The organism is Cerasicoccus arenae (assembly GCF_014651635.1).
Classification (GTDB): Bacteria; Verrucomicrobiota; Verrucomicrobiia; order Opitutales; family Cerasicoccaceae; genus Cerasicoccus; species Cerasicoccus arenae.
In genome coordinates this window covers 1-57,671 of sequence record NZ_BMXG01000021.1, presented here as the reverse complement: position 1 = coordinate 57,671, position 57,671 = coordinate 1, and the positions used below count along the sequence as shown (strand labels likewise).

General features: G+C 53.2%; 49 protein-coding genes (1 of these 49 running past the window's edge). 23 read left to right on the top strand and 26 right to left on the bottom strand.

Translation table 11 applies throughout. The features are described from left to right. Nucleotides 1-707: the 5' portion of a mechanosensitive ion channel domain-containing protein gene (locus IE065_RS14675; RefSeq protein WP_189516431.1), read on the bottom strand. The gene continues 2,593 nt to the left of window position 1, outside the view; 707 of the gene's 3,300 nt are visible here — the first part of the coding sequence; its start codon is at nucleotides 705-707; its stop codon lies beyond the left edge, outside the window. A gap of 178 nt (nucleotides 708-885) precedes the next feature. On the opposite strand from IE065_RS14675, the gene IE065_RS14670 reads away from it, so the two are divergent. Beyond that, complete coding sequence (locus tag IE065_RS14670) at nucleotides 886-2,082, top strand: hypothetical protein (protein ID WP_189516429.1); 1,197 nt, start codon at nucleotides 886-888, stop codon at nucleotides 2,080-2,082. A 72-nt stretch (nucleotides 2,083-2,154) separates the two neighbouring features. On the opposite strand, the gene IE065_RS14665 is transcribed toward IE065_RS14670, so the two are convergent. Both IE065_RS14665 and IE065_RS14660 read right to left on the bottom strand, forming a co-directional pair. After that, nucleotides 2,155-5,097 carry a valine--tRNA ligase gene (locus tag IE065_RS14665; RefSeq protein ID WP_189516427.1) on the bottom strand — a complete coding sequence of 981 codons (2,943 nt, stop codon included), beginning with the start codon at nucleotides 5,095-5,097 and terminating at the stop codon, nucleotides 2,155-2,157. Between the two features lie 72 nt (nucleotides 5,098-5,169). Continuing rightward, nucleotides 5,170-6,009: a helix-turn-helix transcriptional regulator gene (locus IE065_RS14660; RefSeq protein WP_200163251.1), complete on the bottom strand. Its 840-nt coding sequence runs from the start codon at nucleotides 6,007-6,009 to the stop codon at nucleotides 5,170-5,172. Nucleotides 6,010-6,085: 76 nt separating this feature from the next. On the opposite strand from IE065_RS14660, the gene IE065_RS14655 reads away from it, so the two are divergent. Further along, nucleotides 6,086-6,943, top strand: coding sequence for a phytanoyl-CoA dioxygenase family protein (locus IE065_RS14655; protein ID WP_189516425.1), 858 nt, complete (start codon nucleotides 6,086-6,088; stop codon nucleotides 6,941-6,943). Continuing rightward, nucleotides 6,885-7,109: a DUF2314 domain-containing protein gene (locus IE065_RS18230; RefSeq protein ID WP_268244968.1), complete on the top strand. Its 225-nt coding sequence runs from the start codon at nucleotides 6,885-6,887 to the stop codon at nucleotides 7,107-7,109. The genes IE065_RS14655 and IE065_RS18230 overlap by 59 nt, the downstream gene beginning before the upstream one ends. 12 nt (nucleotides 7,110-7,121) lie before the next feature. On the opposite strand, the gene IE065_RS14645 is transcribed toward IE065_RS18230, so the two are convergent. The 3 genes from IE065_RS14645 to pcp all read right to left on the bottom strand — a co-directional run bounded on the left by IE065_RS14645 (nucleotide 7,122) and on the right by pcp (nucleotide 9,765). Continuing rightward, nucleotides 7,122-7,943 carry an esterase family protein gene (locus IE065_RS14645; protein WP_200163250.1) on the bottom strand — a complete coding sequence of 274 codons (822 nt, stop codon included), beginning with the start codon at nucleotides 7,941-7,943 and terminating at the stop codon, nucleotides 7,122-7,124. A gap of 54 nt (nucleotides 7,944-7,997) precedes the next feature. Beyond that, nucleotides 7,998-8,957 (bottom strand): acetylxylan esterase, encoded by a 960-nt coding sequence (locus IE065_RS14640; RefSeq protein ID WP_189516421.1) that lies wholly within the window; start codon nucleotides 8,955-8,957, stop codon nucleotides 7,998-8,000. Between the two features lie 139 nt (nucleotides 8,958-9,096). After that, a complete protein-coding gene (pcp, locus tag IE065_RS14635) occupies nucleotides 9,097-9,765 on the bottom strand; it encodes a pyroglutamyl-peptidase I (RefSeq protein WP_189516419.1) in 669 nt (222 codons plus the stop codon). Nucleotides 9,766-9,858: 93 nt separating this feature from the next. Here pcp and glnD point away from each other — a divergent pair, with 93 nt between their 5' ends. Next, on the top strand, nucleotides 9,859-12,717 hold the full coding sequence (gene glnD / locus IE065_RS14630) for a [protein-PII] uridylyltransferase (protein WP_200163249.1): 2,859 nt from the start codon (nucleotides 9,859-9,861) through the stop codon (nucleotides 12,715-12,717). A 124-nt stretch (nucleotides 12,718-12,841) separates the two neighbouring features. Continuing rightward, the gene (locus IE065_RS14625; protein WP_189516417.1) at nucleotides 12,842-14,545 is read left to right on the top strand and encodes a GAF domain-containing protein; all 1,704 of its coding nucleotides are present in this window, start codon (nucleotides 12,842-12,844) and stop codon (nucleotides 14,543-14,545) included. Between the two features lie 10 nt (nucleotides 14,546-14,555). Here the strand turns inward: IE065_RS14625 and panB are convergent, their stop codons facing one another. Continuing rightward, a complete protein-coding gene (panB, locus tag IE065_RS14620) occupies nucleotides 14,556-15,332 on the bottom strand; it encodes a 3-methyl-2-oxobutanoate hydroxymethyltransferase (RefSeq protein WP_189516415.1) in 777 nt (258 codons plus the stop codon). Between the two features lie 72 nt (nucleotides 15,333-15,404). Between panB and IE065_RS14615 the strand changes: the two genes are divergently transcribed. Then, on the top strand, nucleotides 15,405-15,662 hold the full coding sequence (locus IE065_RS14615; RefSeq protein WP_189516413.1) for a hypothetical protein: 258 nt from the start codon (nucleotides 15,405-15,407) through the stop codon (nucleotides 15,660-15,662). 3 nt (nucleotides 15,663-15,665) lie between these two features. Here the strand turns inward: IE065_RS14615 and erpA are convergent, their stop codons facing one another. Next, entirely contained in the window at nucleotides 15,666-15,983 is a 318-nt protein-coding gene (gene erpA, locus IE065_RS14610; protein ID WP_189516411.1) for an iron-sulfur cluster insertion protein ErpA, read from the bottom strand. Between the two features lie 127 nt (nucleotides 15,984-16,110). Here erpA and IE065_RS14605 point away from each other — a divergent pair, with 127 nt between their 5' ends. From IE065_RS14605 to IE065_RS14590, 4 genes are read left to right on the top strand one after another with little or no spacing between them, the layout of a single operon-like run. Further along, nucleotides 16,111-17,079 (top strand): serine/threonine-protein kinase, encoded by a 969-nt coding sequence (locus IE065_RS14605; RefSeq protein ID WP_189516409.1) that lies wholly within the window; start codon nucleotides 16,111-16,113, stop codon nucleotides 17,077-17,079. A gap of 57 nt (nucleotides 17,080-17,136) precedes the next feature. Next, nucleotides 17,137-18,594 (top strand): RNA polymerase factor sigma-54, encoded by a 1,458-nt coding sequence (gene rpoN / locus IE065_RS14600; RefSeq protein WP_189516407.1) that lies wholly within the window; start codon nucleotides 17,137-17,139, stop codon nucleotides 18,592-18,594. An 18-nt stretch (nucleotides 18,595-18,612) separates the two neighbouring features. Continuing rightward, entirely contained in the window at nucleotides 18,613-19,533 is a 921-nt protein-coding gene (locus tag IE065_RS14595; protein WP_189516405.1) for a glycosyltransferase family A protein, read from the top strand. Nucleotides 19,534-19,579: 46 nt separating this feature from the next. Further along, nucleotides 19,580-20,611, top strand: coding sequence for a hypothetical protein (locus IE065_RS14590; protein ID WP_189516403.1), 1,032 nt, complete (start codon nucleotides 19,580-19,582; stop codon nucleotides 20,609-20,611). 2 nt (nucleotides 20,612-20,613) lie between these two features. Here IE065_RS14590 and hemG read toward each other — a convergent pair whose 3' ends face one another. The 3 genes from hemG to IE065_RS14575 are packed head-to-tail and all read right to left on the bottom strand — an operon-like array spanning nucleotide 20,614 to nucleotide 24,189. Next, nucleotides 20,614-21,972: a protoporphyrinogen oxidase gene (gene hemG, locus IE065_RS14585; protein ID WP_189516401.1), complete on the bottom strand. Its 1,359-nt coding sequence runs from the start codon at nucleotides 21,970-21,972 to the stop codon at nucleotides 20,614-20,616. Further along, nucleotides 21,969-22,427 carry a DUF695 domain-containing protein gene (locus IE065_RS14580; protein WP_189516399.1) on the bottom strand — a complete coding sequence of 153 codons (459 nt, stop codon included), beginning with the start codon at nucleotides 22,425-22,427 and terminating at the stop codon, nucleotides 21,969-21,971. Before IE065_RS14580 ends, hemG begins: the two co-directional genes overlap by 4 nt. 22 nt (nucleotides 22,428-22,449) lie before the next feature. Then, nucleotides 22,450-24,189, bottom strand: coding sequence for a hypothetical protein (locus tag IE065_RS14575; protein WP_189516397.1), 1,740 nt, complete (start codon nucleotides 24,187-24,189; stop codon nucleotides 22,450-22,452). A 103-nt stretch (nucleotides 24,190-24,292) separates the two neighbouring features. On the opposite strand from IE065_RS14575, the gene IE065_RS14570 reads away from it, so the two are divergent. Continuing rightward, nucleotides 24,293-25,282 (top strand): undecaprenyl-diphosphate phosphatase, encoded by a 990-nt coding sequence (locus IE065_RS14570; RefSeq protein ID WP_200163247.1) that lies wholly within the window; start codon nucleotides 24,293-24,295, stop codon nucleotides 25,280-25,282. A gap of 3 nt (nucleotides 25,283-25,285) precedes the next feature. After that, complete coding sequence (locus IE065_RS14565) at nucleotides 25,286-26,191, top strand: bile acid:sodium symporter family protein (RefSeq protein ID WP_189516395.1); 906 nt, start codon at nucleotides 25,286-25,288, stop codon at nucleotides 26,189-26,191. Between the two features lie 8 nt (nucleotides 26,192-26,199). On the opposite strand, the gene IE065_RS14560 is transcribed toward IE065_RS14565, so the two are convergent. Then, the gene (locus tag IE065_RS14560; protein WP_194500047.1) at nucleotides 26,200-27,687 is read right to left on the bottom strand and encodes a hypothetical protein; all 1,488 of its coding nucleotides are present in this window, start codon (nucleotides 27,685-27,687) and stop codon (nucleotides 26,200-26,202) included. Nucleotides 27,688-27,900: 213 nt separating this feature from the next. Here IE065_RS14560 and IE065_RS14555 point away from each other — a divergent pair, with 213 nt between their 5' ends. Further along, a complete protein-coding gene (locus tag IE065_RS14555; protein WP_189516392.1) occupies nucleotides 27,901-30,342 on the top strand; it encodes a PAS domain S-box protein in 2,442 nt (813 codons plus the stop codon). Nucleotides 30,343-30,433: 91 nt separating this feature from the next. Here the strand turns inward: IE065_RS14555 and IE065_RS14550 are convergent, their stop codons facing one another. The 12 genes from IE065_RS14550 to IE065_RS14495 all read right to left on the bottom strand — a co-directional run bounded on the left by IE065_RS14550 (nucleotide 30,434) and on the right by IE065_RS14495 (nucleotide 43,792). Then, a complete protein-coding gene (locus IE065_RS14550) occupies nucleotides 30,434-31,057 on the bottom strand; it encodes a PEP-CTERM sorting domain-containing protein (protein ID WP_189516390.1) in 624 nt (207 codons plus the stop codon). Nucleotides 31,058-31,456: 399 nt separating this feature from the next. Further along, a complete protein-coding gene (gene eno / locus IE065_RS14545; protein WP_189516388.1) occupies nucleotides 31,457-32,767 on the bottom strand; it encodes a phosphopyruvate hydratase in 1,311 nt (436 codons plus the stop codon). 267 nt (nucleotides 32,768-33,034) lie between these two features. Beyond that, a complete protein-coding gene (locus IE065_RS14540) occupies nucleotides 33,035-33,553 on the bottom strand; it encodes a cell wall hydrolase (protein WP_189516385.1) in 519 nt (172 codons plus the stop codon). 255 nt (nucleotides 33,554-33,808) lie between these two features. Then, nucleotides 33,809-34,282, bottom strand: a complete 474-nt coding sequence (locus IE065_RS14535) for a Dps family protein (protein WP_189516383.1) — start codon at nucleotides 34,280-34,282, stop codon at nucleotides 33,809-33,811. 67 nt (nucleotides 34,283-34,349) lie between these two features. Then, nucleotides 34,350-35,156 carry an MBL fold metallo-hydrolase gene (locus IE065_RS14530; protein ID WP_189516381.1) on the bottom strand — a complete coding sequence of 269 codons (807 nt, stop codon included), beginning with the start codon at nucleotides 35,154-35,156 and terminating at the stop codon, nucleotides 34,350-34,352. 174 nt (nucleotides 35,157-35,330) lie between these two features. Beyond that, nucleotides 35,331-35,930, bottom strand: a complete 600-nt coding sequence (locus IE065_RS14525) for a nitroreductase family protein (protein ID WP_189516379.1) — start codon at nucleotides 35,928-35,930, stop codon at nucleotides 35,331-35,333. 64 nt (nucleotides 35,931-35,994) lie between these two features. Next, the gene (locus IE065_RS14520; protein ID WP_189516377.1) at nucleotides 35,995-37,335 is read right to left on the bottom strand and encodes an MFS transporter; all 1,341 of its coding nucleotides are present in this window, start codon (nucleotides 37,333-37,335) and stop codon (nucleotides 35,995-35,997) included. Between the two features lie 64 nt (nucleotides 37,336-37,399). Then, nucleotides 37,400-38,083, bottom strand: coding sequence for a potassium channel family protein (locus IE065_RS14515; protein ID WP_189516375.1), 684 nt, complete (start codon nucleotides 38,081-38,083; stop codon nucleotides 37,400-37,402). Between the two features lie 6 nt (nucleotides 38,084-38,089). Next, nucleotides 38,090-38,866, bottom strand: coding sequence for an SAM hydrolase/SAM-dependent halogenase family protein (locus IE065_RS14510; protein WP_189516373.1), 777 nt, complete (start codon nucleotides 38,864-38,866; stop codon nucleotides 38,090-38,092). Nucleotides 38,867-39,028: 162 nt separating this feature from the next. Then, nucleotides 39,029-40,291 carry an osmoprotectant NAGGN system M42 family peptidase gene (locus tag IE065_RS14505; RefSeq protein WP_189516371.1) on the bottom strand — a complete coding sequence of 421 codons (1,263 nt, stop codon included), beginning with the start codon at nucleotides 40,289-40,291 and terminating at the stop codon, nucleotides 39,029-39,031. Nucleotides 40,292-40,301: 10 nt separating this feature from the next. Then, entirely contained in the window at nucleotides 40,302-41,987 is a 1,686-nt protein-coding gene (ngg, locus tag IE065_RS14500) for an N-acetylglutaminylglutamine synthetase (RefSeq protein WP_189516369.1), read from the bottom strand. 29 nt (nucleotides 41,988-42,016) lie between these two features. After that, nucleotides 42,017-43,792: an N-acetylglutaminylglutamine amidotransferase gene (locus IE065_RS14495; RefSeq protein ID WP_189516367.1), complete on the bottom strand. Its 1,776-nt coding sequence runs from the start codon at nucleotides 43,790-43,792 to the stop codon at nucleotides 42,017-42,019. A 164-nt stretch (nucleotides 43,793-43,956) separates the two neighbouring features. On the opposite strand from IE065_RS14495, the gene IE065_RS14490 reads away from it, so the two are divergent. From IE065_RS14490 to IE065_RS14450, 9 genes are all read left to right on the top strand, one after another. Further along, entirely contained in the window at nucleotides 43,957-45,753 is a 1,797-nt protein-coding gene (locus IE065_RS14490; protein WP_189516365.1) for an OPT family oligopeptide transporter, read from the top strand. Nucleotides 45,754-45,923: 170 nt separating this feature from the next. Next, entirely contained in the window at nucleotides 45,924-46,670 is a 747-nt protein-coding gene (locus IE065_RS14485; protein ID WP_189516363.1) for a MotA/TolQ/ExbB proton channel family protein, read from the top strand. A gap of 1 nt (nucleotide 46,671) precedes the next feature. Next, nucleotides 46,672-47,220, top strand: coding sequence for an ExbD/TolR family protein (locus IE065_RS14480; RefSeq protein WP_189516361.1), 549 nt, complete (start codon nucleotides 46,672-46,674; stop codon nucleotides 47,218-47,220). Continuing rightward, nucleotides 47,220-47,642, top strand: coding sequence for an ExbD/TolR family protein (locus IE065_RS14475; protein ID WP_189516359.1), 423 nt, complete (start codon nucleotides 47,220-47,222; stop codon nucleotides 47,640-47,642). The genes IE065_RS14480 and IE065_RS14475 overlap by 1 nt, the downstream gene beginning before the upstream one ends. Beyond that, on the top strand, nucleotides 47,642-49,732 hold the full coding sequence (locus tag IE065_RS14470) for a hypothetical protein (protein ID WP_189516357.1): 2,091 nt from the start codon (nucleotides 47,642-47,644) through the stop codon (nucleotides 49,730-49,732). Before IE065_RS14475 ends, IE065_RS14470 begins: the two co-directional genes overlap by 1 nt. A gap of 117 nt (nucleotides 49,733-49,849) precedes the next feature. Next, the gene (locus IE065_RS14465; RefSeq protein ID WP_189516355.1) at nucleotides 49,850-50,050 is read left to right on the top strand and encodes a ribbon-helix-helix domain-containing protein; all 201 of its coding nucleotides are present in this window, start codon (nucleotides 49,850-49,852) and stop codon (nucleotides 50,048-50,050) included. 197 nt (nucleotides 50,051-50,247) lie between these two features. Then, nucleotides 50,248-51,936, top strand: a complete 1,689-nt coding sequence (locus IE065_RS14460) for a ComEC/Rec2 family competence protein (RefSeq protein WP_189516353.1) — start codon at nucleotides 50,248-50,250, stop codon at nucleotides 51,934-51,936. 6 nt (nucleotides 51,937-51,942) lie between these two features. Beyond that, nucleotides 51,943-52,209, top strand: a complete 267-nt coding sequence (locus IE065_RS14455; protein WP_189516351.1) for a hypothetical protein — start codon at nucleotides 51,943-51,945, stop codon at nucleotides 52,207-52,209. A 58-nt stretch (nucleotides 52,210-52,267) separates the two neighbouring features. Further along, complete coding sequence (locus IE065_RS14450) at nucleotides 52,268-53,830, top strand: PrsW family glutamic-type intramembrane protease (RefSeq protein ID WP_189516349.1); 1,563 nt, start codon at nucleotides 52,268-52,270, stop codon at nucleotides 53,828-53,830. An 11-nt stretch (nucleotides 53,831-53,841) separates the two neighbouring features. Here the strand turns inward: IE065_RS14450 and IE065_RS14445 are convergent, their stop codons facing one another. Together IE065_RS14445 and IE065_RS14440 are read right to left on the bottom strand one after the other, a co-directional pair. Beyond that, entirely contained in the window at nucleotides 53,842-55,428 is a 1,587-nt protein-coding gene (locus tag IE065_RS14445) for a glycoside hydrolase family 57 protein (RefSeq protein ID WP_189516347.1), read from the bottom strand. Beyond that, entirely contained in the window at nucleotides 55,428-57,020 is a 1,593-nt protein-coding gene (locus tag IE065_RS14440; protein WP_189516344.1) for a glycosyltransferase, read from the bottom strand. The genes IE065_RS14445 and IE065_RS14440 overlap by 1 nt, the downstream gene beginning before the upstream one ends. A gap of 164 nt (nucleotides 57,021-57,184) precedes the next feature. Here IE065_RS14440 and IE065_RS14435 point away from each other — a divergent pair. After that, a partial coding sequence (locus tag IE065_RS14435) for a DUF4912 domain-containing protein (RefSeq protein WP_189516342.1) occupies nucleotides 57,185-57,671 on the top strand: 487 nt, incomplete at its 3' end.

Genomic DNA, 57,671 nt, shown 5'->3' with positions numbered 1-57,671 from the left:
TTATTCCAGTCGGTCATCGCCGCCTGTCGTATCTTCGCAATTTCCAATTGCTTACTCAACGAAACCTTACGCGTATCTGCCGCGGCGATCGATAACTCCAGGAAATCGGATTCCGCTTGCCAAGCCTGCATCTTCGCCTCGGCAGCCATTGCTTCGGGGTCCGTTCCTGTCGCCTGATTTTTGGGGTCGTTGATCAGTTGCTTGAGTTCATTTAGGCGCTGAGTTTGCTGCAGCCTTCGCTGTGGCGCAGATGACAACAGGCCACTCAATTCCTTAACGCTGTCATTAACCTCCCGAAGTTTTGGCGAGAGTGTCTTCAATGCGTTTTCGACTTCTTCGCTCGTTGTCGGCAAAGTTGCCTTGGCCAAATCAGCCGATTCCGTGTTCGCCGTAGTTAAGTCAGTGTCTAGGTTCTGACTCAATCCGCTGTTTTTCTCCAGTTGAGTAACCTTCGCATTCCAACTAGCCTCCGCATTTAACGCCTCCAAAGCCGCTTGCAAATTCGTATAGTCGTGAGTTGCTGGAGCATCCGCTGTTGGCTGAGGCAATTTTTCCAGCAGCTGCTTAACCTCCTCTACTGTGAGGACGTTCGTCTCGGAATTAACGATATTCGACTGTGGCGCGACTTCCTCCACGATGGACGGTGTCGCAGTCACCATTGGGATTTCCTCCTGCCCCCATAGCATAATGGGGAATCCCCAAAACACACTGAAAATAAGAACAATGAAACCAGCCCGCCATCGATTAGCATGTGCGAAAGAATTACTTAACTGCCCCCAAATCATGAAGATATGTTAGATCGACCGTTAGCAGCATGGCAAACCTTGGCGTCAGGTAAATGTAAGCCAGGATCCATCGATCAGAAGTGATATCTAATGAACACCTATGAGATTGATTGCCTGCCTAATTTTTCTCGCGCTTTGGGACCCTCTGTTTGCGCAGAAAACACCAACGCTGATGAATATGCTTCCGGCATTGGATGCGGTCAACGGCGAGCAGCAGCGTCAACGTGCAACGGCCATGATCACGGCCAATTACGAGCGTTGGCTCAAAGATCCGGCGGCTTTCCGTAAGCTGGTTGACGATGAATGCGGGCTGTTTCCCGAAGGCCAACTTTACCCGTATTTCCTCCCCGCAATGGCCTTTGCCCAACTGTCAACCTCAGATACCGCACGGTCTCGTGAACACTTGGCGCGCAGCGAATTACTGCTCAAGATGGGGCTTCCAGTTGCTGGCAAAATCGTTGATGCCAAGAGCGACGACCTTCTTCAACTGAAGGACTACGACCGTCAAGCCACGACACTGAGCACGGTTTCCCTTGCACTGGGCCTTTATCGTTGGGCTGGTGGCACCGACCCGCGCCTGCAAGCGTATCACCGCCACATCAACCAATTACTAGGCTTGGCCTTGGCTCGGGCCGATGGTCAGCCGATCCATTCCTACCCGAATTACTCGTGGAACTACGACACTGTGGCGAGCCTGGTCGCGCTGCGCCTCGCCCCCGACCTGACTCCAAATATTCCAGTTAATGCGATTTGGAGAAAGCATGAGTTGTGGATTCAGCGTTACGCCTACGACCAAAAAAACCAACTCCCATACAGTGTTGCTGGCTTTGGTTACACCGATGGTCCCTCCCCCCCGCGCGGCTGCGATGTCTTTTTTAGAGTAATGATCTTGGCCTATGTTGACCCACCTGCCGCCAGGGCTCTATTTGCCCGTTGTCAACAAGCACTGGAGCGTGAAACTGGCCAATTCTACGGCTTCGCCGAATACCCACTTGGTGCCAAACAAATCGAGGACAACGACTCCGGGCCGATCATCATGGATATGGGCCTCAGCGCCACCGGCCTTGCTATCGGTGCCGCGCGCGCCGCCAATCAGCCCGAGGTCGTCAGCCGCCTTTGCCGCCAGTTCGTCTTTCGCGAGCCACTTTTGATGATGGCCTCGACGATGAACATGCAGCAAATGCCCGGCTCGTGGTTCTGGAACGCCGTGGACGTCAATCCACAATACTTCACCGGCTTCCTCTTCGGCGACGCGGTGATGTTTTATTCGCTGACGTGGAACTCGATGAACCGTTAAACGAAAATCATCAGAACTAACTCAAGAAACATGACGGCGTGGATCGGGGGCGATCCGCGCCACCTAATACCATTACGCGCCCAAGCCAGCCTTGAGTTTACGCAGTTCCTCGGCCTTAGCCTTGTTATCTGCCAAAGTGGCCTTCACGCCGTCAATGACTTCGGCTGGAGCGTTGTTGACGAACTTGTCGTTACCAAGCTTGGCTTCCGCTCCCTTGATTGCCTTGTCGAGTTGGATAAGCTGCTTGTCGATCTTGGCGCGCTCGGCCTCGGCGTCCACGCTGCCCGCAAGATCAAGGTAAAGCGTGCCCAGCTTCGACACAACGGCGGGCATGTTTTGTACGTCGTCACGCGGCTCAATGGCGCCAGCGCCAGCAAGCTTACGGAGCTTTTCCTTGTGAGAATCCACGATAATGCGGTCCGCTTCATCGGCGATGAGGAAAAAGGTCACGTCGTTCTTGGCCGACAGCGTGTATTGCACCTTGAGCGCACGCGCCTGGTTTACGAAGTCCTGAAGTTTTTCAACTTCGATAATCGCGGCCTGGTCAAGGGTCACGCCTACAGCACTCAACTGAGCACGGAGGTCGGCGGCGGTCGGAATCTTAGTCTCGTGGATGAAGCCTTCGCCAAAGTCCAATGTCGACCACAGCTCTTCCGTAATGAACGGTGTGATCGGATGCAGCATCTGAATTACGCTGCGCAGGCAGAGGTCTTGAATGGCCAAGCAGTTGCCGCGAAGAGAATCCGACTGCGCCTTGGACTTCGACACCTCGACATACCAGTCGCAAAAGTCATTCCAGAAGAAATTATAGAGAGTATCTGTGGTGCGGTTGAACTCGAACGTCTCGAAAGATGCATCGTAGTCCGCCAGCGCATCCAGTAACTTGGCCAGAATCGCGTGGTCGTCAGCGTCGAACTTGTCGAACTCAAGACGCTCCAAGATGCTCTTTAACTTTAATTTTTTTCCTTTAATCTGTTCACTCCCTTCAGGCTCATTCATGAGCCGGAAGCGGCACGCATTCCACAGCTTGTTGCAAAAATTGCGACCCGACTGGATGCGGTCTTCGGAGAACAGAATGTCCGCGCCCTTGGGAGCAATCATCAGCATGCCGAGGCGGAGGCCGTCCGCGCCGAACTTCTCGATGAGGTCCAGCGGGTCGGGTGAGTTACCCAGCGATTTCGACATCTTGCGCCCCTGCGCGTCACGGATGATACCGTTGAAAATAACGTTCTTAAACGGCACTTCGCCCATGAACTCCAAGCCCGCCATGATCATGCGCGCTACCCAGAAGAAAATAATGTCCGGGCCCGTCGCGAGCGCTTGTGTGGGATACCAGAACTTAAGTTCTCTAACTTTTTCATTCTGTTCTGAATCTGCTAACTTTTCCAGTTCGATAAATCTGTATTCTATCTTTGGTCCGGCTCCATCGCCCTTAGCGAGGGAAATATCCCGCACATAATCCGGATTACGTGAATCCGGTCTCAAATTCTCCACCATCCCAGCAAAAACCTTTAACCGAACATCTTGCAGATATTTTTCAGATACGATCTCTCCAACTTTCCGAAATCTGAGCTTACCTTCATAATCAGGATTGAAAACCGCGTAAGGCCACAGCCAACTAGAAGCCCATGTATCGAGCACGTCCTCTTCTTGCTCCCAATTTTCAGGGTCATTTGGGGGAAAGACAGATACCCATACCTTCGACTCGTCACGTAAATCTTCATCAGTTAGATTTTCACGATCTACACCTTTCGCGTACCAAACGGGGATGCGGTGGCCCCACCAGAGTTGGCGTGAGATGCACCAGTCCTGAATGTTGTCCAGCCAGTGTAGGTAGGTCTTCGTCCAGCGCTCCGGGTAGAACTTGATCTTGCCGTCGCGGACAACCTGTTTCGCTTCCTCGATCTTCGGATACTTCATCCACCACTGATCACTGAGGCGCGGCTCGATTGGCACATCGGCGCGCTCGGAGAAACCGACGTTGTTCTCGTACTTCTCGCGCTCAACGAGCAGGCCCATTTCCTCAAGCATAGTCGCGGCGAGCTTGCGCGCTTCAAAGCGATCCTTGCCGTGGAGTTCGGGGGTTTCAGGGCAGTTAATTTTACCATCCGGCGTAAGCACATCGATGACTTCGAGGTTATGGCGTTGGCCAATCTCTAAGTCCGCGCGATCGTGCGCCGGGGTGACCTTGAGCATGCCCGTGCCAAACTCCATGTCGACGTGTTCGTCGAGCACGAAGGGGATATTGGCCTGTGGGAACGGGCGCACGGCGTGCAGACCGTGTAGGTGCGTATAGCGCTCATCCTTGGGATTGAACGCAACGGCGGTGTCGCCCATCAACGTCTCGGGGCGCGTGGTGGAAATTTCTACAAACTCGCCCGGACGCTCGGCAATAGCGTACTTCATCTTGTAGAGAAAGCCCTTTTGCGGCTTCATGATCACCTCTTCGTCCGAGAGCGCGGTGAGGCTCTTTGGGCACCAGTTGACCATACGCTTGCCGCGGTAGATGTTGCCCTTGTGGTAAAGCTCGACAAAGGCGGTCAGCACGGCGCGGGAGTAGCCCTCGTCCAGCGTATGAACGGTGCGGTCCCAGTCGCAGGAGGCACCCAGCTTCCGAAGCTGCTTGAGAATAATGCCGCCATGCTCATCGCGCCATTTCTTGGCTTCTTCCACAAAACCTTCGCGCCCAAGGTCCCACTTGGACTTGCCCTCAGCACGGAGCTTTTTCTCGACGCGGGTCTGCGTAGCGATGCCCGCGTGATCGGTGCCTGGCACCCAAACCGCAGCCTTGCCCTGCTGGCGTGCACGACGCGTCAAAATATCCTGAATGGTGTTGTTCAGGATGTGACCCATGTGGAGGACCCCCGTCACATTGGGGGGGGGGATGGTGATCGCGTGCGGCTCGACGCCGGGCTCGGTGGGCAGGACGCCCTTAAAGCACCCGGAGGCTTCCCATTGGGCGTACCACTTTTCTTCTACGGCTTGAGGTTCGTAAGCTTTGGCTAGGTCGGACATGGCTCTAATTTGAAAACGGGCAAGTGTGGATTGATCAGGCCAAGGGGCAAGCTGGTAATTTTGGCTGTTTGATCAATCCAGCTCACTGCGATAGGCTCGGGGGGATTTGCCCATGGCCCGGCTGAAGACCGTACTGAAGTAATTGGAGTCTTGGAAGCCGCACACAAAGGCGATGTCGGTAATCGGTTGGTTGCTGGATCGCAACAGTACGCATGCACGGTCCAGCCGGTAATCCCGCAAGATGTCGGTAAAGCGCGCGCCGCAGCCGAGCAGAACCTGTTGGCCGAGGTAATTCGGGTGCAGCTGGAGCTGCTCGGCGTAGGTCTGCAAATTCACCGCCTTGTGGTAGTGCGTGGCGATGTATTGCTCGGTCGCTTTTCGGAAAAACTCCCGGCTCGGGTTACGCTTGCGCATGAGCGCACCGTCAGTGTCTTTCTCCGCCAAGGCCAGGAGGAGAAAATCGCGCAGCATGGTGCCGTAGAGATGCAGTTGCTCCTGCTTCTCGGCGGTAATGCGTTCCAACGGCGGGCCGTCGTATTGCTTGCCTGCAATGCTGGCCAAGGGCTTGTCGCCAAGAAAATGACCAAGGTAAAAAATCGCCACGACCTCGCCCCGCCAGATCACGGGAAAGGCTGAATCCCAGACGCCATACCGGCAACAACCCGAAAAAGGTGCCTGCATCGCCCGAGCCTTAGCCTTTGATTTTTCTTTATTCTGGGCACAGCCGACTTTGCGATTATGGAACTTAGCAAACAAACAGAACGCGCCGTAGTGGTAGTATTGCTCGGCCCGCAACCGTAGTTCTGGAAAGTGTAAGGTGACACCTAACAGATCTTCCATGTTGACTGTGCTGGCTGTTTGGCGCGCAATGCGATCCATCAGGCGCGAGATATCCGTGGAATCATCAACCATCTTATCTTTGAATTTTAAAGGTATTATGGTTAGTAATTTAAAGGCGTAAACCTCTAATATGCCTTATGATTGGCGCATGATTACTCAAGCAATCGAACCGACTTCCACCAAAACCGAAACGCTGCCCGGCTGCCATGCGCTGACTGCTGAGCAAAAGGCTTCCTTTGAAAATAACGGCTTTTTTGTCATCCGCGGGGCCTTGAGCGACGCGGAAATCGAGCGTTATCTGGCGATTGTGGATCGCGGCGACCAAGAAATTGCTTCGCACGTGAAGGGAGCGCGCCAGCCCGGCGAAGCCTTGGAGCTGCGCAATGCAGTGGAATTCGACCAGTCCATTGTGGAGCTGATGACGCATCGCTCCGCGTTTCCACAAATTCTAGACCTGATGGGACCCGCCATCGGCTTGACGACCAGCCACATGCTCATCCGCCCCCCCTCGCCCGCCGTTAAGCGCGAGGAAAAAGTGGTCGGCTGGCACCGAGATGGGCCGAACCCTCGTCCACTCGCAGTAAACGGCATCGAGCCTTGGCTCTACACTAAGATCGGCTATTTCCTGACCGACACCATGATCCCCGACGCCGGGGCGCTCAGCGTAGTGCCTGGCAGCCATCGCTACGGCGGTACGCCACCGCAGGTAACCGGAGAGGTTAACCCCTCGGGCACGTATGAAGTCACCATGAAGCCCGGTGATGCGGTTATTTTCGAAAACCGTGTCCTACACGCCGTCGGTCCGAACTACTCGGCCATTTCCCGCAAGAATTTCTACTTTGGCTATTGCTGGCGTTATCTCCGGCCCATCGACTTCACGACGCAGCCGGAATCCGTTCTGGCTTGGGGCGATAAATACCAGCGGCAGCTCATGGGAGAGGCAGCCAGTGCCCTTGAATTTTATTTACCCGGCCAGACCCATAACCCGTTGGCTGATTGGAAGTAATTCCAAGCGAGAAGAAGTCAGCGACTGGATGTATTTGCAAGACGGACACCTGAGAGGTGGCTACACCATTGCAGCGCTCATTTACGGCACTCCAGATCAAGAGGGGGTCACCAAGTCGATGGGTATAGACTGGTCGAAGTATAAATTCCTGAAAGACGTCAATTAAGATTCGATTGAGCTAGACATATACGTCCGTCATTCGGCGCCAGTAATACCCGCGGTGGGCTTCTTCATCCCAAGTGTGAAGCTGGTGCGGAATGGACTTTTTGCGCAGCGCAGTGCTCATCGCGAGGTTGTTTAGGAAAAAGGCGTCCTCTCGGCCAATGACAATCTGGATGTCCATCCGGCGCAGTGCTTCCAGAATGTTGTGGTCACGCAAATTCGGGATAAAGTGCGAGGGCGTGTGGTAATAGACATCTTGGTCGTAATAGCCATCCAGCAAGTCACGGAAGCCATTCATGTGCTGGGTCAAATCGAATCGCCCGCTGAAAGAACAAAGCTTGCAGAATAAATGCGGGTGCCGAAAAGCGATATTGGAAGCATGAAAGGCACCCAGACTACACCCGTAGGAAATGACAGGCGGACCGGGGTTGAGGATCTTCATCAGCGGAAAAACCTCTTGGAGGATGTACTCTTCGTAAAGCATGTGCCGCTGGATGCGCCCCTTTGGTTCTGCCCACCAGCAGTAGAAGCTTTCGCCATCGACTGAATCGACGCAGTAGACCTGCAGATGACCGGCGGCGATCTTATCCCGCAGACGGTCGATAATCCGCAGGTCCTCATATTGGAAAAAGCGCCCGCCTGCGGTGGGAAACATTAATACCTTCGTGCCTGCGTGACCGAAAACGAGCAGCTCCATATCGCGATCCAGTCGCGTGCTGCGCCACTTGTGATACTCCCGCTTGATTGGCGGGCGCGTATCAACTGGTGCAGTTTCCTTGCCCCTCGCACCACCCTGACGCGTAACAGACTTAGGCTTTGTCCGAGTAGAAAGGGACATCGTTTTGGATTTGGCAGTCTGAGCGATGTTGTTCATTGCAGAATCAAGGTGGTGTTAAAGGTCTTGGAAAAAAGCTTCGATCTCAGCCATAATTTCGGCACCCTGCTGTGCCTCATTGTCATAGGCAAAGTGTCCGGCGTCCTGCACATACAGCTGTTTCGGGCCCGCAAGCGCGTTGTAAACAGCGAACTGGCCTGGTGGGCAGACGTTGGGGTCAAATAGCGCACAAACACAGTGCACTGGTATCTTGATGTGGGTCGCAGCGACAGCAGCATCGTAAAACGGCAAAGTCTTCTCCGCCACACCAGGATACTTTTTGACGAATTTGCGGACGGATTCACCACTACCAGAGGTGGGCATTTTTAGTCGCAGCGGGTGATTTCCAAAGGTCGGCACACCCAAGTGAGCTTTCTGAAAACGATCATCCCATGGCAAAGCCAACGCACCCACGCCTCCGCCAAAGCTGCTGCCCAAATAGCCAAGATGGCCCTCAACTTGCGGATAAAGATTCAGCAGGACAGTCGCCGCGAGCCAAGTGTCCTCCACACAACCGCGGATCACATAGCGAGTGGGCTTGTCGATGTCATGCGTTACGTGCCAATGAGCTTCCGGCGAAATGGGCGGATTGGGACTGCGACTTTGCCCCCTCATGCAAGGGAAGATGATCGCCGATTCTTTAATGGGAAAATGACAATCCCCTTGCTCGCGCCCACCATAGCCATGACCCATGACAAATCCGCGGCGAATGGGGCCTTTGGCCGGAACGACCAGCCAGCCGCCAATTTTCATGCCGTCAGTCGAAGTGTAATAGATATCATACAGGCGACAACCATTCTCTACGAAGCCGGTGTCAATAATGCGGGCCTTCGGAGCAACCTTCATGGCAGCAGCGTAAGCGCCGCGCCAGAAGTCCGAAAATCCGTCCACTTCCGGGGGACAGTCGATTTCCAGAAGAGTCTCCAGCGTATAACCATACGTCGGATCATAAGGATAGGAATGCTTCGTTGGAATCATCGGGCTAAAAAAGTAAGTTTCCCGCCAGAAAGCAACTTCACGGCAAGAAATTTGCCACCCGTAAGCACATATGCTACCAAATCGTAAAGTTCAGCAGTGGTTTTTTGCTAAAAAACCCGCTTTGTCCATCAGTTGATCGTTAAATCTGTAGCCTTGATGAAATTGGAGCATCAATATCAGTTGCGTGCGCAGCAGCAGCAACGATACCTGCCTTGAGCCCGGCAATTTGGGTCTCCAACGCCATGCTGGGTAGGCCAACGTTTTTATCGAGTGCGGCAGTAGCTGGTAAGGATGGCAAGTGGACCCAGCCCGCGCGAATCGGAAGTTTCTTTTTTGAGATATAGTGCAACACGCTATACATTAATAGGTTACATCCGAAAGTCGCCGCAGTGTCCGATATATCCGCTGGCACGCCTGCATCGCGCATTGCCCGGACCATGGCGCGTAGAGGAACCGTCGCTGGATAGGCGTAGGGTCCGTCAGGCACGATAGCTTCGTCCTGCGGCATATCGCCCGCTTCATCACCAAATCCATAGCGAGTAGCGTCAATGAAGTTCTGAGCCACACGTTCGACAGTAATCATAGTCCGCCCATTGTATTCGCCCATCATCAGGACGATGTCCGGCTTATCTGCATCAATGGCGTCCGTTACACAACCAGCCATTTGTTTGAAAACAGATGGGGCAATGACACTACGGATGCTTGCCCCCTCCAACTGAACCCCATTGAGGGCATGTGCAACTTCGCCAGCAGGATTTGCATTACTTCCAGCCCAATCACCAAAACCAGTTAAAAGAATTTTTTTCATGCATCGGTACGTTATCGGCTATGCAATTTGCATCAAATTCATTCATGATAAATATTTAACCCATACAATGTACAACCGATAGCATTTTCCCCGTTGAAATTACGATACGGGTATGCCTCTGTAACGAAACGATTGATTAACTCACTACAGGACCCGCTCTTTCGCCGCATTCGACTACATGCGGAGAAACGTCTGGATTTCACACCCGACACCCCCCCCGGTGAGCGACTTCGTCAACTCAAGGAATACCTACGCCTTGAGCAAGAGATGCTGCACCGCTATCACGAGAAAGGTGATGGCGGACTCCGCGTGGCCAAAGCGCGGACCATAATGATCGATATTCTTATCGAGTATCTGTTCAAAAACGCCCTCGCGATCTACGAACGTAAATTTGGCCCCCCCCCCTATCCCGTCGCCATGTTGGCTCTCGGTGGCTATGGCCGCGCAGAACTTTGCCCGCTCAGTGACATCGACGTGATGTTCCTTTACCCCAAAAAGGTGAAGCCCGATCTGCTCAAGCCGCTTCAAGAAGTACTCACGGATCAAATCCTCTACCCGATGTGGGATCTTAACCTGAAAATCGGCCATTCCAGCCGAACGGTTAAGGAAGCCATTACCGAAGCCAAGGCTGACCAACAAACACTCAACGCGCTACTCGAAGCACGCCTGATCTACGGTTCCAAAGAGCTCTATGATGAGTTTGAAAAGACCTATCGTCGCTATTATCGACGGGCAGATCACCGGGCCTACGCTAAGGAACGTCTTGAAGATCAAGCAGCGCGGAGAGAGAAATACGGCGGCAGCGTTTTCCTTCAGGAACCCGACATCAAGAACGGTGTGGGTGGCCTTCGCGATTACCAAAACATCCTGTGGATGGCCGAAGTGCGCCTAGGAAAAGGCTCGCTTGACACTCTCGTGGAAAAAAAATTCCTGGGCGACCAAGAGCGCAAGCACTTGATCCAAGCCTACGATTTTTTGCTTCGCGTCCGCAACGAGGTACACTTCAACAGTAAGCGCCCCAACGATCAACTCAGCCTGGAGGCACAACCCGGCATTGCCTGGGCATTAGGATACAAACAGCGCGATATTTTCCGCCGCGTGGAAGCATTCATGCAGGATTACTATCGGCACGCCAACCGCATCTACCAGCTCTCCAAACTGCTGGAACAACGGCTTGCTCTGAGTGAATTAGGGCCGAGTCGAGGCTACTCATTCCAGGCAGTCATCGACTCCCGCCGCATCGATCGCCAAAAGGAATTGGATGGCTTCCTGATCAGTCCCAAACAGCTCTCCAGTCAGGATAAGGACGTCTTTATCCAAGACCCTACACGGATGATCCGCATGTTTCGCTATCTCCAGCAATATGATCTGGAGCCGGATCTTGATTTGCGGGTCCTCTTGAGCCAATCGATCCATATGATCGACGCTAAATTGATGCATAATGAGTCAGCCAACCGTACGTTTCGCTCAATTCTCCAAACCCGCGGTAATGTCTACCCCACCCTGCTGCTCATGCACGAGTCCGGTGTACTTGGACGTTTCATACCGGAATTTGGTGACATCACCTGCTTAGTCCAACATGAGTTCTACCATCGTTACACTGCCGACATTCATACGCTGAGCTGCATCCGAAAGCTTGACGAAGTTTTCCGTGAAGATGGCGTTTACACGCCCAAATATCACCAGGCTCTACTTAAAACCGAAACCCCCGCGCTTCTTTACCTGATTCTTCTGGTTCATGATTTGGGTAAGTCCGATGGTATTCAATCACACTGCATTAATGGCGTCCGTGTGGCCGAACCGATCCTCAAAAGACTGGGTATCGATGAGAAAAGACGGAAAATAATTTTAACAATCGTCGAGAATCACCTCGAAATGGCACGATTCTGGCAAAGGCACGATATAGATGACCCTATCACCGCCGCACGATTTGCCGATATTGTTGGAGACGAAGACACGCTTCGCTATCTCTATGTGCACACCTACTGCGATGCTGCGGGCACTGCCAGCAGCCTCTGGAACAGCTACAAGGACTCCCTCCACGAAAGCTTATTTCGGGCCGCGCTGGAAAACCTACACCATGAACCCGACGCCATGGTCAAACGACGAAGGGAACGCAAATCGATGATCTATCGCGAAATTATTGAACGGCGTTTGCAGGGCATTGAAAAAGATCAGATTGATGCACATTTCAATCTCCTCCCTGAACGCTATTTTATCCACAACGATGCGGATGACATCATCCTCCACATTCGAATGGTGCATGAACTGCTCAAGACCATTTCTGAGGCAGATAGCATTGGCTCACTCGTCCCAGTTGTTGATTGGAACAATGATGAGGATCAAGGCCTCACCGTTGTCAATGTTGTCACGTGGGACCGCGCTGGCCTATTTTACAAGCTAGCCGGAGCACTCACAGTCGCCGGGGTAAACATCCTGAGCACCAAGGCAATCTCCAGAAATGACCACATTACCATCGATACGTTCTACGTCGTCGCGCCTGATGGTGGCGTAGTGCAAGACAGTAAAGCAGAGGTAAACTTCCGCAACCATTTGGAACAGGCGCTTCTCCATAACGTTGACCTAATGCCTGCCATTAAGGAACAGGCGCACAAGCTGGCAACCCAGTTTGGTGCCACCAAAACCAACCGACTACGTGCGCCGATTCCGGCTAAGGTCGAAGTCTACCATGAACTCTCGCTCAAGCGCACCATTGTTGAGGTTCAGGCCAATGACCACCTTGGGTTGCTCTATCAATTGGCCTACGCAATTTTCAAACATGGCTACGACATTGGTTTTGCTCGTATTTCGACCGAACGCGGTGCAGCGTTGGACACCTTTTACATCGAGCCCACTCGACCGATGGCGATCAGCAACGCCGACACCCTCGTACCCCTGCGCGATGAAATCGAACGCATCATAGCACACGACGAATTTGAGGCCGCAGGCTGATTTGAATAGCCCACTGGTTAGTAAGTTGGTTGGTTCATAAGTTATAGAATAATCTGGTTCGCCATGTGGGCTTCAGGTTCTAAACTTACGGACTTCTTTAACCAACGAACTCACAAACTGCCGAATGAATTCCGCCCCGCCCGAACGCTCTGTGATTGATTCCCTCTATCGGATCAGCCGACTGGTCAGTGAAACTGAGGATGCCCGGGAGGCGCTTGAAACCATTTTACAGGAACTCGTCGACGTGCTCGGAGCATCCAGCGCATCCGTTGCCCTGACCAATCCCGACACCAATCTGCTGGAGATTGAAGTAACCCGCGGACTCTCGATTAACAACAGTCAGTTCGCCCTTCCACTCGGCATCGGAATCACCGGTTGGGTTGCGTTGCATGGTCGACCATTGTTGGTGCCAGAGGTCCATAAAGACCCCCGCTACGTGCCGGTCAAGGCCTCGATTCAATCTGAAATGGCCGCTCCAATGTTAGTTGATGGCTCGCCAGTGGGTGTAGTCAATGTTGACAGTGATCGGCCAAATGCGTTCACCGAGCGTGATCTTAAGCTACTTTCCTTGCTAACGATTGAAGCCACATCTGTGGTTAGTCGACTATGGCTCATCCGGCAACTTAAGGATAAGGCACATCAACTTCAAACACTGCTGCGCATTGGTCAACTACTCGGCGGTAAGCGTGAGCTAAAGGACATCCTGAACTCCATTACACGCGAATCACGCAAGCTCATGCCTTGCCGAATTTGCGCGATTTATCTGCTGAACGAAGATCGCACACGACTTCAACTAGAAGCGGTTTCGGGCACCGAAGGCCCAATCGATTATCAAGAAGAACTTTCCCTGTCTGAGACCGCCGTCGGGGTCGCCATTGACCGCCGAAAGCAGGTCGCCATCCAAAACCTGCCTCAGACTGAAGAGCACCATTTCATTGAGCTAACTCAAAGCGCCGGCTTATCCTCACTATTGGCAACCCCAATTATTTGCGAGAACCAGTCAATCGGCGTGCTCAATGCCTATACCGACGACCCTCACCGCTTCAACAATGATGAGCGGCAACTCTTCTCAAGCATGGCCTCCATGGGGGCAGTTGCCATCCAGAACAGCCAGCTCTATGCTCGTGTATTCCAAAGTGAGGAAAGCCTCCGCAAGAATGAGCGCTTGACTACCCTAGGTCTGCTCTCAGCCGAGATCGCACACGAAATCCGTAATCCACTGACCGTTATCAAGCTGCTTTTTGACTCGCTCACCTTAGACTTCGCTGAGGGTGATCCGCGCCGTAAAGACACGCAAGTAATCACTGAGAAGATCATCCAGCTAGAGGAAATCGTAGGCCGGGTGCTATCTTTCGGGAAAAGCCGCACTGAGATGCACGCGCTCTACGACCTGAATACATTGGTCGAAGAAACAGTCTTGCTCGTCCGTCTCAAAGCAGAGCAAACCGGCGTTGATCTCGTCTTCCAATCCGCTGAGCAGTCTCTACGCGTAGAAGCACACAAGGGCCAGATTCAACAGGTGGTGCTGAACCTCGTGCTCAATGCGTTCCATGCCATGCCTGACGGCGGCAAAGTCATCGTAACCGTCGCCAAAGATGAAAATCTCGATACTCCCAAAGGGAAAGTAATTATCAGCGATAATGGCCCTGGCGTCCCCGCAGCACTACGCGAGCGCATTTTCCAGTCGTTCCTCTCGGGTCGTCCAGAAGGTTCCGGTCTGGGCTTGGCGATTTCCAAGCAGATCATCAACAGCCATCGCGGAAAAATCGAACTCGTCGAAACCGGGCCACAAGGCACCACGTTTCAATTTTCACTACCGCTGGCGTAAGGCCTCCTGATCATTCGGGGAATTTCCGTTCCCGCACCTCGGTCGCATATTGAGCCAGCGCCTCCACGGCAATGCTCCGCAAATCGACGAACTTTTTGGCAAAGCCCGGATACTTGCCAGCATTAAGCCCCAAGGCGTCAGATATAACGAGAACTTGGCCATCAGTACCCTGGCCAGCGCCAATGCCTATTGTCGGAATGCTGATCGCTTCAGTAACCGCTGCAGCAGTTTCGAAGTCCATCATCTCCATTAAAAGAGCAAAAGCTCCAGATTGCTCCCATGCCCGGGCTTCGTCGATCAGTATCTGGCGCTCCGCGGCGCTCTTACCAAATTTACGGTAGCCGCCGAGCTGAAGCACATCCTGCGGCTTCAGACCAATGTGGCCCATAACAGGGATCCCTGCCTGAGCAACCGAAGCACACTTTTCGGCAATCAATTTCCCGCCTTCAATCTTTACGCACTCAGCGCCGCCTACTTGGAGCAGGCGGGTACAGACATCCAGCAAGTAGTCCGTGGAATGACCAGCCACCGCAAACGGCACATCGCACATCAGCAGAGCCGAAGGCTTCGCTCGCGCCACAGCGGCGCAATGATGAAGCATGGCATCAACCGTTACGGGAATTGTGGACTCATAACCCAAAGCAGTGTTTCCGAGCGAATCACCAACCAGGATCATATCCACTCCAGCCTCCGTAGCGAGCTGCGCCGTGATGAAGTCGTATGCGGTCAGGACCACAATTGGACGTTTGCCCTTGAGTTGCCGAATAGTTTGCGTCGTTGTTTTCACAAGTATAGAAAAACTGGATTATTACGATTCAACCGCTCGAAGACACGGAAATAATTTCTCCTCGCCCTATCCATGTTCAACCACTTCTTTCGCTGGCTCTATCACCACCGTCAACGTCAGGCGGCGCGGGATCGATTGCAGGGTAGACGGAAGCTGCTCCCGCAGTTTCGGCGTTTTTCCAACAGCGCCTTTGAGCGTGCAACCTTCGGTAAATACGATCCGGGTGGAGTTAGCCGCTGGAAAGCTGCGCTAGTCTACCTGCCAGTTGGCGGCTTTATACTTTGGATGGCGATTGAAAGTGTTCGGGCGCTGAACATGTTTCAGCCCTAGCCTTTAATTAAACGATTTCCCACAACCGCAAGTGCTGGCAGCATTGGGGTTGTTGATCTCAAAGCCTTTGCCGTGGAGACCATCATCGAAATGAATGTTACAGCCGTCCAAATATGAAAAACTGGCCGGGTCGACAATGAAATCAATTCCTTGATCGTTCAGGCACTCGTCATCTTCCTTCGGTACATCAAAGGACATTCCATACTCAAAACCTGAGCAGCCGCCAGCTTCAACAAAGACGCGTAAAACCTTTTCAGCGGCGTCCTGCTGGGCGTGCAGCTTGCGAATTTGTTCGGCGGCGGATTCAGTAAGATTGATCATTCCAACAATTTGGCCGAACCAAGCCCCAATGTCAAATTCGGAGCTTCAACAAGGTCACGAGCAAGAAACGTGCACATTTAAAAATTTCCCGCTTGATCGTTACGCCTAGAAGTTTATCTTGCGAACAGTGGAACGTTTAAAACACCTCTTCAACGAGATACACTACGAACTGGTGCGCAAGATCGCCGAAGGCGGCATGGGTGTCGTCTATGAAGGCCGGCAACACGGCAGCGACGAGTTTTGTAAAGTGGTTGCGATTAAATTGATTCGTGAAGAATTCTCAGTCTTCGACGAATTTCGCAGCAATTTCATCGGCGAAGCGCGTCTGGTGGCGGACTTAATCCACACGAACATTGTCCAGACCTACCATCTAGGTGCTTTGGGTGATCAATATTTTATGGTGATGGAGTATGTGAACGGCCTCAATACCGAGGAGTTCATCAATCATCACATCGAAACGAACCAGTTGATCCCGGTCGACTTGGCTGTATTTATCGTCTCTCGTGTGGCACGTGGCCTAGCTTACGCGCATCAAAAGCGTGACGTGCATGGCCGTCCCCTCGGGATTGTCCACCGCGACGTAGGGCCGAAAAACATCATGCTCGCCTACGAAGGTGACGTGAAGCTGACTGACTTCGGTATCGCTAAAGCCTTGGATCTCATGTATAATGAGGAAGGCGAAGTCATTGCAGGAAAGGACGAATACCTCTCTCCTGAACAAGCCCGCAAAGAGGTCACTGACGCTCGGGCAGACATTTTCCCTTGTGGAATCGTCCTCTCGGAGCTGTTACTCGGCTACAATATTTTTGAGGGTGAAGACTCGGACACCACTCGCGAGCGCATTCTGACTTTGGAGCTGCCAGATTTCCGCCGCATGCGCGACGGCGTCGATGACAAGCTCAACGACATTCTCTACCGAACTCTGGCCCGTGAGCGTGAAGATCGCTACCAATCTGCCACCGAGTTACTGACCGCACTGGAAGTTTATCTTTATAGTGATGGATACGGACCGACCAACGAAAAACTCGCACTCTATGTGCAAGATCTTTTCGGGCCAGATGGTGACGGCGCAGCCCTACGTCACGCCCAACGCTAACAGTTTACATCTACCGCCCACTTACCCCGATCGTGAGCGACTTTCTATCAGTTTCATATGGCACATCAGGGACTTCAACAGGTACAGAAACAGGCGCAGACATTAGTATTAGCGCCACAGCTGCGTCAGTCCCTTAAAATCCTCCAAGCGGCAACTCTCGAGCTTCGCAATTCCATTTTAGAAGAATTGCAGCAAAATCCAACGCTCGAAGAACTGCCTATCGAAGGCATTAGCTTGGAGCAAGAGACCTCGGAGGCCAATCAAGAAGCCACCGACAACGACAACGTCAGCAATGACGAAATGCAACTGAGCGAAGAGGACTACTCCAAGCTTAGCCAGCTCGACGAGGATTACCGGGAATACTACACCCAAGAGGCGTCGAATTCAGTTTACACCAGCGAGGACGCCCAGCGTCGCCAACACTTTTTTGACTCGCTCGTCAGTGAAACATCACTACAGGAGCATCTGATTCGCCAGGCCGATTTGTGTGACATGACGCCCACGATGAAAGAAGGCGTAGACTATCTAATCGGTAGCCTTGACGATCGCGGTTTTCTGACGACTACGCTCTCCGACGCCGCATTGATGACGCGTCTCCCACTCCAAGACATGCAGGCCGCCTCGGATCTGCTCAAGACTTTGGACCCCCCTGGCATCGGCACAAAAGATCTTCAAGATTGCCTCCTCACTCAGCTAGAGTTGATGGAGCGCGAGGACACGCTGGCGGCAGAAATCATTCGCGATCATTACGAGTTGCTACTCCGACACCGGATTCCTGATATTGCCCGTAAAGCAGGCGCTTCAGTTGACGAGATTCAGTTCGCTATTGAAGAAATTGCCGCGCTTGATCCCGCCCCAGGCAGTAAGTTCAGTGATGATAACAACCGTGTTGTCGTGCCCGACGTCACCGTCGAAAAACAGGATGATACTTGGGTCATCATTCTGAACAACGACTACATCCCTCGCCTACGCATCAGCCCAGCCTACAAGGAGATGATTGCCACTGGAAAAATCGTCGGCAAAGACAAAGAATATATCCGCGAAAAAATCCGTGCTGGCCGGTTCCTGATGAACTCGATCGAACAGCGCCAGCAGACCATTGAGCGCATCACCGAAGAAATCCTTAAATACCAACTGGAATTCTTCGAGCATGGCGTCTCAAAACTGCGTCCGCTGACCATGAATCAGATTGCACAGACAGTTGGCGTGCATGAAACCACTGTGAGCCGCGCGATCGCCAACAAGTTCATTGAAACGCCACACGGCGTCTTTGAGTTCAAATATTTCTTCACTCCTGGCTATCAAGGTAAAAACGGCCAATCCGTTTCCAATAAAAGCATCAAGGATCGCATCGCGCATATCATTGGTGATGAAAATCCCGCCAAGCCGCTCAGCGATCAGGAAGTCGTGAAAATCCTGGCTGAAGAAGACGTAAAAATTGCCCGGCGCACAGTGGCGAAATACCGCGAAGAGCTCGGCATTTTGCCAACCAATTTGCGGCGGCGCTTCCATTAGGCATAAACGCATTCCGTCATGCCTTGGACGTCGATCATCATCCCCACGCACCAACGTCCGATCCTGTTGAAACGTGCGATCGTTTCCGTGTTACGACAAGACTTGTCAGACTGGGAAATAATCGTTGTCAGCGACGGCCCTTGTCCGGATAGCCAAGAAGTCATCGCTCAATTCGGCGATGTGAGAATACGCTACCGAGAAACCTCTGTATTGAACAATGGCAATCACTCACGCAACGTTGGCGTACAGGAGGCGCGTGGAGAATGGGTCTCGTTCCTTGACGACGACGACGAATGGCTCCCTCATAAATTAAGCACCTGCCGCTCGCACGCCAAAGCAAATAATTATCGAGGCATCCTAGCTCATCAGGTTATCCGCCGTTCCACGAGAGGAGAAGAAGTGATGCCGCGGCGTGAACCCGATCTCGGCGAAGCCTATCCTGACTATACATTTCGGCGACGAAGTTTGGTCCACGGCGAAGGCCTCCTCCTAACCTCTTCACTTTCTGGCCCCAAAGACATCTGGCGCAAGATTCCCTGGGGCTCTCGCAGAGTTGTCCTTCATGATTGTGACTGGCTCTGCCGAGCCACTGTAGGCATGAAAACACCCTGGCGCGTAATAATGGAACCACTGAGCATCTGGCATTTTGATGATGATCGACCGCGGATTTCCAATCAAAAGAATTCTTGGAAAACCTATTACTTGTGGGCGCGGCGACAACGACATTTGTTCTCACCAGAAGCTTACGCCGCCTGTTTGCTTACGGTCGTGGCCAACGAAGCAGCCCGGACGCACGCCTATGATGCACTGTTATACATTTTACGTGAAGCAATACGAAATGGCCGCCCTGGTTTACGCGATTTAACCGTATTTACTCAGATTGCTTGTCTGCCCGAAAGCCTGCGTCAACAAATCCGACGCGCTTGGCTTCCACACTAAAATCGCGCTGGCCAATTCTGACATTACCAGTCTAACATCAAAAGCCATGCAGGTTATATCAAAGCGTAAGAAGCACTATAACATCAACGCAGACCTGCACTCTTACCTCAAGCAATACGGACGGGAAATTGACCTGCCGATTCTTTACAAAGGCCTTACGACTCCCTACGAGTCCTTTCCTTTACTCAACAGTGATGGTGAAGATACCCTCTGGCGAACCTTCATCTATGAGCCGACGATTTTCGTCGAAATCAACGAGGCACTGACCCGCATTTATGCACTGCTCCAGATCGCAGGCACCGAGAGTATTGAACACCTGCGTGTCGACCGCGTCGACTTCTGTTCGTTCGGTAATTCGCTCCCCTTCCGCATCCGAATTATCAACCAATATAACGACAACTACGACTACTTTTACGTGAAGCGCGCCGACGCATCGCGCATCTACGGACTTGAGCTTGAGGAGCTACTCTCGCCATCAAGCATCAATTACTTGGTCTATCAAGACACCCTCATTGAGGAGCACATTGTCGGCGTTCCGGGTGATCAGTTCATCCGTGATTACATTAACCGTGACAGCCTTAATCGCGTCCGTGTTGCCAAGGAATTCATCAAGTTCAATGAGCGCTGCTTCACCCGCTTGCTCGGCGATATGCGATCATATAATTACGTCGTCGGCATCACGCCAGACTTCGACAACGAACAATATCGCGTACGACCAATCGACTTCGATCAGCAAAGCTATGAGGGTAAGCACAAGATCTACCTACCACAATTCTTTAAGGACAACTTGCCCGTGGTAAAGCTCTGCACAGGCCTGCTCAACCACGAAACAATCCAGCAGTATCAGATCGAGGAACGAGCGTTGATGGCTCGCCGCGCCAACACGATTCCCTATCGCCTCAGCAACTTGCGTGTCTGCATGGGCGAAGACGAAATATCAACGCCAGAAAAAACCGAACAGCTCAAAGAAGAGCTTGCAGAATTTCATGACTTCAGGGGATTCCTTGACTGCAACACTATGGGCGAGCTGGTTTTCCGCCACATCGATTTGCTGCTGTTCGAGCAAGATGTCGGATAGAATTACCCCAGTGGCTCCACTGCCTCCGCTGCATTTATGATGCACTGGCCGACAGAAATTCCACCACGATAATTTCCCAATAGATGCAGGCCAGGAAACGCATTTTCTGTGGCTGCAATTTGGTCAAGGAAATCGCTGTAGCCAACATTGTATTGCGGGATCGCACGCGGCCAAACGGTGACCTCTGCGAACTCTGGTTTGCCCGTCGCACCAAGAAGGTGGTTCACCTCGTGAACGGCGATTTCCTGAATTTCTTCGGGTGCCTTCTGGGCAATTTCGGGCTGCCGGGCACCACCGAGAAAGACCGTTAGCAGCACCTTACCGTCAGGCGCACGACCAGTGAACAACGATGAGGAAAATAGCATGCCTAACGCAGCGCGGTCCTCCATCTCGGGAATCAGCCCACCAAAACCATCCAACGGATGCGCGACCTTCGAGCGATCAAAGCCCAAAGCGACTGAGGCCACCGGCGGATATTCGATCTCTGTTAGCAACGACAGCGATTCAGTTACCTTGTCCGGTAAAGGCAGATCAGCCAGCGCGAAGGATGGAATCGTCAAATATAACTCATCGGTGACATCTGTTTGCTCGACGCCTGTGGCATTACGCCAAGTCACCGACCAGCGACTATCGATTTGCTCAATTGAAAGTACTTCCGCCGATAAATTCAGTGCCGGACCAAGTTTGGCTGCAATCGCATCGGGCAGCGCCTGTAGGCCATCTCGAAACGACAGCGAATAGGGCTTAAATGTCTCGCCACGGGCATGCTTTGCGCGGCGTTTTTTAATCATACCTATGATAACAGAACCAGAATCGTTCTCAGCCTCCGCCAGCATTGGAAAAGCATGCTGAGCAGAGAGTTTACGCGGATCTCCTGCATAGATCCCCCCCACGAAGGGGTTCACGGCGTAGTCCAACACTTCCGGCCCAAAATGGCGCTCCACGAAGCTCGCCAAGCTCTCTTCAAGGAGCCCACTTGGCTTCTTAGCGAATAATTCACCAACTAGACGAAACTTCGCACCAGTAGAAAAAAGCGGCGTGGAAATAATCCCCCCCCCCCCCATCGGAGCGACAACAAACTCGTCATCCTTTAAAATATAACGCTTCTTCGCTGACTCAGTGGGTTTGAGCATTTGCGGACCAAGCCCGAGACCACGTAGAAAGGATTCCAACGCCGGACTTGTGACTAAAAGTGAGTTTGGCCCTGCCTCCGCAAGGTAGCCATCACGACGCAACGTACGGATTGCCCCCCCCCCCTGCGCGGATTTCTCCAGCACGCGCACCGATTTACCTGCGCGCTGAAGTGCCCAACCGAGCGTAAGTCCAGTGATGCCCCCACCTATGACAATTGCGCTTTTCATTGATCGTAGTCGAAGAAAAATGTCACCCGTTCCCAATCAGGGTCTTCCTGGATTTCATATTGAATCGGCCGATGCTGCTGCTCGGCAAGCTTTTCCAATCGCGCATCCACCGCTTCAGGCTCATCAACATAGAAGTTGTATTCGCGCACACCATTCCAAGAAGTATTCCCAATATAATGCCCAGTTCCAGCCTTACGCACCGCCGCCAGTACTGAGTCTTCCAGCGACTCCAATGTGCGAATCTCTTTAGGCGTCGGTAAACCGAGAAGCGCATCGTTGGACTGATAGCCGACAGCAATCCTGACATGATAAGGAAACTCGTCAGCTTCGGCGTATCCCTTGAGCGCCGTGTTCACGATCATCACAGTAGGCAAACCGTCCATTTCACCTTCACGGCGTGCAGGGACAGGCTCAGGGAAGCGAGCAGTGCGTTTTGTAGGGCTAGGTCGGGACACGATATCTAAATTAGGAAGCCGACTACTTAGCCGGTTCAGGTTTGGGTGATGCTTGCGGGCGCTCGCCGCCCATCGTCTTCATTTCCATCTCAGATTGCTTAATTTGGCGACTAACTTCCGAAAGCTGCACAATCGTACTCACCGGCACGGCGAATTCGTAGACACCCTGGCCGTCACCCAAACGAAGGCTACTGGTGATCGGAGCAAGATCGCTTGCCATCAACTGCTTCAATGCTTGCCGCGCAAACTCGCTTTCGTGATCAAATCCTTGCGCAAAGATTTCAACTGCAGAACCGACATCGATTTCTGAGCCAATGGCTTGCCCATTTGCCAGCTGAATGCGTGATGCGATGTTATCGGCAACAGGTTTTTCCTCGGTCAAATTGTTGGCCAGTGTCTCCAGAACATCGAGCTTAGTTGATGAAAGCACATTGCCCATAACGACGGAAAAAAATGTCTGCTCCGTCCTTATATACTCTTCCTCGTTCGTAGGATCAAGTTGCCCCACCAGCGGAGAACCTATTTTGGACTGAATTTCGTTAACGGGGCTATTCTGAACTTCGGCGACATCCGCTTTAATCACCATTTCCATAGCTTCTTGCGGATACCCCATCGCCTTGCACTGCTGTAGCAAATACGGCATGAGTTCCTCATAATAGAAGCGCATTGACTCAACCACGACCGCGTTATCCAACTCGCTGGACATCGCAGATGTAGCGACAACGTTTTCGTCTGAAAAAGCGATGGAACCGACATGCGAGTCCCCCATTTTTGAGATAAGGGTACGGTTAACTTCACCCGCTTTCGTCAGCCACTTACGCCCCTCTTCAGTAACGACCTCCATGGCTCGGCTTTCTAAAACCTCATAATATTTCAAGATCTCATGATGATCGACATTGGACACATAGGAGACCATGGATCGCGCTACATAGTTGGCAATCGGAGTCGGGCCACCCGCCTTGGCTGACAGTAACGAATACTCTGGCGCACCTTCAATCGCTTGCACTGAAAATCCCATAGCGACCTCATCAGGCGTAATATTCAGACCGATACCTGCCCACTCGATATTCTCACCGATAGTTGCGAGGAATTCGACAAACAACTGCTTATGCAGGAGAGCTGGGTCCTTCACGGAACCACCGTTGAGCACGTGGTCATCCGCAATGGTTTCCTTAATGTTCTGCACCCATTTTGACATCATTTCCGGCCCGACAAAAACGCGTGCATTGATATCAAAACCTTTCATTTCGTCGGATAAGTGCGCCAAAGCGTCAAGGTCCTGAACATATTCAAACGATGCTGCATCGTTTGAAAAAAGCGTCCAACCGTCTCGATCCACTGCGACCAGTCCGGGTGAAAGGAAACCAAACATCGAGTTGCCGCCTTTAGATTTCATCGTGAGCGCTTTGCGCATCGCGGCCTTCTCACTCATCTTGGTAAGGATTACGTAAGGCGTGGGGTCGCCTTTGGCTGCGTGGAAAAAAAACATTGTCGGCCCCTGAGTTTCCGAGACACCAGCAAAGTTAGGGTAGCCATAAGCACCTAATAGCATCATCGGCCACATTTCCGTTTGCTGTCCGGGCATAACTTGGCGTGTCAGCCCCATTAATTCATTCGAAAGCGCCTTTACTGGGGGGAATTTGATCGCCGCTAGCACCTTCGGAGACTCATCCGCACGGGCACCCATCGCGACACTGAGAAACAAGAAGGCGATTAGAAACAAACGCCGCCAATAATTTTTTCTCGATAGGTGGGAAAACATGATGGCTGTCTAGACATACGCATGCGACGTGACAAACACTTTGTTATCAGGGCAGACCATGCTTTACACTACTCGCGCCTTAGGCCAGATGTAAACATTCCCTATGAATAAAGCCCTCTTATTTATTTTGGCTCTCCTGCTTTCTGCCTCACTTTACGGTGAGACGGAGGCGGAAGTCCAAGCCCCTGAGATGATGCCCAAGAGCGAGATTTCCTACATCGATGCTCTGATTCTGGGGCTCGTCGAAGGGATTACCGAATATCTCCCCATTTCCTCAACCGGTCACCTGCTCATCACCAACGATTTGCTCGGGTTGAATACTCAAACCGTGCTGACTGATAATCTTGGCCAGCCGATACTCCGAGACGACAGCGAACCGCTGACACTGGAAAATGTCGCCAACGCCTACGCCATTATTATCCAGTTCGGCGCAATTATGGCTGTGGTGCTACTCTATTGGAGTCGTCTGATCGATATGCTCCGAGGTGTGCTCGGCCAAAGTCGAACGGGGCTACTGCTAACCCGAAACCTCTTTACTGCTTTTCTACCCGCAGCCTTTATTGGCTTGTTGCTGGACGACTGGATCGAGCAAAAGCTATTCCACACCATCCCCATTGTCATCGCGCTTATTGCTGGGGCTATCCTAATGCTCGCAGTAGAAGCACGCCGCTCTCGGCGTCCCAAAGCGATGGAAGACGCCTCCCCCGACTTGCACGAGTTAACACTCAAGCAATCGCTAACGGTGGGCTTCCTGCAATGCATCGCCATGTGGCCTGGTACAAGTCGCTCGATGATGACCATTGTCGGCGGCTATGTGATTGGATTAACCCCCAAGCGCGCAGCGGAATTCAGTTTTTTGCTTGGGTTAATCACCCTGACCGCCGCATCCGCCTACAAAGCGTTAACCATGGGGCCGGTGATGCTCAAAGCACTTTCTCCCGGCCCAGCCCTATTTGGTATCATCGTTGCTTGGGCATCCGCAATGCTGGCGGTCAAATGGCTCGTCGCCTATTTGTCCAAACACGGTTTAGCTCTTTTTGCTTGGTATCGTATCGTGCTGGCCGTCGCGGTCCTCATCTACCTCTACACCTGATTCATGCTGCAATACCTCTTCCTGCCCTTGGCGATCGCAGCATCGGCACTGGCTCTGTGGGAGCCCGACTTATTCATCTGGGCCAAAGGCTACATAGCCTGGCTACTCGGCTTGGTCATGTTCGGAATGGGTGTCACCCTAACCCCCGTCGACTTCAAGCGAGTTTGGGATCACAAGCGACTAATCGGCATAGGTGTGGTCGCTCAGTTTACTGTTATGCCGCTATTGGCATGGCTGATCAGCAAGGCTTTTAAACTACCCGATGAAGCACTCGTGGGGATGGTGCTAGTCGGCGCTTGCCCGGGTGGAACAGCCTCGAATGTCGTCACCTATCTAGCTCGTGGCAACGTCGCCTTGTCTGTTTCATTAACAACATGCTCAACCCTACTGGCCCCCTTACTCACCCCACTCTTAGTCGAACTGCTAGCCAGTGCTGCGATTGAGGTGCCCGCTACCAGCATGTTTATCAACATCCTTAAAGTTGTGCTCGCCCCGATCATTCTCGGGCTCATTGTCCGGCATTTTCTGGGAGGACGAAGTAAGCCCATATTGAAAATATTCCCATGGGTTGCGATGCTCTCAATTGTATTCATCATCGCAATTGTCATGGGCCTCAACCAGAAGAACGTCCTTAATTTTCCTGCGGCAATAATCGGCGCAGTCATATTGCATAATCTGCTTGGCTTGGCGATGGGCTATGGCGCTGGCTGGTTAGCGGGAGCGCAGGAAGACGAACGACGCACGCTTGCAATCGAAGTAGGCATGCAGAATTCCGGTCTCGCCGTTCAATTGGGACAACAGTTCTTCACGGGACTTGCGGCGCTACCCGGAGCCTTATTCAGCCTGTGGCACAACCTCTCTGGCGTCGCCTTGGCATCCTGGTGGAACCGCCGTGAGGCAAAAGGCTGAGGGGGGGGTCACCTGCTAGGCGTCGTGACAGGTGCAAGCTTACTGGGATCAAGCTTAACTGGATTGCCATAGGAAACATCATCCTTCACCTCGACGCTCTTTTGCTTGCCCGCCTGAGACACCCGATTCGACTGATAGGTCAAAACCGGACCGCTGATCATCAATGCGCCAGTACTCGGCTTGGTGCCCTCCACGTATAAAAGGCTATCCCACTCCAGTGGCGCTTGCATGGTTGGATCAGTCGCAAAAGTCTCATAGCGCCAGCCCATCCAATCGATCACCCGCGCTCTAGGCTGAAATACTTTTCCGGTGGCGTCTTTCCAGCGGACGGAAACACGATTGCCCGAACGGTCACCGTTAATCCAGAACCCCACCGACGCAGGCATTTGGGCGATTGGAACTGACTGGAGATTGATGGGAACGACCCGCAACGAAGATCCCGGCTGCTCAAATTGATAAGCGAGAATGATTGTTTCATCTCCCCAGGGGGCACCTTGAGTGGGTTGTCCAGCGCGCAAATCAGCAAAGGCACTACCGTTTGTAACGAGTTGCCAAGCTACCGGTGCCTTGTCTGGTCCAGGTCTGAGACCAGGTACATTCATAAACTGCATTGCCGCGGTGCGCGTGAGTTCAACATCTTGCCGTGGATTGCCTACCGGCTGAGTTATAGTGATCTGAACCGGTTGCGGCAGTGGCAATTCGATACCCAGTGGAATTTCCATCTGCTTGATAGTTTCCTTAGGCCCCATTTCAACAGGAAATTCGAATGGAGGTTTCGTGTTACCCACAAGTCGCATAGCCATGCGCCCAGAAAATGGATCAGCCGTTGGATTAAGGATATCAACAGTCAATTTCCCCGGCAAATCGGCGCGCAAATCAACGATTATTGGATTTTCCATTTCGATGGTCACCGTTTGGAAAATACCCGAGGCTCCAACATTGATGCGCATAGGCTCAAACGAACGACCGACATTCACCTGTTTGCTAACCACGTGACGGGCCCCTGGCTTTACTGCCACACTATTTTCGCCAGGAATAGCCAGAATGAGTGGTTTTTGCATCGGGTTGACGAATTCACAGTCCAAATCAATGACCTGTGGACCGCGGATGCTCAGCTTCGGGGCAACAGTTTGAGCAAGCGCAGCCACTTGCAGGATGGCATTCTCACCCTGTGGCACGTAAATCGCAGGCTCTTTGACCAAAACCAAGCCAATATTAAAATTCTGTACAAATAGTGTGCTCAACGGCTGCCCATTAGTGTTAAACACCGTAAAGTTCGTTGGGCTGGCGGGGATGTCGACCGTTTTAGGTTCGCCGGTGGTCCATGTCACCAAGGCAGTATCACGACCATTGATGAAAAGCAGTACATGATCATCCTCAGTGGGCCCTGCAAGACGCTTACTAAATTGATAACCGGGTAGTACATTGGCAACGCCCTGCCCCACTAGTTCCTCCGGACTTTGTGCCAGGAGCGAGCTGGCAAGCATCACAGCCATGAACATGGCCAATAAGTTTCGGTATCGATTGAAAATCATCATATGGCAGTGGGAAATATCGGTTAAGTCAAATGTAGCGGTATTGGCTTGTCGATGGATTAAGTAAACTCCCAATGGACATTGGTCCGATAAATGCGTACAAAGTGAATGCTGGACAGATCGCAGTATCCTTACTTATATACAATATTCGTTCCTCATATTCACCCCTAGACCATGGAACCTCGTCCGCAAAAAGTTCCCAGCCCCTCGTCCGATTCAATCTCTCCCCTTTTAGCACAATCCCACAAGCACATTCCGGAAAGCGAAGCCAGTTTCCGGGCGGCATTTGACGCTAGCGGCATCGGTATGGCTATTTGCACAAAGGATGGGCGCTGGGTTCGAGTCAACGAATCACTATGCCGCATTGTTGGCTATCAACGGGAAAAGTTGTTGGGCCTCACATTCCTTGAAATAACGCATCCAGATGACATTGAAATGAGTCTGGCGCATCTTCAGGACATTACGTCTTCAGGGAAAAAAGAATACCGCATCGAGAAGCGTTATATCCACGCCAAAGGCCACGCAATTTGGGTTAATCTAACCGTTTCTGCTGTCCACGACGCCAAAGGAAAATTATTATTTTTTGTCTCCCAGATCGAAGACGTCACCGAGAATCGTCGGCTTGAACGCGAGCTAAAAACCGTTAATGAGCGTCTGGCGCTGGCAACGCGCGCGGGCGGCGTCGGCGTCTGGGACTGGGATGTACTGAATGACCGACTGACTTGGGACGAACAAATGTTTGCTCTCTATGGCACCCCCCCCGTTCAACTAAACGGCATTGAATCCATTCGCCAATGGATTCACCCAGATGACGTCTCGGACTACTTCAAGAAACTCCAAGAGACTCTAGAAGGCGGGGAGCTCTTGAACATTCTCTTCCGTGTATTGAAGCCCGATGGTAGCGAAGGACACTTACGGGCATTTGCAACCGTGGAGCGCAACGCCAAGGGCAAGCCTGTCCGCATGGTAGGCACTAACTGGGACATTTCAGATGCAGTCAAGCAGAAGCAAAACCTCCAATCCCTAGCCGAGCAGGCGAAGCAAGCGAGCCTAGCCAAAAGCCAATTCTTGGCCAATGTCAGCCATGAAATACGCACACCGCTCAACGGTGTTATTGGCATGACTCACCTCCTGCTCGACACTCCAGGCCTTCCTGAACAACACCGCGAAACTGCAGACCTCATACTCTCCAGCAGCGAATCACTCATGTTGTTGATCAATCAGATCCTCGATTTCGCCAAAGCAGAATCTGGCAAGCTCGAGCTGGACGTCCATCGTTTTAACGTGCGTGCTGTGATGCGCCAATTGAGCTCTCCACTATCAATTCGGGCGGAAAAAGCTGGCATCGCCTTCTCGAGTAACGTCGACAAGAAGACCCCCCAACGTCTCCGCGGCGACTCCGGAAAGCTCAAGCAGATCATCCACAATTTGGCCGACAACGCCATCAAGTTCACCAAGGAAGGCAAAATCGAACTCTCCGTCAGGGTGCTGGAAGAAACTCGCTCCGACGTCTGGCTTCGCTTTTCGATTCGTGACACAGGCATTGGCATCGAACCCAGTGTTCAAAAACGGCTTTTCAGCGCCTTCATGCAGGCAGACGCCTCCACCACCCGACTCTACGGCGGCACCGGGCTGGGCTTGGCGATATCCAAGGAAATCGTCGAGCTTATGGGCGGCAAGATCGGCATCAACAGCGAACCCGGAAAGGGCTCGGAATTTTGGTTCACCGCACAATTTGAGAAGGCTCCCGAAACCTCATCTGGCTTCCCTGAGCCTTTTTCACCAATCAACGTCAAAAAAGCCGCCCAAGCCAAATCCGCCAAAGACGAACTCAAAGAGCGCGTACGCCGGCGATCCGCCCATGTCCTGTTAGCCGATGATAATCGCGTCAACCAGCTCGTAGCCTGTGGCATGCTCGACCGCCTCGGGGTCACCGTCGACACCGCCGCTAACGGGCTGGAGGCCATTGAATACTTTCGCCAAAACAACTACGACCTCGTCTTCATGGACATTCAAATGCCCGTCGTCGATGGTCTAGAAGCTGCCCTCGCCATGCGAGAATGGGAAGCCGAGCACCAGCTCCCGATCACCCCGGTCATTGCAATGACTGCCCATGCCCGTGCAGAAGATCGCCGCGCCTGCATGGCCGCTGGCATGAACGAATGCATCGTCAAACCACTATCACCTGACAATGTCGCCGAAGTTGTCGACCGCTGCCTCGGTACTCCACAGGAATCGGTCGAAGCTAGAGCCACCCGCACAGCGGCATTGCTTGATTTCACTGCGCTAACTAAACGGCTGGGCGATGATCAAGCGCTCATCCGGGAAGTGCTGGCCATGTCGACCGAAGACTTGAAGCAGATCCATAGCAACTACCTAGAAGCCGTTGCAAAGAATGATCCAGCGCTTGCTGCCCGCCACCTGCACACGCTCATCGGGGTGTCGGCCAGCGCCAGCTTCTGTCGTTTTTCCGCCGCCGCAACCTGTCTGGAGAAGTATTTAGTCGAGCAAAAGGCGTTTATGCCCGCCGATCAGGCCCCCAATCTTGAGCACATCCTTCGCGAGTCCCTCACCGCCGCCGTATCCTACCTCGCCAGCGCCGATGTAACGGAGTGAGAGCGAGGGCGTGGCTCGTGCCAATTAAAACCGCACGAAAAAGCCCGCGATTTTGTCCATCGCGGGCTTCGTTGAAAGTATTGGCCGTCGATTACTTGGTAGCAGCGACTTTTTTGCGACGAGCGCGGACGAAGACGAATGCAGCCAGGCCAATTAGGCCAGCACCAGCAATGTAAGTGGAGGGTTCAGGGATTACTGCTGCACCCGTAACGTTGATCGTAACGGTATCAGAGATAGGGCCATTCGAGAAGGTGTTGACCACGGTTGTACCTGGGGTGAGGCGCAAAGATGCGAAATCTCTACCCACCGCTACCGCCGAACCATTGAAGGGATCGCCCGAGATATAGCCAGCCGGAACGGCAATACTAGGAACATATTGTAAGCCGAAATTGTTTCCGGTAACACTGCTCCAAATGCCAACAATAGGTGAACCTGACCCACCAAAGGTTAACGGTTGTGTATTTAGTAAATAATTATCTTTGTTGGCTCCTGGAATGGAAATGTAGCCTGCCGCTGTAAAATTTGGGGCCAAATAATTACCAGAAGGGAGGCTTCTATCAAACCCCAGAGTGGCATTCAAATTGAATGAGCCAGAAAAGGTGACGGTGGTGTCACCGCCGGATTCCGTGAAGTTGATGAGGAGCGCCCCTTGGGCGGACGAAGCGTAAAGGCCCGTTAGGAGCGCGGCTGTTGTTAAAAATGTCTGTAGTTTCATTATAGCATAGTATGGTTTTAAGCATCGATTGCATGCAGTGCTCCCAGCGGCGAATCCGCTGGTAACGATAGCAAGACAACAGAATAAGGAATAGACCTCAACAACTATAGTGAATTATTATAAACTTTCATAGGGTAATCGATCCATAAAAAGCCCAACCGACGAATAACTCCGCCAACACACTAACCCTTCAACCACCACGCACAGCGGCGTGAGCGGGACTTAGGGCTCAATTTGTAAGAGGCAATTTAGTCCGCTGGATTCGAATGCAGTTGGTGCCCCCCCCTCTCGGGTGTTGGGCACAAAAAACCGGCACCCTGCATTAGGGCACCGGTTTGAAATGCTTACGATTTCGTTCGCTTGCGGCCAATGCCGCCTCTCTATCCAACCGAAGCTGGATTAGAGCTTGCCGCCGAAGATCGCGGTGTCGCCGAGTTCTTCCTCGATGCGGAGGAGCTGGTTGTACTTGGCGATACGGTCGGAGCGGCTGAGCGAGCCGGTCTTGATCTGTCCGCAATTGGTGGCCACAGCGATGTCGGCAATGGTCGTATCTTCGGTCTCACCGGAACGGTGGGAGAGAACGCTGGTGTAGCCAGCTTCCTTGGCCATCTCGACGGCGTCGAGAGTCTCGGTGAGCGAGCCGATTTGGTTGACCTTGACGAGAATCGAATTGGCGACACCGAGGTCGATACCCTTCTTGAGGAACTGCGTGTTGGTGACGAAGAGGTCATCGCCGACGAGCTGAGTGGTGTCACCAAGGGCGTCGGTGAGCTTCTTCCAGCCATCCCAGTCGTTTTCATCGCAACCGTCCTCAATGGAGCGGATAGGATACTTCTTGGCGAGATCGGCGTAGAAAGCAACGATTTCGTCGGAGTTCAACTCAGCGCCAGAAGACTTCTTGAAGACATATTTCTTCTTTTTCTTGTCGTAGAATTCGGATGCTGCGACGTCTAGAGCGAAGACGATATCCTTACCGAGCTTGAAACCAGCGTTCTTGATGGCCTTGGCAATGGCATCCATGGCTGCTTCGGTGGACTCAATATTGGGGGCAAAGCCGCCTTCGTCACCGACGGCGGTGGAGAAGCCCATGTCCTTAAGCACCTTCTTGAGCGCATGGAAGGTTTCGGCACCGTAGCGGAGAGCTTCGCGGAAGGTCGGCGCGCCGATCGGCATGATCATGAATTCCTGGAAGTCGATCGGAGCATCGGAGTGCGCCCCGCCATTCATGATGTTCATCATGGGCATGGGGAGGACCTTAGCGTTTGGTCCACCGACATACTTATAAAGTGGGAGTCCTAGGGCCTCAGCGGCAGCCTTGGCAGTCGCCAGCGAAACACCGAGAATGGCGTTGGCTCCGAGATTTTTCTTATTCGCGGTGCCGTCGAGCGTGAGCATGGCCTGGTCGATACCGACTTGGTCACAGGCGTCCATGCCTTCGAGTTCAGATGCGATGAGCGTGTTGACGTTCGTGACGGCCTTGATGACGCCCTTACCGAGGTAACGACCCTTGCGGTCGAATCCCTTGGGGAAGTCCTTGGCTGCCAGTGAGCCGTCGCGCATTTCAAGCGCTTCGTGCTCGCCAGTGGAGGCACCGCTAGGAACAGCTGCGCGTCCAATGACGCCGCTGTCGAGCTCGACATCAACCTCAACGGTTGGATTGCCGCGCGAATCAATAATTTCACGTGCGTGGATATCTACGATGGTAGTCATGGTCTGCAAAGCTGATAGTGCTGCGACAGCCTGAGTCAATGGCATTCGCGCCGTTCCGTGCTGTAAGCGTATTTTCTCTCGCTGTATTGCCTCTACTAATGAGTTTGCGGAGAAATCCGACACCTCTAAGGTGCCTAGTTAGCAGAAACCGCCCTGTATAGAGGCCAGATAGTGAAATGGAGCGCCGTCGCAGGGCAGGTGGTAATTGACTGGATTACGCATACCTAACTAACGCAAAAATGCCCGACGACGGCGCAAAATGAAAAATCATTCAATGCGGGCAACAAGTGACGTACTCATTTGTCCACTTCGATAAAAATTGTGCAGACCAATTTTCCGAGTCGGCTCCATTGAAACAGACCAGTATGGCTTCTCGGCACCTTTGTCGGCATGGTAGTGGTCGGCACCATCTGTGATGTCGTCTAGTTCGCCCGCCTCAAGACGCTGGACCAGCGCATATGCCTCGCTGAAAAGCGGATCTTGGGTGGCACGCTCAATGATCGGGCCGTAGTCGGGATTCGTCGAGGCAGTGGCGCTGTTGAGCGCCGAAAATTGCTTAGGACGCGACACCACCCCCATCACGCGGGTCATATCGCCGCCAGCACGGTTGTTAATGACGTTTAAGACCGCTTGCATGCCCTCTGTGCCTTCGGAGGCGGCTTCAAGCACTAAACAGGACGCTACAACCAATCGCTCATAGTGGGTAAGCTCTACCTTTGCCGCCTCGGTCCTTACGGCCAGCAGCACTAGTAAAGCACATCCAGAAATTCGCAATAAGCTATGCATTATCGTTTTACGTAAAAAGTTAGTAACAATCGCACCGCGCAATAAGGAGATAAGCCTAATTATTGTAAAGCCCATTCACTATATACACCAACTAGTGACTTATAAATAGTTGGTAATTAGATAGTAATATACCAATAAAGTTATTAACAATTCAATGTGAACAACTAAAAAGACGTGAATATCTTGTGAATAAACAATAAAAAGCCCGAGCTTTTTAGGGCTCGGGCTTCAAATGAAATAGTATGTTGCTGAACGCTATTTCAGGTAGCTTTCAAGCATCCAGACCGTCTTTTCATGAACTTGGATACGTGCAACCATGAGATCTTCAGTCTCAGCGTCACCGGCGTCACCAGCCAAATCACGGGCTTTGGCGGCGTTGCAGATCAATTCGCGGTGCAATTGCGACAGGTGCTTGACCATTTCCTTGTCTGTGGAGTTTTCCTTGATCTCAGCGAACCCCGCCATCTTGGCGAGATTACCTAGACCACCTGGCGCATAAGCACCGAGGGCGCGAATACGCTCCGCAAGCTCATCCACTGCGGCGAACAGCTCGGTGTACTGCGCTTCAAAGGCGGTGTGCAGCGCGAAAAAGCTAGGCCCTTCAACATTCCAGTGGCAGAGGTGAGTCTGGCCAAGGAGGGCATAAGTGTCGGCGACAATTTGGCGTAAAGCCTCAGTGACGGCACTGGCGTTGCTGGCGGTGGAGTTCTTGGATTTCTTTTTAGCCATAATGCTTAATGTTTAGAAAAGTTGAAATAAATGCAAGCGAGAGGCGTAAAAATAGGTCATTTTGCCCCTACCAACTGATGGCTAAATCATATTCCTCCCCCACTTCAGTGGTTGGGTCAAATACGTCGATGCGTAGGTTGTGGTTGCCATTGCGCAGAGGTTCAAATTGGCGGTGAACGAGTTCCGGGTCATTGCAGTCTCGGCTCAGATGCGCCAGACAAATGTGTCGCCAACGCGGACTAACAGCCTCCGCAAGCAGCTCAAATGCCGCATCATTGGATAAGTGCCCATGTCGCCCGCGAATGCGTTGCTTGGTGCTCCAAGGACGCTTCTCGCATTGTTCCAACAGCTCCAGATCGTAATTAGCCTCCAGCACCAGCAAATCGCACTCGCGAACCTTTTCGCGAACGAGTTGCGGAGCATAGCCGAGATCAGTAAGCCAAGCAACCTTGCGAAAGGGCGAAAACAGGCTGCCATCTCCGCCTTCAAACACATAACCCACCGGATCGTGCGCATCATGAGGAATGGCGAATGGAAAAACCTTCAAGTCGGCAAATTGAAAACTACGACCAGTCTCAAACAGCCCCCAGTTCACCTTGCGGTCCAGCTTAGCCTGAGCAGCGCGAGCGGTGTCTTGATTCGCGAAAACCTTTATGTGCGGTAGGCGGCTAAGAGCCTTCAGGCCAGCAGTGTGATCGCCATGCTCGTGCGTGATAAAAACCGCATCAATCGACTCTAGGGATTCGCCGATTGTTGCCAACATTTGCCGTAGGCGCCGCCCAGAAAACCCGGCGTCAATGAGCACCTTACAATGCGGCGTGGTCAGGAGCGCCGCGTTCCCCGAACTACTGCTGCCCAAAATGCGGAAACGCATATTTAAAGCATGGTAGTTGGCCAATTGCTTTCAAGGCGAATGTCTTCATCGGCACTAGATTCCTCGCGAAGCCCCAGTTCACCAAGCATTCTGGATGGACGACAGCAACGAGCACAAAGAAGCGCCCGGTAGATCACCGGGCGCTTTATGAAAATTCGATAAAGGTGCCTCAGCTCAGAATGTATCTTCAATCACAACCTCGTCGTAGGGCAATTGGCCAGGTTTGGCCCAGGCTTCCTTCGTGCCCTTACCAACGGCGATCATATAGCTGATCAGATGATTTTCTGGTAGCTTAATAATTTTGGCCACGGCATCGAAGTCAAAGCCATCCATTGGGCATGAATCGTAGCCCATAGCCTTGGCGGCCAGCATGATTGTTTGCCCGGCAAGACCGCAACTACGCATGCACTCATCGCGCTGAACCTGCTCACGGCCATCATAATACTGAGTAATCGCCGGGACCAGGAAGCCTTGAACAGGCTCAGGTGCGTCCTTCCAATAGCGTTCGCCCGATTTCCAAGCGTCTTTGTTGGCGCACATAATGATCAGCAAAGAAGCGTCCGTGACCTGGGCTTGGTCCCACGCAACGGCCCGGATTTCCTTACGCAGTTCGGGATTCTTGACCACTAGAAAGCGCCAATGCTGGATATTAAAGGCAGTCGGAGCCTGCAACGCAGCCTCCATTAATTGACGTTCTTCCTCGGCGGAAAAACGGTGTGTTGAGTCGTAATGTTTAACGGCGCGTCGCGCCTTGATCGCAGTGAAGGTATCCATGGACTCTCACTAAACTCAATTTCAGCCAAAGCACAAGTCTTGACGTGAAGATAAATGGAAAATATTACACACGCGTCTTGGCCTCCCATCTTTGCATCCGTTTGTCGTAGTGGCCAGCCAGTACCAGAAATACCGCCCCAATCACAAACAGAATCGACACAGAGCCCATCCCCAGACGGGTAGAAAAAGTCGGGTTCTCGGGGTTGTTATAGGCAGAGGCCACATAGGCCATGAGGAAAGGCCCCATTACGGCAGCGCTCTTGCCAATCATACTGTAAAAGCCGAAAAACGATACCTCGCGCCCAACCGGGATCAGCGTGTTAAAGTAGCTGCGGGAAAGCGCCTGAATCCCCCCCTGCACCATCCCAATCAGCGCCGCCAAGACGAACATTTCAGAGATATCGATGCCAAACACCTGGATCGGCTTGGTGTCAAGAAACGCCCCGTAGGCAGTCACGCCCACGTAAAGTACAATGGCGACAAACATCATTTTGCGCGGCCCAACCTTTTGGCCCGCCCAACCGAACAAGATCGCACATGGCACGCCAAAAATCTGCACAATGAAGAAGGCTTGGGTGATCTGATCTTCCGCAAAGCCAATCGTCGTGCCGTAATTGGACGCCATCATGATGATGGTGTTAACACCGTCGATGTAGAATAGATATGCTGCGAGGAACCAGAGGATCGGCTTGATAGCCCATATTTCCTTAAGGGTCGATAACGTGTCTTTTGCCCCCATCCAGGCCATCACAAAGAACGGAGGCCGGTCTGGCCGGGGCTTTTCCTTAATATTCATGGCCAGCGGAATCGTGAACACCGCCCACCAAACGGCGGCGACCAGAAACATCACTTGAGCCGCAGCAACCTTGGTGACTAACAGCGTGATCAACAACAGCACAAAGCCAGCCGCATAACCAAAGGAGAACCCCAGTCCGCTGACGAAGTGACGCTTTTCCGGCGTGGAGACCGTCGTTAGCATGGAATCGAAAAAGATGTTGCTCGAATAGAAACTTACCGTGCCGATGATGTAGATCAAGCTCGCCATTTCATAGTCGCCTTTGCCAATGAAGTAACAGCCCGCCGTCGTCACCACGCCCACCGAGCAAAACATCAACAGCAGACGTTTCCGCAGACCACCAAGCTCGCCAATGCTCCCGAGAAAAGGCGCGCAAATAGCCACGAGCAAACTTGCGATGGACACCGTCCGCCCGAACCAGGCCGTTTGGTCTCCATCGCTCAAACCCGCAGCGTAAAAGCCTTTGTAAAGCCGTGGAAAAATCAACGCTAGCACCACCATAGCATAACCGGTGTTGGCCCAGTCGTAGAACGCCCAGGAAATCGTCTGTTTCATGGACGGCGCGGCCGTGGTCGGGCTGGTCGGCTCAGTTGGAGAAAGGCTGCTCATAGTAGTAAGTGCGGGGACAGCGTGGCGCGGCAATTTCCGGGCCGCCAGCTAAAAACGTGGTCTTTTAACGCGTCTCTGCGTGGTGGGCCTGCGACGTGGTCAAGCCAACCAGCCGGCCAATGAAGACTGCGATGAACAGCACGCCACTGACCGCCGCTCCAATACTTGCCGCTCGGGCAGCGTTGCTGACGGGGACGATGTCACCGTAGCCCAGCGTGGTCAGCGTAGTAAAACTGAAATACAGGAAGTCCATCGGCGTGCTCATCCCGTTTTGGTCGAAACTACTGCTCACCACGAGACTGCCGGGATGTATCAGCTCAATTGCTGCGAACAGAATAGCCCAATTAATGCCAAGCAACAGATAGACCGCAATGCCACCGCAAATCACGTCAGCGGTAATTTTTTTTGCCTCTAAAATGGATCGAAGAATAGTCAGGTTAATATAGCCGTAGAATGCTAATTGGAACGGCAGCGGGATCAGAACATCGGTCCCTGTTAGATAGGAACGCGTGCTGAGCCCGTAAGCTATGATTCCGAGCAAAATGGCGATAAACAACGTGCGGCGCTCCCCCGCCACTGCCCTCAGACCAAAAACCAAAGTCAGCATGGCAATAACACCAAGAACTGGCGCGCCCCAGTCGTCATCGTCAACGATCGGCACCAAAATGATCAGGAAGAGTAGGGAAAGCAGCAACCAGAAGTATTTGCCCAGCACAAGCGAAGTAGACGTTCTCGGTGGCGTGAGCATTAACTACTACAAAACCACCTCGACGTGCTGGTCAAGGCGTAGATCAAGTAGTTGGGCAGCGTTACCCCCATTGACTGCGATTTCCAGCAAGCCCCCGCTCCCAAAATACGCCAAGGGCTGCCCCTGCGGTGCGTCACTGAAGGCCTTCAGCAACGACAGCCGACGCGGATGCAGCGAAATCACGGCATTAGCCAGCTTGTAACGTCCCTTGAGTTCATCTTGACGCAGGTTCGTGATCGCATTGCCGTAATGGTCGATATAGAGGATGCGGCCATGGGCCTCGTCATCGTCATAGATCGGCTCAGGCCAGGGAACGGTCACCAATCCAGATATTTCGGGGCCAACTTCGCTCACCTTAATTTCCCCCTTGGCTAACCGCGCCGCCACCGGGCCAAAGATGTCTCGCCCATGAAAGGTATGCGTAACGACTTCGCGGAAAAGGTAGGCATTGGCAATCCGATGGCAGCAAGTAACTTGGTCGCCCAGCCAACCAAAGAGTCCGTTGTCCGGCCCAACGAACAATCGGCCTTCAGCCTCCAATGCAACGGGTAAACGGTCTGAGCCAACGCCCGGATCAACAACTGCCAGAAAGACCGTTCCGATTGGGAAATCCTGCCAGCACTGACTCAGGATAAAGGCACCAGCACTGATATTCCCCGGCTTAATCGCATGTGTGATATCAACAATATTACACGAAGGGCAGATGCTGAGCACTGCGCCCTTCATGGCAGCAGCGTACCAGTCTTGGTCCCCAAAATCAGTGAGGAAAGCGATTGTGATCATAACAGAAACTTACCTCGGAATCTCACATTTTGCGAGCGAGGAAACTGCATTCAAGTTGATTTTCCTTTAGCATGCCCCCCCCCTCAAGGCTCATTTTCAAATACAGGTTTCGCTCAAAAAAAGATCCGTGCTCAGGGCCCCCCCCTTGCCTTGCTAGCAAGTTTACTTGGCTTTTGGCGCGAGACGCTCCGGAGGCGGGACTTGGGCAGTTGATTCCGTTTGCTCAAGTTGGGTGAGTTCAACGTCGGTGACACGAACCTCCGGAAAGTCCTTGATCGAAGTCAGCACTTTTTTCTGCTTTTTGTAGATGAGCGGGCTCTGGGCATATGCAATAATCAAGCGCGTGACGGCTGTCAGGGCGTCCAGATGAGTGCGTTCGTAGCCATGAGAGGCGTCTAGCCCAAACGTAACCAACGCCGTACGGATATCATTACCAGCTTCGAGGGCTGAGGCGCTGTCGCAGCGGTAGTATTTGAAGATGTCACGCTGGTGAGCTATCTCGTTCTTCTTGCAGAGATTGAGCAAGTGATGCGTCAGGTGGAAATCGAACGGCCCTGTCGAGTCAGCCATCGCAATCGTCGCCCCGCGCTCCTGTGAATTCTGTCCGGGCGCGCAGGTGCCGTTATCAATGGAGACTAACTCTGCCACATCTCCGTGCAAAATCGCCGAAGCACCCGAGCCGACCTCCTCCGAAATAGTGAATAGCAAATGGCACTCGACTGGCAACTCGATCTGGTGCTCGTTGAGATACTTCGCAGCTGCCAGCATGGTCGCGACGCCAGCCTTGTCGTCGAGGTGACGGGCGTTGAGATAACCGTTGGCAAGGAATTCCGCCTGTGAATCTACCCCCACGAAGTCTCCGATCTGGCAACCGAGCTTTTCGAGGTCCTCCTGTGAAGCGGAGTCTTGGTCGAGTCGAAGCTCAAGATTATCCCAGGTACCGGGCTGCGTGTCGACCTCCTCATTATAGACATGACCTGAGGCCTTGAGCGGTAGAATCGTGCCACGGTAAACGGTTTCGTCGGTGTAGACGGACACACGTGCCCCTTCAGCGAATCGCGCCGACCAAGTACCGACAGAAACCAACTGAAGACGGCCATTGGGCTTGAGGCACTTGACCATCGCACCAAGTGTATCTACATGGGCAACTATCGCGCGGTCAGGGCTGTAGGCTCTCCCCGGCAAAGTTGCGCGGACAGCTCCACGGCGAGTCATTTCATACTTCAGACCAAGCTGGTCGAGTTCGTGGCATAGCTCGCGGATAATGGGGTCCGTGTAGCCGCTAGGGCTATGGATGCTGAGCATCTTTAACAGCATCCGCTGGAGATAATCCTCGTCAACAGCGAGCGGCTGAGCCGAAGCAGTCGGTTCCTTATTTGAGGGGCCAGATTTAGTCGGGGCCTTGGTAACGTTTTTTTTGCTCATGTGGGCGAAATTATTGCTCGGCAACGGGTGGTGCGGCTTGGGCGATGATGCTTTGCGGAAAGAGGAAATCGATAAACTTCTCCGCCGTCGGCTGAGGTTCATGGTTGGCAAGGCCAGGGCGCTCGTTGCCCTCGATAATCACGTAGTCAGGCTGGTCGGCAGACTTTACCATGAGGTCGAGCCCGACGACTGGCATTTCCAGCACTGCAGCGGCGCGGATCGACGCCTCTGCGAGCGTAGGGTGTAGCTTATCTGTGACGTCGTGGATCGTGCCGCCCGTGTGGAGGTTCGCAGTTTTGCGTACAGGAATCGCCACTTCTTTTTCTAAAACGTCCTCAAGGGCGTAACCGGCCATGCGGACGCAGCGTTCTGTCTCTTTGTCCAGTGGTATTTTGCTTTCGCCGCCCGTTGCGGCCTCACGCCGGCGACTGAGCTTTTCGATGAGTTCGCGTATCGTATGCTCTCCGGTGCCAATGACGCTGGGGGGGCGTCGAACCGCCGCGGCGACCACCTCTTGATTGATCACAATCACGCGAAGATCTTGGCCTTCGACGAATTGCTCGATGAGGACTACGTCGCTGAACTCGCGGGCTTTTTCCACCGCGGCTTCAAGGGATTCTTCCGAGCGGACATCGACAGAAATCCCCTGCCCTTGCTCGCCAACCAACGGCTTGACGACGACGCTCTTGTGGCGGTTAAGAAACTGTAAGTTGCGACGAGGCTCACCGGCCAGAATTTGATCAGGTGTCGAGAGATCCGCAGCCTTTAGAACTTCATGCGTAAACTGCTTGTCCTCGGCGCGTTTTAAGGCGATGGCAGAGGTCATTGTCGTCAACGACTCCCAGCATGTCACCGATCGACCGCCTAGACTGAGGCGGAAGTAATTGCGCTCCGGCGAAATCGGGTCCACCGCAATCCCGCGGCGTAGGGCTTCGTTAATAATGATTGTTGCGTAGGGGTTGTAGCCATCAGGGGCCGGTGCACCAACGAAGAGGCGCTCGTTGATGCGATTGCGGCGCTTCGCTGCGAAAATGTACATGCGTTCGAAGCCCATCTTTTCGTAAAGGCGCTGCGCATTCTCATTGTCATGGATAACAGACACATCCATGTATTCGCGGCCCAATTGAGAATAATGCTCGATGATGTGCCGCACCAGCGAAGTCCCGACACCAGGCAGCTGGGCTTGGGGGTCCACACCAACGGCCCACAGGCTACAACTGTTGGGCATATGTTCGCCACAAACCTGGTGGTTCGCGCCCATCGCCACGCCCAGCACGTGACCGGTTTCATTTTGCACCGCAATGAAATATGTGAAGCCCTCGGCATGACGATTATCCCAGACGTAATCTTTGTCGAGCGGCACCATCTTGAGCGTGGTGTAGATGCGGTTAATTTCATCCAACTCCTCCTTGTGCGCCAGCTTGCGAATCTCAAAGCCAACTGGCGTTTTTTCCGATGGCTTATAGTCACTGAGCAACAGCCGGTAAGTGTTGGATGGATCGAGAAATATCTGCTGCGGCGCACAGTTCAGCACCAGGTGTGGATCGAGCAGGTAGAGCGCAATATCACGTTGTTCGGGATGCTCGGAGAGGATGGCGGCCGCCAAGCTTTCCGGCGAAGGAAAGGTGTCTGCGAACATCAGGCGACCCCAGCCGCATTGGAGCGTTGTGCCTGGTTTGGAAGTGGTTGTATCCATCGTGGGCGTGTTTGGAATGAAATGATAAACTAGCCGACACCGTGCGTTTGCAGCCATTGCTCAAGCAAAGCAAGTTGCCAAAGCTTGGAACCGCGCAGTGGCGTGATGTGTTTTTCTGGATCAGCAAGAAGTTTTTCCACGTAAGTCGACTGGAAAAGTCCACGTTGGCGTGCTGTGTCGTTGAGCACAGCCTCACGAGCAAAGTCGAGAAACGGCCCACGCAGGTATTTCAGCGCAGGCACCGGAAAGTAACCCTTGGGCCGATCAATGACCTCGTGCGGGATCACTTTTCGGCCAGCTTCCTGCAAAATATACTTACCGCCGTTCTTGATTTTCAACTCGGCTGGCACGCGGGCCGCAAACTCCACCACTTCGTGGTCGAGGAACGGCACACGGGCTTCCAAGCTCGCCGCCATGGTGTTGTTGTCGACGCGCTTCACCGGATCGTCAACGAGCATTACGAGCGCGTCGAGACGCATGGCTTTATCAATGGGTGCTTCGGCTCCAGGCATCGCAAAGTGGCTCTTCACGAAGTCGCGGGCGTAGTCTTCCTGCACCCACTTTTCAGCCATTAGCTCACGGTAATCAGCAAAGTCGCGGTCAAAAAACGCTTTCGAATAACTGGCGAGTGGATCAGTGCTACCAATCATCGGTGGATACCAATGATAACCGCCAAAAATTTCGTCTGCCCCCTGCCCGCTCTGGACCACCTTCACGTGCTTAGCAACTTCTTGCGAAAGCATATAAAAGCCAACGTTGTCGTGGCTAACCATTGGCTCAGACATCTGGCCAATGCATGCCTTGAGCGCGGGCAATGCCTGCTGTGAATCAATTGGTAGCTTGTGGTGCTTCGTTTGGAAGCGGTCCACGATAATGTCAGAGTATTTGAACTCGTCGCCAACTTCGTCGCCCACGGTTTCAAAGCCGATGGAAAAGGTCTCGACCTGCTGGGTCGAGTGCTCCGCGAGCAGGCCCACGATGAGACTAGAATCAAGCCCGCCCGAGAGCAACACGCCGACGGGCACATCGGCAACGAGCCGGCGTTTCACCGCGCGGCGCATGACATCAAGCGTCGCATCTTCCCAGTCATTTTTGGTCCAAGATTGCTGCTCGGCAGTCATACCATAGTCGAGCATCCAGTAAGATGACTGCGTCATTTTACCGTCCGGTTCGATTACGGCAACAGTGGCTGGTGGCAGTTTTTTAATACCGTTTAAAATCGTGCGTTCGGGCGGCACGATCGAATGAAACGTCATGTAGTAATTGAGCGCAACAGGATCAAGCGAGGTGTCCACTTCACCCGCCGCAACAAGCCCGGGCAGACTGGAACAGAAGCGGATTCTTTTAGCATCCTTGCTGAAATAAAGCGGCTTGATACCCACACGATCACGGGCAAGCGTAACTCGGCCGGTATCGCGTTCGTGAATCGCAAAAGCGAACATCCCGTTCAACTTCTTCACGCAATCGGTGCCCCACTCCTTGAAGGCTTTCAAGATGACCTCGGTGTCGCCGTGACTGAAAAAGCGGTAGCCCCTTCCGATCAGTTCTTCTCGCAGTTCCGGGTAGTTGTAGATCGCGCCATTGAAGACAATCGTCAGGCCGTTATCAGAATCTACCATTGGCTGCTGGGCCGCTTCGGACAGGTCGATAATCTTCAAGCGTCGATGCCCGAAGGCCACTGGACCTCGTACAACCATCCCGTCGCCATCAGGGCCACGGGGGATCATTTCACACATCATTCTCGTCAGGCCCGCCGTATCCGGCGACTGGCCATCGAATCGCATTTCTCCGCTAATTCCGCACATAAGATTTTGGTAGCCGCGCCATGCTAATTGAATATGGCGCAGGGACCAAGACCATCCCAAACCAGCGCTAGAGTGTCAAAGGCTAATGGCCTAAAAGTCCCTCCATCACCTGTCCAGGGGGATAAACCCTTGCCATTACCTGCCATCCGCCGGTATCACGCACCATGGCCACCCCAGAACGACAACTGACAGTGCGCGCCATCGCTACCGGCTTTTTGCTGGGCGGTTTGCTGGCACCGTGCAATATTTACGTAGGCCTGAAGATCGGTATTTCCTTCAATATGTCCATTGCGGCGGCATTGATCAGCTACGCTTTTTGGAATAGTTTGAGCCATTACGGGAAAACACCTCATTGGGGCCTATTGGAGAACAACATCAACCAAACAGCTGCTTCCGCTGGTGCCTCGATTTTATCCTCAGGTCTAGTGGCTCCAATCCCTGCCTTGCAGTTGCTCACCGGTGAACCATTTCCCTACGCAATGCTCGTCATGTGGGTGTTCGTAGTCAGCTTCACGGGCATCATTTGCGCACTCGCAGTGCGACGGCAGATGCTGGAACGCGATGCCCTCCCCTTTCCCAACGGCGTGGCGACAGCGGAGACTATAACGGAAATTTATTCGCAAGGCAAAGAAGCTGCTTACCGTATTAAGCTGCTCTTTGGTGCCGCGGTGCTATCGGCAGGCGTCAAGTTTTACAATGTCTATGCCACGGCGAAAATCCCCAATCTGACCTTGCCGGAAAGCTGGGGCTTCAAAGCACCCACCAACGTCGCGGACCAGATAAATTTCGTCAGTTGGCGGGCAATCGGCATTGAGCTCCAACCTTCGTTGCTGCTCTACGGCTTTGGTGCTATCGTAGGCCCCCGTGTGGGCGTGTCGCTGCTGATCGGCACAATTGTCGGCTGGATGATCCTCCCCAAGGAAATGCTCGCTCAGGGTTGGGCCCTCCCAGCGCTGGATGGCAATTGGTACAATGCGCTCTATCAATGGTTGCTGTGGCCTGGAGTCAGCTTGATGGTCGCTGCCTCGCTAATGTCGTTCGCCATTTCCATCTTCGGCATCTACTTTAAAAAGACCAGCGCAGCTCAGAAAAACCAGGTAGCCAAAAATGATGCCGAACACTCAACCGGAGGCAAATGGCATTTCCCGCGCAGTTGGTTCATTATGGGCACTACAGTGGCTTTCGTGATGGCAATCATTGCGCAAAAGACGATCTTTGACATCCCACTCTGGCTTGGCTCCGTCGCCTTCGGCCTATCCTTCATCCTCGCCGTTGTGGCGGGACGTGTGTCAGGAGAGACGGGCATCGCGCCAATTGGTGCCTTGGGGAAAATCACGCAGGTAACGTTTGGTTTTCTGGCTCCGGGCAACACCACGACGAACCTCATGGCTGCGAATGTGACCGGGGGGGCCTCAGGGCAATGCTCGGACATGCTCCACGATTTGAAGACCGGGCAACTCATCGGCGCGAATTTGAAATCGCAGGTCATTGCGCAATTTTTTGGCGTTATCGCGGGCTCGTTGGCGGGTTGCGCGGCCTACAAAATCCTCATCCCCGACCCGAGTAAAGACCTCCTGACCAAGGAATGGCCCGCCCCCGCTGTCGCTGCCTGGAAGGCCGTGGCCGAAGTAATGGCCAACGGGGTGGAAGCCATGCCCGCCAGCACGATCAACGCGATCATCATTGCAGGCGTCATCGGCATTTTGCTTGCGGTGCTGGAGGCAATTGTCCCGGCCAAACGCAAGGCTTGGGTGCCCAGCGCATCCAGCTTAGGCTTTGCGCTTATCATTCCACCGTTCATCAATTTGGCCATCTTCGTTGGCTCAATGGCGGGCATCGTCGCGCAATTGATTAACCGGCACTGGGCCGCCAAATACGTAATCGTAATCGCAGCAGGCTTGGTTGCTGGAGAAAGCTTGGCTGGCGTATTTGAGGCGTTATCGAAATTTATCGGTCTCTAAACAATCCCCCCCACGATCACTTCACCCTGAAAGCGGGCTAGCTTTTTATTCCACATTTAAACTGCAAGGATTCTCGCAACTTATTGCGCAAAGACTCATATGATTAAAGGTGTTAGCAATCATGATTCCATTGACTAACACGTAGGAGAAAACCAGAGTTGCTATTTCTCATGATTAATTTGCGTAAAATTACCTTGCTGTTCTTCCTCCTCGTCTCTCACGCCTATGCTCAAGAAAGCACCTCCATTTCGCCGGAAACATCCGCGACCGGAACAATCGACTGGGTCGCCGAAATGCTCAAGGGCGGTGCAACTTCGATTGCACTGTTGGTCGTTGGTTTCATTGGACTAATCTTCTTCATTGAGCGACTGATCGTCTTGCGAGCGGGTAATTTTATCTCTGCCAAACTAGAACGGGACATCAAAAAATACGCTCAAGCTTCTGATTTCGAAGGGATCAGCCGTATCTCCCAAAAATCAAAGAGCGTTTTGGGCGACATTGGGCAATATGTGGCCACGCACACGCACATCCCTTTTGAGATCCTTTCCTTCGGCGTCACCGACATGATCGGGCGCACTGTCAGCCGTCAGCATCAGCGGACTTATCCCCTCGCCGTTGTGGCAACGATCTCGCCATTGCTTGGTCTCTTAGGTACGATTATCGGCATGATTGAGTCCTTCCAAAAAGTTGCTCTCATGGGTGACACCGGCGATGCCTCGGTGCTCGCGGACTCTATCGGCAAGGCACTCATTACTACTGCGATGGGCCTCATGATCGCGATTCCTGCATTGGCGAGCTACCACTTTTTTAAGTCCCGCGTTAACAGCTACGGCATACGATTAGAAGAATGTGTGGACGTGTTAATGTCTCCATGGCTCCACCCGGAAAACCAAGACGACGTAGCTGCCAAAGACTAAGATGGCTTCCGCCTCCTCAAAGATTACGCCCGTCAGCCAGGGAAAAGTTTCCCGGGTTGCGACGCTCCGACGCTTACGCAGTCGGCGACGCACGGAATCTGAGATCGAAGTCGACCTCTCTCCGTTGATCGACTGCGTGTTCCTCCTGTTGATCTTCTTTCTCGTCACCACGATGCTCAAGAAGCTGGAGAAGCAGATCCCCGTTGTGCTGCCAGACTACACCGTGGCGCTTGCGCCAGTAGCGGAAAACGATGTGATCATCTATGCCATCACCGCCAGCAGTGAGATCCTTCGCGCCAATGAGGGAAAACGAAGCATTGAAGGCCTCAGCTACCGGCCCCTCGAATCGCTAGATGTCGACCTGATAGAGCTTGCGACTGACAAGGGAACCGATGTCGAGATTCGTATCGACGCCGAGCGCGAAGTGCCCGTTCAAACCATCGTTGATACGCTCGACGCCATGGCGCTTCAGGGTTTTGAAAAAGTCGGCGTGCGCCTACGTCACCGCGAACGCGAATTCTTCGAACTCGGCAACAGGGGGTCCAACTAATGCCGCGTAACATTTACGATGAGGACAACGATGCCTCGCTGAGCATGTCTCCGCTGATCGACTGCGTGTTCCTCCTGTTGATCTTCTTCCTCGTCACCACGATGCTTAAGAAAGACCTCCACGAGGTCGACCATCTCAACCTGCCTATTTCGCGCTCGTCGCTCGAAGTCCCGCCCGATGACACCGTGCTGGCCATTGCAATCGACGCTGACGCCGTGGTTTACTTGGAAGGAGAAGAAACATCCATTGGCGCACTCATCGAAGAGCTAAAAATCATTGAGCAAAACGACCCCGAACGTCGTATCCGCTTGGACACTGACGAGAGCACACCTTTTTACCGCTTGGTCGAGGTGCTCGACGCACTCAGCTTCCGTAACCTGCGCAATGTCGGAGTGCGCACCTATCACGAGAAATACGATTAATGGCCAGTAACCTCACCAGCCACAAGCCCCTGCTTTTCGCCTTTTTGATTTCCTTCCTGTTCGTCGGTGCATTCTCTCTGACTCTTTTGCTCAACGAAGATTTGCGTCGCTACACCATTGCCCAGATCGAGGAAATCACCGACGAAAAAGGCGAGAAAGTAAAGCGTGTCAAAATCGAGAAACCCGAACCCAACGAAGAACAGGTCCGAGAAATCTCCCGGAACCAAGAGCGAAAAAAACGCGAAGAGCTCAAGAAGAAAGCCCGTGAAATGCGGGAAACAATTTACGAAATTGAGGAAGTCGTCGAGGCGCAGAAAAAGAACTTAAAGAAAAAGGATAATCCTTGGGAAAATATGGCCGATTCGGCGGATGAAATCGCTGAACTCAGCGAGCAACTCCAGAATAAACTAGCCGACGAGGCTGCCCCCGAGGCCGTGGAACCCACGCAGCCCAAGAGCGAATCCTTACAAGAAATCGCTGAGAACTACGCCGAATTTATTGAGGAACTCGCCAAAAGCACCGTCACCGGTAGTGACGCTCAAAAGGCGGTCACACAAGCCGAGGAAGTCGTCACAAAAGCAGACCAACTTGAGGACAGCTTGCGCGATGCAGAGCTTATGGCTCAAGGCGAAGATAAAGAGAAAGTGGCCGACCTCCTCCAGGAATCAAGTGACCTCACCAAGCGCGCGAGAGAAAATCTGCGACAAATATCGGCATTCGCCAAATCGCCACAAGCATTGCAAACGAAGGTCGAAGAGCCCGAAAAAACCGCTGATCCAAGTGTGCCCGAGATGGACTTGGAGAAATTGAAGCTCGATGATAAACTCGGCACTGCGATGGTCGAGGATTTCGACATCGAACAAGAGGGAAATGCAGATAGCCCCGACCTAAACGGCGAACTCGCCGACGGTGAAATTTCGCCACTGGGCAATGAACTCCCCAGTGATGCCACGCTAGACGCCTTATCCACCGCCGAACTTTATGAGCAAGTCCAAGAAATGTCTGGCATGGTTGACGAAGCCTTTGCCGAAGGACAAGCCGCCGAGATGGCCAACCGCAAAAGCCTCCCCTTAGAACAAGCTCGGGAACAGGTTTTCAAGCCAGAATCGTCCCAAGGCCCCGACCTCCAAAACGCGCTGAGTCAGAACCAACCATCCAACCGCGAAGAATTTCAGGAGTTCAATGAAGCGCTCGACTCCGCGGTCAACGCCGCGCAGCAAATGGCGCGCACCGCGGAGAACCGTAAATCCGCATTAACTGGTGAATCACCCGGCCAGCAAAATCAGGGGCCCAGCGGCGAAGCCCTCCAAGCCGCACTCCAACAGCGCAGCCAAGTCCAGGCTAAGATGTCTCTACTCGCAAGTAATCAAGGCAAGGGAGCGGGTAACGTACAGGACATGCGCGCCCTAATGGCCGAGAATTATGCACTCCAAGGCAGCGGCCAACAAAGCGGCGAAGGCTTCCGCCAAGGTCAGGCGCTTTCCATGACTTATGATACAGAAATGGCACCCGAGAACCCGCTTCCCTCGAGTGCCCGTCTCGACACCAAAAAGGTGCTTTCACAAGCTGTTCCCGGCAGACGCTTAGACATACGTTCCAAGCGCCAAGGCTGGATATTCCTCGACACATGGTATGTTATCGGCCCGTGGCAGCGCCCACAAAAAAAATCTTTTGACACAGAATTCCCCCCCGAAACTCTCGTTGACCTAGATGCCGAATATAAGGGCAAAGTGAATCGCTATACGAAGCAAGAGATGGATCTTAAATGGCGATTCGTACAGACGGAAAATATCCGTATCAATCCGCCCGACGAAATCAGTGACGCCGTATATTATGGTTACACCGAGGTTTTCTGTGAAGCCGCGACCGAAGTCACCGTGGCAGTCGCCAGCGATGATATGGCCAAGCTCTGGATCAACGATCTCGTTGTATTCGAAGACTCAGGACTCTCCTCTTGGCGCATGGACGAAGGGTTTCGCACGATATTACTTAAGCCAGGTTACAACACCGTCTTGATCCGCCTGGAGAATGGGCCAGCCGTCTGTTATTTTTCCGTATTGATGTGCCCTACCGAGGCACTGAGGAACTAACATAAATGTCCTTGATGGCCATCTTCTCTGTCTAGCCCATTAGACATCTTTGAAAATTGCTGACCATCAAGAAGAAAATGAGTTGATGACATCGGAAAGTTTACTATGCATGTGTCTATGGTGAAAAAGAAGACCACAACGAAGAAGGCTACAAAAACTGCTAAAAAGAAGCGGGTTCAAACACGTGCGCCGGGCATGACACAGATTTCGATCTCATTGCCCGCCGATTTGATTGACCGTATTGATGTGCTCGCATCAGAAGAAAATCGCAACCGGTCCAATTTTATTGCGACCGCTCTCGAGAAAGTAACGGAATAGATTAATACTCTATTTTTCGATGACTTCTTGGCTGGTTCTGGAGGTGGCTCAACCCCATCTTCGAACCAGCTTTTTTACATCCATATTTAGACAACGAAATTCCGTGAAGACCGTGAAGAATCGTGGATAATCATTGCCGAAGCAGATCGCTCCCAACTTGGCATACGCTAGAATCGATGAAACCGTTTGATGCTTAAATGGATAAAAAAGAAGAATCAGCGTTGCACGCGGTTCGGTTGGAGTCCGGTGCCCACACTCCCCTGCTCTATTTGCTGATTCCATTGATTCTTGGCTTCGTGTTGGCCACACGCTTTTCTGATAATTCAGTATCAATTATCTGGCTCATCGTTGCCCTGATCTTATGCATCGCTGCGACGTTTATCTCGGCCAAATTCCCTTCGCAAAAGACCCTCTATCTCTGGGGAGCCACTTTTTGTCTCACCGCAACGCTTGGCAGTTGGCTTTATTACGCACACCGCGTCCCCCCCCCCCCTGACTTATCACAGCAGCCCAATCGCGAGGCTGATGTCGTCATTGAAGTCGATCGCGTCTTCGCCTTGCGAAGCCGGGAATTGCGTATCGCGGGCATTGGCGAGTTAATCAACGCCCCGAAGTATGCGCCGCAATTGCGCGGGCAAATGATCTACTTTCAATGCTGGAAGGAGAACATCGACGCCCCCGTCGGCCGAGGCGGCAAAATCCGTATTCGCGGAAAACTGGAACCCACCCCCAATGATCCAGACGGTTTCGACGGCTACCTCCGCCAACAAGGGTGTTATCTCAAACTCAGCCAAGCCAGTCTCAAAGAAATAACTGCACCACAGCCTTGGCTATATCAACAATTCTCCCGCATCAATGAGCGTTGGCAAGCAATCCTGAAAACCGGGGCTGATTCGCCACGCACGAAACAGCTGGCAGGCATCGCCACCGCCATGCTACTGGGAGAAAAAGCCGCGCTCACCACCGAGCAAAAAGAACGCTATATCGCCAGCGGAACAATGCACCTATTTGCTGTCAGTGGACTGCATGTGGGCATTGTGGCAGGCCTGCTTGTGGCGGTACTCGCCGGGCTACGGATTCCGCGCAAGCTTCGGCCACTGATCGGACTTCTGCTGCTGATGGGCTATGTTCAGGTGACTGGCGCGGCACCCTCAGCAATTCGCGCTTGGTGGATGGCATTTTTCTTTTGGACCGCATTTGGGCTGATGCGCAAGCCGCAACCACTCTCCGCCCTCGCGTGCTCGGCCTTAGTCGTTCTGCTATTCGACCCACGCCAGCTGTGGAGTGCGGGCTTCCAGCTTTCCTACACGGTAGTTACGGGCTTATTGGTCTATGGTGTGCCGTTGCAAGACTGGCTCCGGCAACGTTTCGAGCCTTATCGCCTGATCATTGCCAATGACCTGACTCGCGCCCAACGATTTGTCCGTTGGAGCGTGAACGCCATGTTTGGCCTCTTGGCGATTTCCTTTGCGGCCACCCTTTACAGCGCGCCGCTAAGCGTGCGTTATTTTGGCGTGCTGGCACCCGGCGCTTTTCTGCTTAACATCCCGCTGGTCACACTGGCACCCCTCGCAATGACGGCCTCCATGCTGGCCGTGGTGGCGGGTTGGATTGGCTGGACGGCGGCGACAACATTTGCCAATCACGCCAGCTGGATTTTCATTGCCGGAATGGACGCACTTGGTCCGTGGCTTCCTGAAAACGCCCGAAAGCTCACTTACATTGGGCTGGCGCTGGCCCGGGTGTGGCTATGTGGTGGCGCTGGCTATGCTGGCCGCGGCCTTGCTTCTGGCGGACCGCCGAACGCCTGCCTGGGTGCGCTTTGGGCTGCCTCCTGTCCTCATGTTAGTCGGGCTTGTATTTGGCACAGAGTTACATCAGATTAGCGAACTATGAAAAGCGCCTACGAACTCGCCATGGAGCGTTTGCAGAAGGAATCCCCTTCTAGCGGACCCGTTACAGAAGATCTAAAAAAGCAACTCGCTGAAATTGACCGCGTCTATGACGCCAAGATCGCCGAACGTGAAGTCTATCTAAGCAGCGCGCGCAATAAGTCACGCGACCCAGAAGAGCGCCAGAAGCTCGAGCAAGAACTCGTGGATGAGCGTAAGAAAATCAACGCTGAGCGTGAGGCCAAGAAAGACAAGATTCGCAGCTAACCTACTGCTCGAAAATCATTGCCTTCGCGCATGAGCAGCCAATCGTTCAGTGCCGTTCATGCGTAATTTTTTCCGCAAACTCCCGCATCAGTCCTATCGTGGCCCCTTCCTCTGGAAGACGGCCCTGATGATCATTGCGCTAGGCATCGGCGTCGGCTTTGCCTTCCATATCATCGCACCCGATGAGGAGGCCTTGGTGTTGCTTGACATTCTCAAGAATCCCGATGACGCGCTAGACGCCATCAATGAGCTAACGCAAACCAACGAATCGCCCTTTGACGAAAAGCTGGACGAATGGGCCATGGCCTCGCGCCGGCGGATGACGGATTCGCTGCTGGACGAAGTCGATCAATCATCATTTACTGATCAGGAGAAATCCATTGCTCGCATGATGCTGGAGAGCATTCGAGGAGGCAGTGAGCCTGAGCCAAATCTGGTTAAACTCGCCGAGGACTCGCCTCCCGTGCCCAACAGTAATTACGCACTGGGAGCGTATTGGGTTGCACGCGAATATTACTTTCACGCGGCCAAGGCATTTGAACTTGAGGCAGCGGCAACGGACAACGAATCAGCACGCGAACAGGCCGTAGACATCTACTGGTTTCGACAGGCCTACTCGGACCTTATCCGCTTGATGGATCAGCCGGGCTACGAAGAACTGCTAACCGACGACCAATCGATTTTGCTTTGGCAGAAAGCCATTCTGGAAAAAAATTGGTCTGAAATCATTAAGCGAACCATCATCCGCCAATATACAAACCTCGAATGGCAGATTGTGCTCATTGCATTGTTGGCTGGCTTCGCGTGGTTTGCGTTTCTCATGCATGCTGCACGGCTCTGGAAATCATCGTCGAGCATCACGCTGTGCGTCGTTGCCGTCTTACTCGGAATGATGAGCACCACGGCGACCCTGCTCATGATCACCCTGCAAGAGGACTTCTTGGGCTTTTCTGAAAAGAACGACCTGATCGGCGGCTTGCTGTACTGCATTGCGGGCATTGGCCTGCGCGAAGAGTTCCTTAAACTGCTGTTCTTCACTCCGCTGCTGCCCGTTCTGGTGCGGCGCAAAGACCCGCTGTTGGCGTTGATTGTCGCTGGCTGCGTCGGGCTAGGATTTGCGGTTGAGGAAAACATGAGTTACTTCCACAGCAGCAATGCCTTTGACGGCCCCGGACGCTTCCTCACGGCAAACTTCTTTCATATTTCGGCAACAGCGTTGATAGGCTATGCGCTGTATCGCGTCTTCATTACGAAATGGCAGGGCCTGGATTACTTCGCGAGCATGTTTGGTATGGTGGTCATTGCGCATGGTCTCTACGATGCATTCATCATCGTCCCGGAGCTCATACCTTACAGCTTCTTCAGCATGATGATTTACGTGCTACTATGTTTCCAAATGTTCCAAATCCTCGACCAAATCCGGCCACATAAGCATCAGAAAATCAGCCTGAGCTTCGTCTTTACATTGTCGCTCTCGGTGGTGCTGGCAATTTGCCTCGGCTGGGGAGTCTCGCTGATTGGCTATGCAGGCATCCAGATAATCGGCCCGGACGTCGTCGGCCTAGGCATAGTGGTCATCATGTTCTTCCGCGCCATTAATGAGCCCATCACCAACTACTAAATCCGCCGCTCCTACGCTGCGTAGATGCGCCAGTTGATGTCGGGGAAGATGTTGTCCATGAGTTCGAGGGATTCGAGTTCCTTGGCGTCCACAGTGTCGTTGTCGAGTGCGTTGGCGAGGTATTGCAGTCGGCTGCAATGGTCACGCACACGGCGCTCGGCGTATTGGGCGGAGGTGCCGTTACTCACGATGAAGGGCCAATCGGAACTTTGCGCCAAGACAAGCTCGCGAGCGCATTGTTTGAGGGCACGCTCGGTGAGCTTCTTCACGGTTTTCTGGCCAGCAAACTTCTTGGCGACTTTGACCATGCGGTCACCGCAGGCCGTGACTTGGTCGAACATCCAATCGTTGGCGCCGTTGAGCCAATACTCGAAGTGGCCCTTGTGCCCCCAGGAGGACGTTGCCGGATAAGCAGTCTGGTGGACGGGGTTGCGGTCCAGATATTTGCCCAAGGAAATCGTTTCCAGCGAGTGCTGATCGTAGGCGGCCTTGCGGAGCACGTAGTCGACCCAGGTCGGGCCTTCGAACCACCAATGGCCAAAGAGCTCGGCGTCAAAAGGCGCCACAATGACCGGCGCCACTTCCATCGCCGACTCCAGATAATCAATGTGCGAAACGCGTTGGAAGAGAAACTGCGAGGCGTGCTGGTCCGCCTTCTTGCGGGCGCTTTCCGGGTCGTAGCCAGCCTTTTGGTAGCCGGGCCCAGTGATGCGGTGATACTTGATGCCGGTGTCAGAGCGGACGTCGCCCGGCAAAAATTTGCGCAGGTATTCGAAGTCGAGCTCGTGCCCGATGTCGCGATAAAATTCGCGGTAATTGCCGTCTCCCGGAAAGCCGGATTCCGCTGACCAGACTTGCTTGGTGCAGCCGTGGTCGCGCCCAAACGCCGCCACGCCCGAAGGCGTAAACAACGGCGCGTGCACGCCGTAAACCGGGGCGGGGTTTGAGTGCTCGATGCCCGCCGTTTCCGTGCAGAAAAAGCGGATACCATACTTGCGCAGGCGCTCGTCGAGCCCTGGATAATACGCGCACTCAGGCAGCCAGGCGCCGTTGGCGGGAAAGCCCATCACGGATTCAAAATAGGCAAATCCGTTTTCGAGCTGGCCTTCCATGGTCGCGGGATTCGCGGAAAGGTGCGGCATGAAACCATGCGTGCCCACGCAGCTAATGACCTCCAGATTGCCCTTCTCATGCAAGGCGCGGAAGCGTTGGGAAATCCGACCACCGCAATCCTCAAAATACTTGAGCGTGCGCTTGAAAAAATCGTTGTACCATTTGGCGAGGTAGCTGAAATGCGGGTCGTCCTTGAGGCGTTCCTGCTCGCGCTCGGTCAGCTCAATGAGCACGCGCATGCGGCGGGCATATCGGGCGCGGAGCAGCTCGTCCTCCAACATGGCCAGCAGTGACGGCGAGATGGAAATCGTGAGGCCCCACGGCACGCCATCGCGCTCCAGCGCGTCGAAACGCTCCAACAGCGGAATATAAGTTTCCGTGATTGCTTCAAACAACCAGAGTTCTTCCAGAAATTGTTCAAACTCCGGGTGCCGGACAAACGGCAGGTGCGCGTGCAGAACGAATGAAAGGTAGCCTTTAGGCATTACTGAGCGCCTCCATTAGCAGTTTTCAGAATGTTGTTATACAAAACGCAGAGTTCGATGGCCAAGTTGTCCAGCGATTGTGGCATGTTTGAATTATGGCGGGCAAAGGAATGTCCATTCCCCATGGGGTTGTGAAACATCTCTTGCAAACCCCAGATGACGGAGCCGGGATTATCGTAAACGACGAGTCCGTTCTGCCCATGGTTAACACAGCTGATGCGCGCCTGGTGCGTGGTAAGCACAGACTTGCCGTTTTCCAGCGCTAGATGCGCGAGACCCTCATCTTGCCAAGTCCGCGCCGGAATGATCACGAAGTCACAGGCCGCGAGCAGATCCATAAATTCGTCACGGGCAACATGCCCCACAAAACGAATACGCTCGCCAAAGGCACTGCGATGGGCGCGACTCTCAAGCTCCGAGCGGAGCGGGCCATTGCCAGCAAAGACTAATTGTGCTTCGGGATGGACGCCGCACACGTGCTCCATGGCAGTCATTAGCAAGTCAGCCCCCGCCGCATGGGAGATTTCCCCGGAAAAGAGCGCCATCGGACGAGCCGGGTTCAAATGGTAACGCTTTTTCACGTCGCCGGGATCAAATGCCTTGGGCAGCACGCCTTGGAACAGGTCGGGCAGAATGACGACACGATCCTCCGGCACCAAGCCATCGGCCAAAATTTGGTTACGTGTGTCGCTGTGCGCCGTGATCACCCAGTCCGCCAAAGCCAGGGCCTCGGCTTCTTGTTTAACCGCAGCCGGATCTAGCTCACGTCCGCGCAGTGCGGCGCGTTCGCGCTCGCTGGCATGGAGCGTGAGGACAAGCGGCGCCTTGGATTTCTTGGCCAATTTAGCGGCGGCGGGCGCCGAACCGATGTCATGCGCGTGAACGAGGTTCGGCTTGGCGGCGGACTTTTCACTGCCCTGCTGAAAATGCAGGCCAAGAGGCTCAGCAGCGGCGTGGAGATTCTTTAAATACTCCTGCAATCGGGCGGCAGCATCGGGCTTCGGCTCGTCGGCAAAGTAGGAAATGGTCAGGTCTTCGGCCAGAGAACCGCTCCAGCTAGTGTGCACCCGCTCGTAAATCGGCGCATCGAAGATGTTTTCCACCGGAATAATCCGCTCAAAGCGCCCGCCCACGTACATGCCGCGCATCGAGGTTTGGCCAGAGCGATGAGCGCGGTCCATGAAAACCGTCTCAGAGCGCGCGAGAGCGCGGTAGCGACCGTCTCGCAGACGAAAGCCGGTTTCGGCGAGAAAATAGCGCTCAATGCGGTCTGTTTTCCAATAATAGCGCCCCCAGAGGCCATTGACGTCGATGTCGAAAAAGCTGTGCGCATTGGTTCCGTTGAACTGAATCCAAGACACATCATAGAGCCGGAGCGTTTGGCGCGCACCATCAAATGCTTTCCCTTCTTCCTTTTGCAGCGCGTCGATCGAGCCCTTTTCCAGAGCCCAATGGAGATAGGCAAGCCCGGACTTAATCGGGACAAACGCTAGGTATTGACCAGGCGGCGTGGGGGTAAAGAGTTGGCCGATTTTCCAACCAACAGAGCGCATTTGCTCCATGGTTTCGGCTCCGTAGGCTGCAGCTTTCATGTAAGGACGAAGGGGTAGATACATGTTCATCAAGTCCCGGGAGATGGAGCAAGATAAAAGGTTTTTTCGGCGAAATTCACCGTTCTCGGACAAGCTGGCATAAGCTGTGCGTCAGGGCAATTTCACTTGACTCATCGTTACCCTGAATCATCCTGACCAGCCCAATGTCCAGTTCCCAATCACGAGTCGATAGCGGCGTACAATCCGACCCGGATACTCTGCGACGTATTGCAAAAGTGATTGATCACGAAGATTTTGCTATCGATCTCGCCTCGGAACCACACTTGATGCTGTTGCCAGTGGCCCCAGGCCGGTTTCATGCCCATTGGGTCCTAGACCCCATCACACTCAATGCCGGGCGTCATATGATGGGCGTCTCAGTCGATGCTTTAAAGCTCGTCCTACGGGCCTATGTATTTGCTCACGACACCCAAGACTATGCGCAAGCACAGTCCTCAGTCGATTTCCCCGTCGATGGCTTGGACAACAGCGGGTATTTCGACCTGAAGGATGAACCCCCATTTATCGGCGGAGTCCTTGGCCTGATCAATGCCTCTGGACATTTTCGACCGCTTTTGCGTGGCGGCTTTATTTCCCTGCCCCAACCAGCCCCCCCCCCTCCGCCAGTCGAATCCCAACAAAATCCCCCCC

Coding starts and splice junctions, on each gene's coding strand:
- IE065_RS14670 (WP_189516429.1), top strand. CDS start 886: ATGAGATTGATTGCCTGCCTAATTTTTCTCGCGCTTTGGGACCCTCTG.
- IE065_RS14665 (WP_189516427.1), bottom strand. CDS start 5,097: ATGTCCGACCTAGCCAAAGCTTACGAACCTCAAGCCGTAGAAGAAAAG.
- IE065_RS14660 (WP_200163251.1), bottom strand. CDS start 6,009: ATGGTTGATGATTCCACGGATATCTCGCGCCTGATGGATCGCATTGCG.
- IE065_RS14655 (WP_189516425.1), top strand. CDS start 6,086: ATGATTACTCAAGCAATCGAACCGACTTCCACCAAAACCGAAACGCTG.
- IE065_RS14645 (WP_200163250.1), bottom strand. CDS start 7,943: ATGTCCCTTTCTACTCGGACAAAGCCTAAGTCTGTTACGCGTCAGGGT.
- IE065_RS14640 (WP_189516421.1), bottom strand. CDS start 8,957: ATGATTCCAACGAAGCATTCCTATCCTTATGATCCGACGTATGGTTAT.
- pcp (WP_189516419.1), bottom strand. CDS start 9,765: ATGAAAAAAATTCTTTTAACTGGTTTTGGTGATTGGGCTGGAAGTAAT.
- IE065_RS14625 (WP_189516417.1), top strand. CDS start 12,842: ATGAATTCCGCCCCGCCCGAACGCTCTGTGATTGATTCCCTCTATCGG.
- IE065_RS14615 (WP_189516413.1), top strand. CDS start 15,405: ATGTTCAACCACTTCTTTCGCTGGCTCTATCACCACCGTCAACGTCAG.
- erpA (WP_189516411.1), bottom strand. CDS start 15,983: ATGATCAATCTTACTGAATCCGCCGCCGAACAAATTCGCAAGCTGCAC.
- rpoN (WP_189516407.1), top strand. CDS start 17,137: ATGGCACATCAGGGACTTCAACAGGTACAGAAACAGGCGCAGACATTA.
- IE065_RS14595 (WP_189516405.1), top strand. CDS start 18,613: ATGCCTTGGACGTCGATCATCATCCCCACGCACCAACGTCCGATCCTG.
- IE065_RS14590 (WP_189516403.1), top strand. CDS start 19,580: ATGCAGGTTATATCAAAGCGTAAGAAGCACTATAACATCAACGCAGAC.
- hemG (WP_189516401.1), bottom strand. CDS start 21,972: ATGAAAAGCGCAATTGTCATAGGTGGGGGCATCACTGGACTTACGCTC.
- IE065_RS14575 (WP_189516397.1), bottom strand. CDS start 24,189: ATGTTTTCCCACCTATCGAGAAAAAATTATTGGCGGCGTTTGTTTCTA.
- IE065_RS14570 (WP_200163247.1), top strand. CDS start 24,293: ATGAATAAAGCCCTCTTATTTATTTTGGCTCTCCTGCTTTCTGCCTCA.
- IE065_RS14565 (WP_189516395.1), top strand. CDS start 25,286: ATGCTGCAATACCTCTTCCTGCCCTTGGCGATCGCAGCATCGGCACTG.
- IE065_RS14560 (WP_194500047.1), bottom strand. CDS start 27,687: ATGGCTGTGATGCTTGCCAGCTCGCTCCTGGCACAAAGTCCGGAGGAA.
- IE065_RS14555 (WP_189516392.1), top strand. CDS start 27,901: ATGGAACCTCGTCCGCAAAAAGTTCCCAGCCCCTCGTCCGATTCAATC.
- IE065_RS14550 (WP_189516390.1), bottom strand. CDS start 31,057: ATGAAACTACAGACATTTTTAACAACAGCCGCGCTCCTAACGGGCCTT.
- eno (WP_189516388.1), bottom strand. CDS start 32,767: ATGACTACCATCGTAGATATCCACGCACGTGAAATTATTGATTCGCGC.
- IE065_RS14540 (WP_189516385.1), bottom strand. CDS start 33,553: ATGCATAGCTTATTGCGAATTTCTGGATGTGCTTTACTAGTGCTGCTG.
- IE065_RS14535 (WP_189516383.1), bottom strand. CDS start 34,282: ATGGCTAAAAAGAAATCCAAGAACTCCACCGCCAGCAACGCCAGTGCC.
- IE065_RS14530 (WP_189516381.1), bottom strand. CDS start 35,156: ATGCGTTTCCGCATTTTGGGCAGCAGTAGTTCGGGGAACGCGGCGCTC.
- IE065_RS14525 (WP_189516379.1), bottom strand. CDS start 35,930: ATGGATACCTTCACTGCGATCAAGGCGCGACGCGCCGTTAAACATTAC.
- IE065_RS14520 (WP_189516377.1), bottom strand. CDS start 37,335: ATGAGCAGCCTTTCTCCAACTGAGCCGACCAGCCCGACCACGGCCGCG.
- IE065_RS14515 (WP_189516375.1), bottom strand. CDS start 38,083: ATGCTCACGCCACCGAGAACGTCTACTTCGCTTGTGCTGGGCAAATAC.
- IE065_RS14510 (WP_189516373.1), bottom strand. CDS start 38,866: ATGATCACAATCGCTTTCCTCACTGATTTTGGGGACCAAGACTGGTAC.
- IE065_RS14505 (WP_189516371.1), bottom strand. CDS start 40,291: ATGAGCAAAAAAAACGTTACCAAGGCCCCGACTAAATCTGGCCCCTCA.
- ngg (WP_189516369.1), bottom strand. CDS start 41,987: ATGGATACAACCACTTCCAAACCAGGCACAACGCTCCAATGCGGCTGG.
- IE065_RS14495 (WP_189516367.1), bottom strand. CDS start 43,792: ATGTGCGGAATTAGCGGAGAAATGCGATTCGATGGCCAGTCGCCGGAT.
- IE065_RS14490 (WP_189516365.1), top strand. CDS start 43,957: ATGGCCACCCCAGAACGACAACTGACAGTGCGCGCCATCGCTACCGGC.
- IE065_RS14485 (WP_189516363.1), top strand. CDS start 45,924: ATGATTAATTTGCGTAAAATTACCTTGCTGTTCTTCCTCCTCGTCTCT.
- IE065_RS14480 (WP_189516361.1), top strand. CDS start 46,672: ATGGCTTCCGCCTCCTCAAAGATTACGCCCGTCAGCCAGGGAAAAGTT.
- IE065_RS14475 (WP_189516359.1), top strand. CDS start 47,220: ATGCCGCGTAACATTTACGATGAGGACAACGATGCCTCGCTGAGCATG.
- IE065_RS14470 (WP_189516357.1), top strand. CDS start 47,642: ATGGCCAGTAACCTCACCAGCCACAAGCCCCTGCTTTTCGCCTTTTTG.
- IE065_RS14465 (WP_189516355.1), top strand. CDS start 49,850: ATGGTGAAAAAGAAGACCACAACGAAGAAGGCTACAAAAACTGCTAAA.
- IE065_RS14460 (WP_189516353.1), top strand. CDS start 50,248: ATGGATAAAAAAGAAGAATCAGCGTTGCACGCGGTTCGGTTGGAGTCC.
- IE065_RS14455 (WP_189516351.1), top strand. CDS start 51,943: ATGAAAAGCGCCTACGAACTCGCCATGGAGCGTTTGCAGAAGGAATCC.
- IE065_RS14450 (WP_189516349.1), top strand. CDS start 52,268: ATGCGTAATTTTTTCCGCAAACTCCCGCATCAGTCCTATCGTGGCCCC.
- IE065_RS14445 (WP_189516347.1), bottom strand. CDS start 55,428: ATGCCTAAAGGCTACCTTTCATTCGTTCTGCACGCGCACCTGCCGTTT.
- IE065_RS14440 (WP_189516344.1), bottom strand. CDS start 57,020: ATGAAAGCTGCAGCCTACGGAGCCGAAACCATGGAGCAAATGCGCTCT.